46 protein-coding genes (1 of these 46 running past the window's edge) are annotated in these 57,671 nt (G+C 72.9%); 17 read left to right on the top strand and 29 right to left on the bottom strand.

Going from position 1 to position 57,671, the window contains the following annotated elements; translation table 11 throughout:
• The 3 genes from B4E97_RS02420 to B4E97_RS02410 all read right to left on the bottom strand — a co-directional run.
• On the bottom strand, positions 1-466 hold the start of the coding sequence (locus B4E97_RS02420; RefSeq protein ID WP_286958564.1) for a DUF4192 domain-containing protein. 839 nt of this gene lie to the left of the window's left edge; only the first 466 of its 1,305 coding nucleotides appear in the window; it begins with the start codon at positions 464-466; its stop codon lies off the left edge, out of view.
• 107 nt (positions 467-573) lie between these two features.
• On the bottom strand, positions 574-981 hold the full coding sequence (locus B4E97_RS02415) for a YkvA family protein (RefSeq protein ID WP_286958562.1): 408 nt from the start codon (positions 979-981) through the stop codon (positions 574-576).
• 114 nt (positions 982-1,095) lie between these two features.
• Positions 1,096-1,803, bottom strand: a complete 708-nt coding sequence (locus B4E97_RS02410; RefSeq protein ID WP_029211458.1) for an EcsC family protein — start codon at positions 1,801-1,803, stop codon at positions 1,096-1,098.
• 72 nt (positions 1,804-1,875) lie between these two features.
• Here B4E97_RS02410 and B4E97_RS02405 point away from each other — a divergent pair, with 72 nt between their 5' ends.
• Both B4E97_RS02405 and B4E97_RS02400 read left to right on the top strand, forming a co-directional pair.
• Complete coding sequence (locus B4E97_RS02405; RefSeq protein WP_286958559.1) at positions 1,876-2,328, top strand: SufE family protein; 453 nt, start codon at positions 1,876-1,878, stop codon at positions 2,326-2,328.
• A gap of 2 nt (positions 2,329-2,330) precedes the next feature.
• Positions 2,331-4,055, top strand: coding sequence for a DNA polymerase (locus B4E97_RS02400; RefSeq protein ID WP_286958557.1), 1,725 nt, complete (start codon positions 2,331-2,333; stop codon positions 4,053-4,055).
• Between the two features lie 15 nt (positions 4,056-4,070).
• Here B4E97_RS02400 and B4E97_RS02395 read toward each other — a convergent pair whose 3' ends face one another.
• Together B4E97_RS02395 and B4E97_RS02390 are read right to left on the bottom strand one after the other, a co-directional pair.
• Entirely contained in the window at positions 4,071-4,985 is a 915-nt protein-coding gene (locus B4E97_RS02395) for a PAC2 family protein (RefSeq protein ID WP_286958556.1), read from the bottom strand.
• A gap of 133 nt (positions 4,986-5,118) precedes the next feature.
• Positions 5,119-6,393: a S1C family serine protease gene (locus B4E97_RS02390; protein ID WP_286958554.1), complete on the bottom strand. Its 1,275-nt coding sequence runs from the start codon at positions 6,391-6,393 to the stop codon at positions 5,119-5,121.
• Positions 6,394-6,577: 184 nt separating this feature from the next.
• Here B4E97_RS02390 and B4E97_RS02385 point away from each other — a divergent pair, with 184 nt between their 5' ends.
• Together B4E97_RS02385 and B4E97_RS02380 are read left to right on the top strand one after the other, a co-directional pair.
• Positions 6,578-7,681, top strand: a complete 1,104-nt coding sequence (locus B4E97_RS02385; protein ID WP_286958552.1) for a hypothetical protein — start codon at positions 6,578-6,580, stop codon at positions 7,679-7,681.
• Complete coding sequence (locus B4E97_RS02380; protein ID WP_286958550.1) at positions 7,678-10,422, top strand: multicopper oxidase domain-containing protein; 2,745 nt, start codon at positions 7,678-7,680, stop codon at positions 10,420-10,422. The genes B4E97_RS02385 and B4E97_RS02380 overlap by 4 nt, the downstream gene beginning before the upstream one ends.
• 36 nt (positions 10,423-10,458) lie before the next feature.
• Here the strand turns inward: B4E97_RS02380 and B4E97_RS02375 are convergent, their stop codons facing one another.
• Entirely contained in the window at positions 10,459-12,852 is a 2,394-nt protein-coding gene (locus B4E97_RS02375; protein ID WP_286958549.1) for a glycoside hydrolase family 3 N-terminal domain-containing protein, read from the bottom strand.
• A 530-nt stretch (positions 12,853-13,382) separates the two neighbouring features.
• On the opposite strand from B4E97_RS02375, the gene B4E97_RS02370 reads away from it, so the two are divergent.
• Both B4E97_RS02370 and B4E97_RS02365 read left to right on the top strand, forming a co-directional pair.
• The gene (locus B4E97_RS02370) at positions 13,383-14,453 is read left to right on the top strand and encodes a DUF222 domain-containing protein (RefSeq protein ID WP_286958548.1); all 1,071 of its coding nucleotides are present in this window, start codon (positions 13,383-13,385) and stop codon (positions 14,451-14,453) included.
• 16 nt (positions 14,454-14,469) lie between these two features.
• On the top strand, positions 14,470-14,682 hold the full coding sequence (locus B4E97_RS02365) for a hypothetical protein (RefSeq protein ID WP_286958636.1): 213 nt from the start codon (positions 14,470-14,472) through the stop codon (positions 14,680-14,682).
• An 80-nt stretch (positions 14,683-14,762) separates the two neighbouring features.
• Here B4E97_RS02365 and hrpA read toward each other — a convergent pair whose 3' ends face one another.
• From hrpA to B4E97_RS02345, 4 genes are all read right to left on the bottom strand, one after another.
• The gene (gene hrpA, locus B4E97_RS02360; protein WP_286958547.1) at positions 14,763-18,728 is read right to left on the bottom strand and encodes an ATP-dependent RNA helicase HrpA; all 3,966 of its coding nucleotides are present in this window, start codon (positions 18,726-18,728) and stop codon (positions 14,763-14,765) included.
• Between the two features lie 68 nt (positions 18,729-18,796).
• A complete protein-coding gene (locus tag B4E97_RS02355; protein ID WP_029212269.1) occupies positions 18,797-19,144 on the bottom strand; it encodes a DUF2249 domain-containing protein in 348 nt (115 codons plus the stop codon).
• 49 nt (positions 19,145-19,193) lie between these two features.
• Positions 19,194-21,197, bottom strand: coding sequence for a DUF6541 family protein (locus B4E97_RS02350; protein WP_286958545.1), 2,004 nt, complete (start codon positions 21,195-21,197; stop codon positions 19,194-19,196).
• Between the two features lie 5 nt (positions 21,198-21,202).
• Positions 21,203-21,880 (bottom strand): hemerythrin domain-containing protein, encoded by a 678-nt coding sequence (locus tag B4E97_RS02345; protein ID WP_029212271.1) that lies wholly within the window; start codon positions 21,878-21,880, stop codon positions 21,203-21,205.
• A gap of 109 nt (positions 21,881-21,989) precedes the next feature.
• Here B4E97_RS02345 and B4E97_RS02340 point away from each other — a divergent pair, with 109 nt between their 5' ends.
• From B4E97_RS02340 to B4E97_RS02325, 4 genes are all read left to right on the top strand, one after another.
• Positions 21,990-22,706, top strand: coding sequence for a helix-turn-helix transcriptional regulator (locus B4E97_RS02340; RefSeq protein WP_286958544.1), 717 nt, complete (start codon positions 21,990-21,992; stop codon positions 22,704-22,706).
• Positions 22,707-22,764: 58 nt separating this feature from the next.
• On the top strand, positions 22,765-23,631 hold the full coding sequence (locus B4E97_RS02335) for an alpha/beta fold hydrolase (protein ID WP_239264665.1): 867 nt from the start codon (positions 22,765-22,767) through the stop codon (positions 23,629-23,631).
• A gap of 53 nt (positions 23,632-23,684) precedes the next feature.
• A complete protein-coding gene (locus tag B4E97_RS02330; RefSeq protein WP_286958543.1) occupies positions 23,685-25,562 on the top strand; it encodes an AMP-dependent synthetase/ligase in 1,878 nt (625 codons plus the stop codon).
• 79 nt (positions 25,563-25,641) lie between these two features.
• The gene (locus B4E97_RS02325; RefSeq protein ID WP_286958542.1) at positions 25,642-27,444 is read left to right on the top strand and encodes an AMP-dependent synthetase/ligase; all 1,803 of its coding nucleotides are present in this window, start codon (positions 25,642-25,644) and stop codon (positions 27,442-27,444) included.
• On the opposite strand, the gene B4E97_RS02320 is transcribed toward B4E97_RS02325, so the two are convergent.
• The 11 genes from B4E97_RS02320 to B4E97_RS02270 form a co-directional block, all read right to left on the bottom strand.
• On the bottom strand, positions 27,430-28,143 hold the full coding sequence (locus tag B4E97_RS02320; protein WP_286958541.1) for a peptidyl-tRNA hydrolase: 714 nt from the start codon (positions 28,141-28,143) through the stop codon (positions 27,430-27,432). The genes B4E97_RS02325 and B4E97_RS02320 overlap by 15 nt on opposite strands.
• A 31-nt stretch (positions 28,144-28,174) precedes the next feature.
• Positions 28,175-28,996: a hypothetical protein gene (locus tag B4E97_RS02315; RefSeq protein WP_286958539.1), complete on the bottom strand. Its 822-nt coding sequence runs from the start codon at positions 28,994-28,996 to the stop codon at positions 28,175-28,177.
• Positions 28,997-29,185: 189 nt separating this feature from the next.
• Positions 29,186-29,665 carry a hypothetical protein gene (locus B4E97_RS02310; RefSeq protein WP_286958538.1) on the bottom strand — a complete coding sequence of 160 codons (480 nt, stop codon included), beginning with the start codon at positions 29,663-29,665 and terminating at the stop codon, positions 29,186-29,188.
• 102 nt (positions 29,666-29,767) lie between these two features.
• Positions 29,768-31,258 (bottom strand): glutamine synthetase family protein, encoded by a 1,491-nt coding sequence (locus B4E97_RS02305; protein WP_286958537.1) that lies wholly within the window; start codon positions 31,256-31,258, stop codon positions 29,768-29,770.
• Positions 31,259-31,427: 169 nt separating this feature from the next.
• Entirely contained in the window at positions 31,428-32,270 is an 843-nt protein-coding gene (locus tag B4E97_RS02300; protein ID WP_239264680.1) for an ATP-binding cassette domain-containing protein, read from the bottom strand.
• On the bottom strand, positions 32,267-33,253 hold the full coding sequence (locus tag B4E97_RS02295; protein WP_286958536.1) for an ABC transporter ATP-binding protein: 987 nt from the start codon (positions 33,251-33,253) through the stop codon (positions 32,267-32,269). The genes B4E97_RS02300 and B4E97_RS02295 overlap by 4 nt, the downstream gene beginning before the upstream one ends.
• Positions 33,250-34,107, bottom strand: coding sequence for an ABC transporter permease (locus tag B4E97_RS02290; protein WP_019287148.1), 858 nt, complete (start codon positions 34,105-34,107; stop codon positions 33,250-33,252). Before B4E97_RS02290 ends, B4E97_RS02295 begins: the two co-directional genes overlap by 4 nt.
• The gene (locus B4E97_RS02285) at positions 34,104-35,054 is read right to left on the bottom strand and encodes an ABC transporter permease (RefSeq protein ID WP_286958533.1); all 951 of its coding nucleotides are present in this window, start codon (positions 35,052-35,054) and stop codon (positions 34,104-34,106) included. The genes B4E97_RS02290 and B4E97_RS02285 overlap by 4 nt, the downstream gene beginning before the upstream one ends.
• Positions 35,055-35,077: 23 nt before the next feature.
• Positions 35,078-36,610 carry an ABC transporter substrate-binding protein gene (locus B4E97_RS02280; RefSeq protein ID WP_029212284.1) on the bottom strand — a complete coding sequence of 511 codons (1,533 nt, stop codon included), beginning with the start codon at positions 36,608-36,610 and terminating at the stop codon, positions 35,078-35,080.
• Between the two features lie 95 nt (positions 36,611-36,705).
• Complete coding sequence (gene serA / locus B4E97_RS02275) at positions 36,706-37,902, bottom strand: phosphoglycerate dehydrogenase (protein WP_019287145.1); 1,197 nt, start codon at positions 37,900-37,902, stop codon at positions 36,706-36,708.
• 79 nt (positions 37,903-37,981) lie between these two features.
• Positions 37,982-39,121, bottom strand: coding sequence for an ROK family transcriptional regulator (locus B4E97_RS02270; RefSeq protein ID WP_286958532.1), 1,140 nt, complete (start codon positions 39,119-39,121; stop codon positions 37,982-37,984).
• 120 nt (positions 39,122-39,241) lie between these two features.
• On the opposite strand from B4E97_RS02270, the gene B4E97_RS02265 reads away from it, so the two are divergent.
• Positions 39,242-40,525: a DUF1479 domain-containing protein gene (locus B4E97_RS02265; RefSeq protein WP_286958531.1), complete on the top strand. Its 1,284-nt coding sequence runs from the start codon at positions 39,242-39,244 to the stop codon at positions 40,523-40,525.
• A 45-nt stretch (positions 40,526-40,570) separates the two neighbouring features.
• Here B4E97_RS02265 and B4E97_RS02260 read toward each other — a convergent pair whose 3' ends face one another.
• The 3 genes from B4E97_RS02260 to B4E97_RS02250 form a co-directional block, all read right to left on the bottom strand.
• The gene (locus B4E97_RS02260; RefSeq protein WP_286958530.1) at positions 40,571-41,707 is read right to left on the bottom strand and encodes a GNAT family N-acetyltransferase; all 1,137 of its coding nucleotides are present in this window, start codon (positions 41,705-41,707) and stop codon (positions 40,571-40,573) included.
• Between the two features lie 117 nt (positions 41,708-41,824).
• The gene (locus B4E97_RS02255; RefSeq protein ID WP_286958529.1) at positions 41,825-43,498 is read right to left on the bottom strand and encodes a S8 family peptidase; all 1,674 of its coding nucleotides are present in this window, start codon (positions 43,496-43,498) and stop codon (positions 41,825-41,827) included.
• Between the two features lie 38 nt (positions 43,499-43,536).
• Positions 43,537-44,562, bottom strand: a complete 1,026-nt coding sequence (locus B4E97_RS02250) for an oxygenase MpaB family protein (protein ID WP_286958528.1) — start codon at positions 44,560-44,562, stop codon at positions 43,537-43,539.
• 176 nt (positions 44,563-44,738) lie between these two features.
• Here B4E97_RS02250 and B4E97_RS02245 point away from each other — a divergent pair, with 176 nt between their 5' ends.
• The 3 genes from B4E97_RS02245 to B4E97_RS02235 are packed head-to-tail and all read left to right on the top strand — an operon-like array spanning position 44,739 to position 47,954.
• Positions 44,739-46,124 (top strand): ABC transporter substrate-binding protein, encoded by a 1,386-nt coding sequence (locus tag B4E97_RS02245; protein WP_286958526.1) that lies wholly within the window; start codon positions 44,739-44,741, stop codon positions 46,122-46,124.
• The gene (locus B4E97_RS02240) at positions 46,124-47,086 is read left to right on the top strand and encodes a carbohydrate ABC transporter permease (RefSeq protein ID WP_239266100.1); all 963 of its coding nucleotides are present in this window, start codon (positions 46,124-46,126) and stop codon (positions 47,084-47,086) included. Before B4E97_RS02245 ends, B4E97_RS02240 begins: the two co-directional genes overlap by 1 nt.
• 1 nt (position 47,087) lies before the next feature.
• The gene (locus tag B4E97_RS02235; RefSeq protein ID WP_019287137.1) at positions 47,088-47,954 is read left to right on the top strand and encodes a carbohydrate ABC transporter permease; all 867 of its coding nucleotides are present in this window, start codon (positions 47,088-47,090) and stop codon (positions 47,952-47,954) included.
• A 49-nt stretch (positions 47,955-48,003) separates the two neighbouring features.
• Here B4E97_RS02235 and B4E97_RS02230 read toward each other — a convergent pair whose 3' ends face one another.
• Complete coding sequence (locus tag B4E97_RS02230; protein ID WP_286958525.1) at positions 48,004-48,168, bottom strand: hypothetical protein; 165 nt, start codon at positions 48,166-48,168, stop codon at positions 48,004-48,006.
• 196 nt (positions 48,169-48,364) lie between these two features.
• Here B4E97_RS02230 and B4E97_RS02225 point away from each other — a divergent pair, with 196 nt between their 5' ends.
• Together B4E97_RS02225 and B4E97_RS02220 are read left to right on the top strand one after the other, a co-directional pair.
• Positions 48,365-48,919 carry a quercetin 2,3-dioxygenase gene (locus B4E97_RS02225; RefSeq protein ID WP_286958524.1) on the top strand — a complete coding sequence of 185 codons (555 nt, stop codon included), beginning with the start codon at positions 48,365-48,367 and terminating at the stop codon, positions 48,917-48,919.
• A gap of 5 nt (positions 48,920-48,924) precedes the next feature.
• Complete coding sequence (locus B4E97_RS02220) at positions 48,925-49,929, top strand: alpha/beta hydrolase (protein ID WP_286958523.1); 1,005 nt, start codon at positions 48,925-48,927, stop codon at positions 49,927-49,929.
• On the opposite strand, the gene metA is transcribed toward B4E97_RS02220, so the two are convergent.
• Both metA and B4E97_RS02210 read right to left on the bottom strand, forming a co-directional pair.
• Positions 49,922-50,872, bottom strand: a complete 951-nt coding sequence (gene metA / locus B4E97_RS02215) for a homoserine O-acetyltransferase MetA (RefSeq protein ID WP_286958521.1) — start codon at positions 50,870-50,872, stop codon at positions 49,922-49,924. The genes B4E97_RS02220 and metA overlap by 8 nt on opposite strands.
• A 274-nt stretch (positions 50,873-51,146) precedes the next feature.
• Entirely contained in the window at positions 51,147-52,838 is a 1,692-nt protein-coding gene (locus B4E97_RS02210) for a GMC family oxidoreductase (RefSeq protein ID WP_286958520.1), read from the bottom strand.
• A gap of 160 nt (positions 52,839-52,998) precedes the next feature.
• On the opposite strand from B4E97_RS02210, the gene B4E97_RS02205 reads away from it, so the two are divergent.
• Positions 52,999-54,258: a glycoside hydrolase family 32 protein gene (locus B4E97_RS02205; RefSeq protein ID WP_286958519.1), complete on the top strand. Its 1,260-nt coding sequence runs from the start codon at positions 52,999-53,001 to the stop codon at positions 54,256-54,258.
• An 84-nt stretch (positions 54,259-54,342) separates the two neighbouring features.
• Here B4E97_RS02205 and B4E97_RS02200 read toward each other — a convergent pair whose 3' ends face one another.
• Positions 54,343-55,611 carry an alcohol dehydrogenase catalytic domain-containing protein gene (locus B4E97_RS02200; protein WP_286958517.1) on the bottom strand — a complete coding sequence of 423 codons (1,269 nt, stop codon included), beginning with the start codon at positions 55,609-55,611 and terminating at the stop codon, positions 54,343-54,345.
• Between the two features lie 192 nt (positions 55,612-55,803).
• Positions 55,804-57,471: an HNH endonuclease signature motif containing protein gene (locus B4E97_RS02195; RefSeq protein ID WP_286958516.1), complete on the bottom strand. Its 1,668-nt coding sequence runs from the start codon at positions 57,469-57,471 to the stop codon at positions 55,804-55,806.
• Between the last annotated feature and the right edge of the window lie 200 nt (positions 57,472-57,671).

Below are 57,671 nucleotides of genomic sequence, written 5' to 3'. Positions count from 1 at the left end.
GCGAGGGACGGCACGCCGAGTCCGGGGCCAGCAGCGACCACCATCCCGTCGCGCCGACGACGACCGCGTCGACCACCTCCACGTCGGCCCGCCCGGCCAGCACCAGGATCTCGTCGAGCAGCTCGCAGCCCCACGCCGAGGCCGGGTCGTCGCGATCACCGCTGCCGGGCACGTAGCCGACGACCACGAGATGGCGGCTGTGCCGCGCCATACGGCCGTGGACGGCGTCCCAGAGGATCGCGGCCGGGGTGCCCACGGGCGGGAGGTCGATCCGCGCGCACGGTCCGACGCAGAGCCGCCCGGTCGAGGACGGGACGAGGCCGAGCACCACGAGGCTCTCGGTGGGGTGGAAGCCGAGGAGATAGGGCAGCGTCGCCACCAGCTGGCTGCTGTCGCGCACGGACGCGACGGGGGCGTCGGCGGGGCTGCTGGGGAACGGGGCGGAGGTCTGGGGGAAGGACGTCATGGTCCGACCCTGGACGCCGCGAGGCGCCCCGACCAGGAGTGGTCGGGGCGCCTGTGGACAGAGCGCGGATTGACGCGTCCAAGGACGAGGCCTGTGGACAGTCGTCGTCAGCGCACGACGCGCCCGTCGACGGTCACCGGGGCGGGATCGCCCGGACGCGGACCGCGACGCCCGCCACGCTCCCAGTGCAGGAAGTCCTCGGTGGAGCTGACGAGCTGGGCGGCGGCCCAGGCCAGGACGAAGGCGTCATCACCGAGGCCGAGGACGGAGAACAGTCCCTCGGGGACGAGGTCCAGCGGGCTCACGACGTAGACCACGGCCGCGGCGAGCGCCAGCAGCTGCCCGCGCGAGGTGCCGGTGTAGGAACCCGACGTGACCGCTCGCACCAGGCGCGGGAGGGACTGGATCCGGGTGGCCATGCTCGGCGATCCCGGGCGGCTCGCCGTGCGGACGGCCTGGCCGAGAGACCACACGGACGCCCAGCGGGACGTGGGACGGGATGCTCGGAAGCTCATGCGACCTCCTGGGTCGGACCTGTTCTGGGCGGGGCGTGAGGGGCGTGCTACCCCTGCCAACGAACGGGCCCGCGCGGGGATTCCCCCACGCGGGCCGCCGTCGGTGCTGGTGGGTCAGGCCGCGGTGGCCGGGAACTGCTGCTTGGCGTTGGAGGCGATCTTGCCGAGGAGGTAGTAGTCCATGCCGCCACCCACGACGCCGCCCACGAGCGGCAGGCCCTTGCCGACCACCTTGGCGAAGCCCTTCTGCCCCAGCGTCGAGATGAGGCGGAAGCCGACGCCCTTGTTGATCATCATCACGGCCGAGGCCGGGAGGTGCTGGGTCGCGAGGCTCGAGAGCCGGCCGGAGGTGAGCACGCCGGCGCGACGCAGCAGGTCGTCGTCGGCGTCGGCCCCGACGAGCGTCAGCAGGATGGCCGAGCGGACCTCGGGCTTGGCGATGTCGTAGCCCCGCACGCGTGCGATCGACGCGACCATGCGGGTGGCGGTGAGGTAGAACTCGACGACGTTGGCGGGCAGGGCGACGGGCATCGTGATGAAGCCGCCGAGACCGGTGACGAAACCGCCCGTGGCCGCGATCCGCTTGTGGTCCTTGACGATCTCCCCGACGGCCTGCTCCGGGCTGCGTCCGCGCAGGGCCTTGTCCGCGACCTTGGCCGCGCCGTCCACCGGCCCGGCGCCGTCCACGCCCACGTCGAGGAGCTTCTGCACGAACTCCTCGACCGGTCCGTTGAGCCGCGAGTCGCCGGTGGCGGGGTCGGTGGTGTGCTGACCGATGGCCTTGTTGATGACGGAGCCGGTGATCCTGTCGAAGATGCCCACGGGCAGTCCTTCCTGTCTGTGGCGATGGCGGGCCGCGCTCCCGGGAGGAGCGCGGTGACGCACACTGGGTCGGTGAGCGACATACCCGACACCACCCCGTCCGACACCTCCGGACTGCCCGACGCCGTGGCGGAGCTCGTCGAGGACCTCGCGGCGCTGACGCCGAGCGAGCGCATGGACCTGCTCCAGGAGCTCGCCGACGACCTCCCGGCCCCGCCCGATCGGCTCCAGGGCGACCCGGGGTTCGAGCGGGTCGAGGAGTGCCAGTCTCCCGTCCACGTCCTGGCCCGGGTCGAGGAGGGGGTCGTCCGGCTGTATGTCGACGCGCCGCCCTCAGCCGCGGCCACCCGCGCCCTCGCGGCGATCCTGCACGAGGCCGTCGACGGCGCCCCGCTCGAGCGGGTGCTCGGGCTGCCCGCCGACCTGCCCCTGCGCCTGGGCCTCGGCGGCACGGTGTCCCCGCTCCGGCTGGGCGGCATGGCCGGCATGCTCGGCCGGGTGCAGCGCCAGCTGGCCTCGGCCTGATCGTGCCGGTCGAGGCGCTGGGCCTCCTCGGCCTCGCCGTCGCGGGTGGCCACGGCGTGGTCGTCGACCGCTCCGGCGCGATCGTCGTGCCGGCCTGCCCCGTGGACCGGCTCGTGCCGCAGCTGCGACGCCTCGAGGAGGACCGCCGGCCCCGGTGGGTCTGGTGGCAGGCCGGTCACGACGCGCGGCCGCTCGTCGCCGCGGGGCTGCACCTGGCGCGCTGCTGGGACGTCGCGGAGGTGCACCGCGTGCTGGCGGGCGGCTTCGCGGCCGACCCCGGCACCGTCTGGGCCCACCTCCGCGGGCTGGCCCCCCACGGCCTGCCGCAGGTCGCCGAGCCGGACCTGTTCGCGCTCGTCTCCCCCGCCGCCCAGCTCGACCCGGAGTCACTGACGACGGCCGAGGGCTACCTGCGCGCGGACGCGGTGCAGGGCACCTGGACGTCGACCCCCGACCGCCTCGCGGCGTGGGCACGAGCCGCGCTGACCGCTGCCGAGCAGCAGCACGACCTGGTCGAGCAGGCGCCCCGGGTGCCGGACGCGGGGGGCAGCCCGCGCGACGCCCGGCGCCTGCTCGGCACCGCCCTGTCGGAGTCGGCGGCGGCGCTGCTCTGCGTCGAGCTCGAGGTCCACGGCCTGCCCATGGACCGCGAGGCGGCGACCTCGCTCATCACGGCGGCCGCCGGACCACGTCCTCGCGACGAGCCGCAGGCGAGCGCCATACGAGCCGAGCGGGACCGCGCCGTCCTGGTGCACGTGCCCGGCCGTGAGCGCACCGACCTGCGAAATCCCGTGCAGGTCAAGGAGATGCTCGCCTCGGTGGGGGTCCACGTCGACAACACCCGGAAGTGGACGCTGGACGCCCACCGGGCCTCGCACCCCGTCGTCGAGGCCCTCCTGACCTGGCGCAAGGCCGAGCGGATCGCCACGACCTACGGCTGGCACTGGCTCGCCACCCACGTCGGCGAGGACGACCGGCTCCGGGGCGGGTGGACGGCCTGCGACGGCGGAGCCGGCCGGATGACCGCCGCCAACGGCCTGCACAACCTGCCCGCCGAGCTGAGACCCGCCGTCGCGGCGCACCCGGGGCACGTGCTGGTGCGCGCCGACCTCGGCCAGATCGAGCCGCGGGTGCTGGCGGCGGTGGCGCGGGATCCGTCCTTCGCCGACGCCAGCCAGGCGGCCGACCTCTACTCCCCCGTCGGCGCCGAGCTGGGCGTCGAGCGACCGATCGCCAAGATCGCCGTCCTGGCCGCGATGTACGGCCAGACGTCGGGCTCGGCGGGCGAGGCGCTCAAGCGGCTGGACCGCGCCTACCCGACGGCCATGGCCTACCTGCACCGGGCCTACGACGCGGGCGTGCGGGGCGACCCCGTGGTGACCTGGGGCGGGCGCAGGGTGCCCATGTGGCAGGGAACGCTGTCGGAGGCGCAGCTCGCGGGCCGCGGCAGGTTCGCCCGCAACGCGGTGATCCAGGGTGCGGCGGCCGAGCTGTTCAAGGCGTGGGCCGCGACGGTGCGCGCCGGTGGACGGGCCCTCGGCGCCGAGATCGTGCTGTGCCTGCACGACGAGCTGCTCGTGCACGTCGCTGCCGAGCACGCGGACGAGACGGTGGCGCTCGTCCACCGCAGCCTCGACGAGGCGGCGCGGCGGTGGACGGGCACCGACCGGGTCCGCTTCGTGGCGGACGTCAGCGTCGTGCGTCGGTGGTCCGAGGCGAAGGCCTGAGGGTCAGGTCGAGCCTCAGGCCTCGCCGTCGCTGTGCGTGCGGAGGAACTGCTCGAACTCCGCACCGATCTCGTCGGCCGTCGGGAGCTCGCCGATGCTCGGGGCCAGGAGGGTGGGCTTGTCGAGGCCGCGGGTCCACTGGTCGTACTGCCCCTCGAGGGCGCGCACCACCTGGACGACCTCCTCGTTGTCGCCGATCTCGGAGTCGATGGCCTCGCGGTTGGCGCCGGCCACCGCGGCCAGCTCGGCCGTCGGCAGGGCCAGCCCGGTCGCGCCCGACACGGCGCGCAGGCCCGTCAGCGCCGCGTCCGCGAAGTCGGTCTGCGCCAGGTAGTGCGGCACGTGCACGCTGAACCCGACGGTGTCGTAGCCGGACTCGCCCAGCCGCAGCTCCAGCAACGAGGCGAACGACGCCGGCACCTGCACCTCGCCGAAGACGGGGTTGTTGTCGGGGATGAGCGCCCCGTCGGAGGCGTGGGCGGTCAGGCCGATGGGGCGGGTGTGCGGCACCCCCATGGGGATCCCGTGGACGCTCACGGTCAGGGAGACGCTGAAGGTCCGCACCAGCCCGCGCACCGCCTCGGTCATGCGCTCCCACTGGTAGTCCGGCTCGGGACCCGTCAGCAGCAGGAAGGGCGTGCCGTCGACGTCGAAGACGCGGTAGAGCACGATCGCCGGGTCGTCGTAGGTCGTGTAGCGGTCCCGGTCGAAGGTCATCAGCGGCCGGCGCCCGCGGTAGTCGAGCATCTGGTCGACGTCGAAGGACGCCACGACGGAGTGGTCGAGCGCGCCCAGCAGGTGGTCGGAGATGAGCTTGCCGGTGTGACCGGCGTCGATGAACGCGCCCATCGCGACGACCAGCGACGACGCACGCATGTGCGTGGGGTCGCAGTCGGTCTCGAAGCGGTAGAGACCCGTGGGGTCCTGCACGGTGTGCCTCCTGCTGGTCTGGCTGATCTGGCTGATCAGCCGGTCTGGCTCGTTGCTCCGCTCCCCGTCGTCGCGTCGGGAGCGGCCTTCTCCCCCAGGGCAACGCCCGTCACGCCGAGCACATTCCGAGGCGTCAGGCGACCGTGCTGGTGCCGAGGGTGACGCTCGTCGAGCGGGTCGTGCCCGAGGGGTCGGTCCACGTCACGGTGACGCGGGTGCCCGGGTACTCGTCGGACAGGTCCTCGCTCAGGTCGGTGCCTCTGGTGACGGTGTCCCCGTCGACGGCGGTGATGGTCGACCCCGCGGTGATGCCGGCCGCGGCGGCGGCCCCTCCGGCGACCACGTCGGCCACGGCGGCGCCGGACGGCATACCGGTCGCTCCCCGCGAGCCGCCGTAGACCCCGGCCGACACGTCGGTCACCTGGACGCCCAGGGCCGCCCGCGCCCCCACGTGCACGTCCTCGGACCGGACGCCCGCCGTGATCTGGTCGGCGATGGCGAGCGCCTGGGAGATCGGCACGGCATACCCGTCGATGTCCCCGCTGGAGGTCGCCGCCGTGTCGATGCCGATCACGCGGCCGGACGTGTCCATCAGCGGACCGCCCGAGTAGCCGGGCACGACGTCCGCCGTCGTCCGGATGAGCCCGGTGAGCTGCTCCCCGGAGCCCACGGAGGTCTCGTCCTGCGCGGTGATGGACTGGTCCAGAGCCGTGACGGAGCCGGTGACCCGGTAGATGGAACCCTGGCCGCCGCCCTGCCCGACCGCGACCACGCTCTGGCCGACCTGCGCCGGCGACCGGTCGACCGTGACCGTGGACAGCCCGCTCGCGCCCGAGAGCCGCAGCACCGCGACGTCGTGCGCCGCGTCGTGACCCACGACCGACGCGGAGTACTTCCGGCCGGTCGTGGTGTCGGTGACGGTGATCGAGGTGGACCCCTCGACGACGTGATAGTTGGTGAGCACCTCACCGTCGGCGGTGAGGATCATCCCCGTGCCGGCGCCTCTGCCGTCAGGCAGCACGGTGTCCACCATGACGACCCCCTTCATCGAGGCGACCTCGGTCCCCGAGATCGTCGAGCCGTCCGCGGCCTGGCTCAGGTCGGACGAGCCGGTCCCCTGGCCGGAGGACTGGCCGTAGCCGTCGCTCCCGTACGCGTAGCCGCCGTAGCCGTGCCCGTAGCCGTGCCCGTAGCCGTACCCGTGGTGCCTGGCCCAGGTCGGCTGGCCGGTCTGGTCGGTCTGGTCGGTCTGGCCCTCGGTCGACGAGGCTATGGTCGAGCTGTCGACGACGGTGGTGCCGTCGGAGGTCCGGGCGGCGGCGAGGCCGGTCGCGACCATCCCCGGGGAGGCGGCGAGGGCGACGGCGGCCACGGCGGTCGCAGCGATCTTGGCGGTGGCGGTGGTCATGGTTGGCTCCTGGTGGACGACGGGCCGGCGAGCGTGGCGTCGGGGGGCGTGTGCGTGGACCCCACGTTGGTCCCGGCGGCTCGCAGAGCGGTGTGCCCTGCCTATGTCTCCCCTGTGAGCCCAGTCGCCGCTACCGCCGACCCCCGGTCCGGGCGGGCCCGATCGATTTACTACACTTCGACCTGTGATAAATCCGCAGGAGGCAGCCGCGCTACGCGTCCCCCGGCTGCCGCTCCTGCTCCCCGCCGGGCTGGCGCTGCTCGCGGGCCTCGACGCGGCCCTGATCCTCCTGCGGGTCCCGGCTCCCGTCGGCTCCGAGCGGCTGCCGTCCGTGCACGGTCACCTCATGGTCCTGGGGTTCGTCGGTACGGTCATCGCCCTCGAGCGGGCGGTGGCCCTGCGACGCACCTGGGGACTCGCCGCTCCGGTCCTGCTCGGCCTCGGGGCGCTCGCCCTGCTCACCCCCGTCCCTCGGGACGTCGGGACGGCGCTGCTGCTCGCCGGCACCCTCGCGCTGAGCGCGGTCTACGTCCCCCTCCACGCGCGGTCCCACGACCCGTCGGTGGCCGTCCAGGCGCTCGGGGCGGTCCTCGCCGCCGGGGCCGCGATGCTGCTCCTCGCGGGAGCCCCCGTCTCCCTGTCCCTCACCTGGCTCGTCGGCTTCGTCGTCCTGACCATTGCCGGCGAGCGCCTCGAGCTGGCCCGCCTCGCCATGCTGCAGCCCCGCGTGCCGGCCCAGCTCGTGACCATCTCCCTGCTGTATGCCGTCAGCGCCGCCACCGCGCTCCTCGCCCCCGGACCCGGCCACCGCCTCGTCGGGGTGACCGTCCTGGCGCTGGGCGTCTGGCTCGTCCGCCACGACGTCGCCCGACGCACGGTCCGCGGCTCCGGCCTCCCCCGCTACGTCGCGGTGTGCCTGCTGGCGGGCTACGCCTGGCTCGCGGTGACCGGCGCGCTGTGGGTCGTCCACGGCGCGATCACCGAGGGCCCGGCCTACGACGCGGTCGTCCACGCGGCCTTCCTCGGCTTCACGATGTCGATGATCATGGCCCACGCCCCGGTCATCCTCCCCGCCGTGCTGCGGCGTCCGCTGCCCTACAACCCCCTGCTCTACGTCGGCGCCGGGCTGCTGCACCTCACCCTGCTCGTCCGCGTCATCGGCGGCGACCTGCTCGGTCACCAGGCGCTGCGCGTCGGCGGGGGCGTGGGCAACGTCGCCGCCGTCCTGCTCTTTCTCGCCGGCGCGGTCGCGCTGGTCGTCACCGCTCCACGGAGGACCTCGTCATGAGCCTGCTCACGCCCGGCGGCCGCCGCCCGGAGACCCCGCAGACCCCGGGCACCCCGGACACCCCGACGAACGGCCCCGGCCCCCAGGGCTTCTCGGACCGCGCCCGCTGGCACGTCCGGTCCTTCCTGCCGGTCCTGGCCTGGCTCGTGGCGGCGGCCGTCGTCTCCGTGGTGCACCGGTTCGTGCCCGGCTCGCGGTGGATGCTCGTCCACTTCCTGCTGCTCGGTGCCGTCAGCAACGCCATCGTCACGTGGACCTGGCACTTCACGGGTGCGCTCGTGCGGCGCCCCGCGTCCGCCACCGAGACCCAGCACCAGGTGGTGCGCCAGATCCTGCTCAACGTGGGCGTCGTCGGGGTGAGCGCGGGCGTCGTCGGCGGCCAGCTGCGGACGACCGTCGCCGGTGCCGTCGTCGTGGGTGGCGTCCTCGCCTGGCACGGCGTCGCGCTCGGCATCCGAGCCCGTCGCTCCCTGTCCAACCGCTTCCGCCGCACGATCACCTACTACACCGCCGCGTGCCTGCTCCTCCCGGTCGGGGCGGCCCTCGGGGCGTTCATGGCCGCGGGGCGCTCGGACGAGTGGCAGTCCCGGCTGGTCCTCGCGCATTTGGCCCTCAACCTGCTGGGGTTCGTCGGTCTGACCATCCTCGGCACCCTGGTCACCCTCTGGCCCACCATGCTCCGCACCCGCCTCGAGGAGGGCTCGGAGCGCACCTTCGCGGCCGTGCTGCCGATCCTGCTGGGCGCGATCGTCGTGACGGTCGCCGGGTCGGTCCTCGGGCTCACCTGGGTGGTCGCGGCCGGACTCGTCCTGTATGCCGCCGGCACCGTCACCCTGCTGATCCCCCTGGTGCGGACGGCCGTCCGCAAGCCGCCGTGGCAGTTCTCGACCTGGTCGGTGGGCGCGGGGATGGTGTGGCTGCTCGTCGCGCTCGGCCAGCTGGTGTGGCTCGTCGTCCGCACGCCGCGGGTGGCGCGCGTGCACGACGACCTCGGGCTGGTGGTGTCCTCGTTCGCCGTCGGGTTCGTGGCACAGGTGCTGTTCGGCGCCCTGTCCTATCTCCTGCCGGTGATGCTCGGCGGGGGCCCGGCCGCGGTGCGGCACACCACCTCCATCACCCAGCGCTTCGGCGCCTGGCGGGTGACGGTGACCTCGCTCGGCCTGCTGGTCTGCCTGCTCCCCGTCCCGAGCCTGGTGCGGGTCACCGCCTCGGTGCTCGTGCTCGTGGCGCTCTGCCTCACGCCCCCGCTGCTCGTCCGGGCCGCCGTCGTGGCCCACCGCCTGCGCACCCACCCCGAGCTCACCCGCGCCCTGCCGCTGCCCGAGCGCCGCGCCGACGGGGCGCCGACGCCGAGCCACGAGCGCGAGCGCGGCCGCCCCCTCGGTGGCCTCGTCGCCGGGCTCGCGGCGGTGCTGCTGGCCGTGGCCGGCGGTGTGGCCATGGACCCCGCCGCGGTGTTCCGCAGCGACGCCGCGGGCGGCGTGACCCCCACCGGGCGGACCGTCGACGCCACCGTCACGGCCCAGGGGATGCGCTTCACCCCGGACACCGTGACGGTGAACCCCGGCGACCGGCTCGTCATCACCGTCACCAACACCGACGCCGACGTGCACGACCTCACCCTCGAGACCGGCGAGCAGTCCGGGCGCCTCGCGCGCGGGCAGAGCGCCAGGATGGACGTGGGCGTCGTCGGCCGGTCCGTCGAGGGCTGGTGCTCGATCGTCGGGCACCGGCAGATGGGCATGGTCTTTCACGTCCGCACGACCGGCGGCGACGACGTGGCCGCCGCGCCCGGCGTGGCGGGAGCGCTCGCCGGGGGTGGCCACGGCGGTCACGCGGCCGGTGGCGCGGCCAGCCCCAAGGTCGACCTCCACGGCACCTTCCCCGCCGACTTCACGGCCCGGGACGCGACCCTCCCGCCCGCGCCCGCAGCCACGCTCCACCGGATCACCTTGCGCGCCCAGGACGTCGACCTGCCGGTCGGGCCTGGCGTCACCCGGCGCATGTGGACGTTCAACGGTCAGACGCCCGGCCCCGCCATACGAGGCAAGGTCGGCGACCGGTTCGAGATCACCCTGGTCAACGAGGGCACGATCGGCCACTCCATCGACTTCCACGCCGGGGCCCTGGCCCCGGACGGGCCGATGCGCACGATCCAGCCCGGGGAGCGCCTCGTCTACCGGTTCACGGCGACACGCTCCGGCATCTGGATGTACCACTGCTCCACGATGCCCATGTCGGTGCACATCGCCGCCGGCATGGCGGGCGCGGTGATCATCGACCCGCCCGGCCTGCCCAGGGTCGACAAGGAGTACCTCGTCGTCCAGTCCGAGCTCTACCTCGGGGCGGGCAGCGAGCCCGCGGACGCCGCCAAGATCGCCGCCCACCAGCCCGACGCCGTCGTCTTCAACGGCACCAGCGGGCAGTATGACGCCCGCCCCCTCACGGCGAAGGTCGGTGAGCGGGTGCGGTTCTGGGTGCTCGACGTGGGTCCGGACGAGCCGACGACCTTCCACGTCGTCGGCGCGCAGTTCGACCGGGCGTTCAAGGAGGGCGCGTGGTTGCTGCGCGCCGCACCGGGCGAGCCGGACGCGCCCGGCGGGTCCCAGGCCCTCGACCTCGGCGCCGCGCAGGGCGGGTTCGTCGAGATGACCTTCCCCGAGGCCGGGCACTACCCCTTCGTCAACCACATGATGAGCCGCGCCGAGAGCGGCGCGCACGGGATCGTCGAGGTCCGCTGACGATCCCGTGCGCGTGGGCTCCTGCTCGGCGCCTGCTCAGCGACGGCGGTCGATCACGCCCTTCCACCCGAGGCCGAAGCCGAAGGAGTAGGTGTTGCCCATCGAGTCGCGGTAGGGGGTCATGTCCTCGCCGACGTCCTCCAGCTGGGCCTCGACCGCGTCCATGTCCTTGGGGCTGGTCATGGGCAGGCGGCCCCGCGGCTCGTGCTGGCCGAGCGCCGTCTCGATCAGCGCCTGGTCGCTGACGGAGTAGCCCACGAGGATGGCGTCGACCCGGCGCTCGAACTCCGCGGGGATGAAGCTCGTCTTGGCCTTGACGCTCGCGATGATCGGGATGTGGCGGCCCGTCCGCCGCTCGACCGTGCGGACGGCGTCCGCGGCCCGCAGCACGGCGGTGAGGTCGCGCTCGTTGCCGATCTTGGACGTGGCGCCGTAGTACGAGCGGTTCTCCTGCGTGCCGTCCTCGCGCAGGTCACCGGCGATGGAGGTGCGGCGCACGTGCGGGCCCGCCGCGGTGTAGGGACGCCACTGCAGGGACAGCGGGTAGAAGCTGCCGTCCTTGTTCATGCCGGCGCCGGTGAAGTTGTCGCCGTTGTCCGGGCCGCGCAGGCCGGCGAGGACCAGGTCCACGGACGACAGGTCGGGCAGCCGGTAGTCCACGACCTTGCCGGATGCGTCCAGCACCGGGGTGTCGGTCAGGACCTTCTTGAAGTAGCGCTTGGCGGTGTCGACGTCCATGGTCGGCCCGACCACGTCGGTCGTGGCCTGCGAGAACACGCTCGGGAAGCCGTGGGCGATGGTGCTGGGGATGTAGACCGTCTTGTTCTTGAAGGACGCCAGCGACGACTTCTTGACCGTGCGGCGGGCGTTCTTGAGCATGACGACGGAGTCGAGCTGGGCCGCGATGCCGCGCATCTGCTTGTCCTTGCTCGCGACCGTGGCCTGCGACCTCGACAGGTCGAGGTAGGGGTTCTCGAACAGGCCGGGGGCGAAGAGCATCCGCAGGATCCGCTCCCCCGACTGCCGGAACCGCACGTCCGCGCTGACCGGGACCTTGCCGGCCTCGAAGTCCTTCTGCCACATGGCGTGCGCAGCGAGGACGGGGACCGTGTCGTTGTTGCCGCCGAACATGTCCAGCCCCGCGCGCAGCACGGCGTAGTGCCGCTCGTTGACCGAGGCCTTCTCCATGCCCCAGGCCATGCCGAACGGCGAGTTCGGGTCGGTGTAGCCGCGGGTGACGCCCCAGTCGGTGCAGATGACGCCGTCGTAGCCGGCGTTGCGGGCCAGGTCGATCTTGACCTTGTCGTAGGCCGAGCCCACCCGGTTGCCCGTCAGGGGCGAGCCGTCCTTGGCGATGGCGATCGAGTAGCTGCTCATCACGGCCGTCGCGTCGCTCGCCGCCTGGAAGGGCTTGAGGTGCTCGGCCCAGTTGTTGCCGGGGTAGACGGCATACTTGCCGGCGTTGAGGTGCGACTCACGACCCGCCTCGCCGGCCCCGTCCCCCGGCCAGTGCTTGATCATCGTGTTGATCGAGTCCTCGCCCCAGCCTGTCGGGTGGGCGTAGAGGTCGTAGGTGTTCTGCGAGCCCTCGACGTAGGCCTTGGCCATGGTCGACGCGAGCGCGGCGTTCTCGCCGAAGGTGCCGTCGACGCGCAGCCAGCGGGGCTCGGTCGCGAGGTCGATCTGCGGCCCGAGGGCGGTCGTGATGCCCATGGCGCGGTACTCCTCGGAAGAGGTGCTCGCGAAGTCCAGCATCGTCTTGCGGGAGAAGGTCGCCGCCAGGCCCAGGTTGGACGGCCAGCGGGAGATGTCGCTGCCCGCCGCGTTGTATGCCGAGTCGTTGGCCGCCGTGGAGCGGGGATCCGAGGAGAAGTTGACCGGAACGTAGGGCAGGCCGCTCCTGGCCCGGGTCTCGGCGTAGGCCTGCACCTGGTTGACCCAGGTGACGGTCGCCTTGACGTCGTTGGAGCTGGCGTTGAGGACGTTGCGCAGGTGGTCCACGCCGAGGTACTTGCGCTGGGGGTCGGTCAGCCCGGCGGCGGCGTTGCGCTCGTGGGAGCTGAAGAGCATGAGCCCGGCGACCTGCGGGATGGTGAGCTCCTGGGCGAGGGCCTTGGCTCGCTCGTTCGTGGAGCGGCGCCAGTCCTCCCACACGTCCAGCCTGCCGTTGGCGTTCATGTCCTTGAACGCCAGGACGGCCTCGTCCGTCGTGACCCGCAGCAGCTTCACGCTGCCGCCCGGGACATAGCTGAGGACGGCGCCGCCGGCGGGGTTGGTCACCTGGGTGAACGTCGTCCGGCCGTCGGTGACGGTGCGCTCGGTGGGGGTGGGCAGGGCCGGGTCCGCGTGAGCGGTGCCGGCCGTGGCGGCGGCGCCGCCGAGCGCCAGGGCACCCGCGAGCGTCGTGGCCAGGAGGGGGGTGGTGCGCATCGGTGCTCCTTCGTGCCGCGGCCCGGTGCTGGTCGCTCCGTCGCGACCCGGATCCCGGCCTGGATGCTGTGAGTAGCAGAGATCCTGGCATCGGCCATCTCCCCCGGCAACGGGGCGGAAACGGTTAGGCCGTTCAGGGCGCCATACGGCCATGCAAAGGATTGTTTGCAAAACAATCTTTGTGGTCTTGGCTGGCGTCATGATCGATCCCCGCCAACGTCGTCACCCCGGACGTGACCCAGCTACCGCTAGAACGATTCACCTGGCATTCTTAGAAATACCTGTCGGCCATCGTTCAGAACCTTGCTGCCAAATCGGCGCCGAGACCCGAATCCCTTGGCCGTGCGTCTTTGAAGGACGCGGTCAGAGCAGGTCGCCGGAGGTTCCAGCGCTGCACCGACCGAAGACCAACAGCTCCAGGAAATGCGTCACGGCGCCACCATCCGTCATTCTCCTGGACCCCCGGTGAGGTTTTCTGCATCCAGGTGATTTTCCTTTCTTGGTGTGCGTCTGATCGATAGAATAGAGCCATGAACTTCACCGATGTCGTCACCGCGAGAGGGGTCCTCACCGAGGCCCTCGACGCGCTGCGCACGCTCGGTGAGGGTCTGGCCTTCGTCCAGGAGGCGGACCTCGGAGACCTGGCCCGCGAGGCCTCGCAGGTGACGGCTCTCGCGCGAGGGCTGCTCACCGCCACGACGATGGAGGCCGAGGCTCGCGGGCTCCTGGTCACGTCGGGGTCGGGCAACATCGCGCAGTGGCTCCTCGACCACGAGGCGGCCACCCCCGAGGTCGAGCGCAACACGATCGCGCGCGCCGTGCGCGAGACGCGGCGGCGCGAGCTGGCTCCGCTCCGCGACGCGATGGCGTCGGGCGAGGTCAGCCCGGGCGACGCGATCACGGCCGCGAGGACCTTCGACGACCTGCGCCTCGCCACCGACCCGGCCATGCACCCCGACATCGTCGACGCCGTCATCGAGCTCGCCCAGGTGGGGTTCAACCGCAGCAGCCTTCGGCGGTTCCGCACCGAGATGCTCGCGCGCTTCGGCACGGCCCGCGACGAGGACCACGAGCTCGACAAGGCAACCCGCCGGGGCGTCACCGGCTGGCACGAGCTGCCCGACGGCACCTGGCGCTTCGAGGCGACCTACGACACGCCAGACAAGGTCGTGCTCGACGCCCTCTTCAACGCGCTCGGCGCTCCCCTGCCCCAGTCCGACGGCATGCCGGACCTGCGCACCCCCGGGCAGCGCCGTGCCGACGCCCTCGTCCAGGCCGCGCAGCTGGTCGCCCGGATGGGCACGACGGGCCCCACGGGCACGGACGCCCGCGTCAACCTCATCCTGCCGATCGAGTCGCTCACCCACGCCACCGGCGAGGGCGCCACCGCCGGATCCGACGAGCGCGGCACCCCCCTGATGCCCGCCACCGCGCGTCTGCTCTCGTGCTGCGCGACGGTCACGTCGCCACCCAGCTGCCATCGGGGACGGACCAGCCCCGGCAGCTCGGTGCAGCCGTGTCGGGTCGTGGCGGGCCTGGCGGGAGCGGCGAGGGACGAGCCGCGGATGGTAGGCCCGACGCGGCTGCACCGAGCGGCCTGATGAACCTCCCCACCACATCGTCCATTGGGCCGACGGCGGGGAGACCAACCTCGACAACCTGGCCTCGCTGTGCGGCCCGCACCACCGGTTCATCCACCAGCACCACATCACCGGTCACGTCGACAGCACCGCCCCGAGGGGAGGGCGCAGGGTGAGGTGGCACGTCATGCGCGTCGGGTTCGGATGGAGACCGGCGCCACCGCCCGAGCCCGACGAGGCCGTCGCCTGAGCCCAGCCTCGTTCCCGCGGTCCGACATCAGCCCGCCAGCACCCGGCTCTCGCCTGCCCGAGGGTCGGGCAGAGGCGCGCTCAGCGGGCCTCGGCCGCGTCCATCGCCTTGTAGATCCGCTGCTCGCTCACCGGGTGCGCCGTCCCCAGCGACTGGGCGAAGAGCGACACCCGCAGCTCCTCGATCATCCACCGGATCTCGACGACGTCCGGGGCGTCGACGCGCGCAGGCTTGAGGCTCTTGAGGAAGTCGGCGTGCTCCCGCTCCACGGTCGCCACCACGGCCTGCCGCTCGTCGTCCCGGCGCAGGTCGTCCGGCCCCTTCTGCGCCCGTATGACGATCGCGCGGACGTAGCGCTGCAGGTGCCGCAGGCGCGCCCGACCCGTCTCGGCGACGAACCCAGGATGGATCAGCGCCTCGAGCTGGCGGGTCATGTCGTCCTTCATGGCGCGCGCGGCCGGCGAGAGGCGGTCCAGCGCCAGCCGGGCCTCACGGGCCGCGACGAGGATGGGCTCCACCTGCTCGATGATCTCGATGACGCGGGCGGACACGAGCTGGCGGACCCGGCGCAGCACCTCGGCATACTGCTCCTGGTCCCGCACGATCCCCGCGGCACCGGTCGTCAGGGAGGGTGTCTCGGCGACGATCGAGTCGATGGTCGCCGCGAGGCAGTCGTCGAGCAGGGCGGGGACGGATCCGTGCGGGTTGTGGCCGAGGGCGATCTTCTGCTGGTTGGTGAGGACGGCGAGGACCCGCTTCCACGGCGGCGTGATGTCGAGCAGCAGGAGCCGCCGCAGGCCGAGTCGTGACGCGACCTCCGCCTCGTGCTCGGTGGCGAGCACCTGCACCGACACCGAGGTGCCGCGGTCGACGAGGGCGGGATAGCCGTGCAGCGTCCGACCGCCCTTGACGCGCTGCTCGAAGGTCGCCGGCAGCGCCCCGAAGTCCCACGTGGTCAGGCCGGTTCGCTCGATCGACGACGCGGCGGACGCCATGGTCTGGCGGACCGTGGGGGCGAGCTGGCGCCGCAGCGCCTCCAGCTCCTTGGACTCGCCGAGCGCCTTGCCCCGGGCGTCCTCGACGCGGAAGGTCATGCGCAGGTGGTCCGGGACCTTGCTCCAGTCCCACTCGCCGGGCCGTATGCCGAACCCCGTGCGGCTGCGCAGGGCGGCGGCGAGCTCGTCGACCAGGTCCTGCCCCGACGCCGGATCCGCCTGGGCCAGAGCGGTTCTCGCGTGGTCCGGCGCGGGCACGAAGTGCTTGCGGGTGGCCTTGGGCAAGGACTTGATCAGGGCGGTCGCCAGCTCCTCGCGCATCCCGGGCACGAGCCAGTCGAAGCCCTCGTCGCGCACCTGGTTGAGGACCTCGACGGGGATGTGGCAGGTGACACCGTCGGCGTCCGCGCCCGGCTCGAACTGGTAGGTCAGCCGCAGCTCCAGCTCGCCCTGACGCCAGGTCTGCGGGTAGTCGGCGCTGACGGACGTGTCGGCGCCCTCGGCGACGACCACGTCCTCGGTGAAGGTCAGCAGGTCCGGCGTCTCGTGCCGCTCCGACTTCCACCACGCGTCGAAGTGCCGCCCGGACACGACGGACTCGGGGATGCGGGCGTCGTAGAACGCGAACAGCTCGTCGTCGTCGACCAGGATGTCGCGGCGCCGGGCGCGCTCCTCCAGCTCGGCGACCTCCTTGAGCAGGCGCCGGTTGTCGTGGAAGAAGTGGTGGCGGGTGTCCCAGTCCCCCTCCACGAGCGCGTGCCGGATGAACAGCTCGCGCGCCAGCACCGGGTCGACGCGACCGAGGCTGGCCTTGCGCCCCGCGACGAGCGGTATGCCGTAGAGCGTGACGCGCTCCAGGGCGACCGCTCCGGATCGCTTTCGCTCCCAGTGGGGTTCGGCATACGTCCGCTTGACCAGGTGCGAGCCGAGACGCTCCGCCCAGGCCGGGTCGATGCGCGCGTTGGTGCGCGCCCACAGCCGGGTGGTCTCGACGAGCTCGGCCGACATGACCCAGTCCGGCTGCTGCCGCTGGAGCACCGATCCGGGCTGGATGGCGAAACGGGCACCGCGGGCACCGGCGTACTCGCGTCGCTCGGGATCGCGAAGTCCGATGTGGGACAGCAGCCCTGACAGCATCGCCTGGTGGATCGCGTCGGGCGTCCCGGGGCTCTTGTTGGGCTCGAGGTGGAGTGCCTTGCACGCCTGCTTGAGCTGCAGGTGCAGGTCCTGCCACTCGCGGATGCGCAGGTAGTGCAGGTACTCCTGCTTGCACATCCGACGAAAGGCGCTGCCGCTCAACGCCTTCTGCTGCTCGCGGAGGTAGTTCCACAGGTTGAGCCAGGTGATGAAGTCGCTGTGCTCGTCCTTGAACCTCGCGTGCTGCTGGTCGGCCTGGGCCTGCTTGTCGACGGGCCGCTCGCGCGGGTCCTGGATCGACAGGGCTGCCGTGATGACGAGCACCTCTGCGAGGCAGCCGTTCTCGTTGGCCTCGAGGATCATGCGGGCCAGGCGCGGGTCGACGGGCAGGGCCGCGATGGACCGGCCGTATGCCGTCAGCCCCCTGCCTCGCCCGGCGTCGCGTCCCGCGGAGGCGGCGTCGATCGCGCCGATCTCGAGGAGCAGGTTGAGCCCGTCCGTCACCTGCCGCGAGTCCGGCGGGTCGACGAACGGGAACCGCGCAACGTCGCCGAGCCCCAGGGAGATCATCTGCAGGATGACCGACGCGAGGTTGGTGCGCAGGATCTCCGGGTCGGTGAACTCCGCTCTGGCGTCGAAGTCCTCCTCGGAGTAGAGCCGGATGCAGATGCCGTCGGAGACGCGTCCGCAGCGGCCGGCGCGCTGCGCCGCCGAGGCCTGCGAGATGGGCTCGATCGGCAGGCGCTGGACCTTGGTGCGCTGGCTGTAGCGCGAGATGCGGGCGACGCCGGTGTCGACGACGTAGCGGATCCCCGGGACCGTCAGCGAGGTCTCGGCCACGTTGGTCGCGAGCACGACGCGACGTCCGGTGTGCCGCGAGAAGACGCGGTGCTGCTCGGCGCTCGACAGCCGGGCGTAGAGCGGGAGAATCTCCGTCCCCGGAAGGCCCAGCCCCTCGAGCGCGTCGGCGGCGTCACGGATCTCGCGCTCCCCGGAGCAGAAGACGAGGACGTCCTGGTCCGAGCCGTCGCCGGACCCGGCCTCGGTCCACAGCTCCTCGACGGCGTCCACGATCCCGGTGACCTGGTCGACCGTCTCGAGCAGATCCCCTGCGGGAGAGAGTCGCTCGAGGGGGCGGTAGCGGACCTCGACCGGGTAGGTGCGACCGGACACCTCGATGATCGGCGCGGGTTCGCCTGCGGCGGAGGCGAAGTGCTCCGCGAACCGCTCGGGGTCGATGGTCGCCGAGGTGATGATCACCTTGAGGTCCGGGCGCCGCGGCAGCAGCTGCTTGAGGTAGCCGAGGATGAAGTCGATGTTGAGCGACCGCTCGTGCGCCTCGTCGATGATGATCGTGTCGTAGCGGCGCAGGTCCCGGTCGCGCTGCAGCTCCGCGAGGAGGATGCCGTCGGTCATGACCTTGACGAGCGTGTCGCGGGTCGAGTGGTCGCCGAAGCGCACCTGGTAGCCCACGGGCCGCTCCTCGTCGGCCGTCCGCTCCCCCGTGATCGGGTGCCCCAGCTCCTCGGCGATGCGCTCGGCCACGGACCGGGCGGCGATGCGCCGCGGCTGGGTGTGGCCGATCAGGCCGTGGATGCCGCGGCCCAGCTCCAGGCAGATCTTGGGGATCTGGGTGGTCTTGCCGGACCCCGTCTCGCCCGCGATGACGACCACCTGGTGGTCGCGGATCGCGGCGGCGATGTCGTCCTTGCGGGCGACGACGGGCAGCTGCTCGGGATAGGTGATCTCGGGGACGAGCGCTCGACGCCGGGCCTCGCGCTCCTGACCCCGCGCCCGGGCGGCCTCGCGCTCCTCGGGCGTGCGGGCGTCGGCGTCCCGTCGGCCCCGCGGTCGGCGCCCCGGCGGACGCCCGCGGCGTCGCTGGTCGCTGGGGCGGGAGGACTCGTCAGGCACGCTCTCCAGGATAGGTGGGCGGTGCAAACCGGTTGCCCGCCGCCGCATCCCCCACCCAGCGAGGGGGATCAGGCGGCGACGCGGACGAACCGCAGCCGCCACACCTGCGGCCCGCGCTGCACGTAGTCCACGGAGAAGCGCTCGGGCCAACGCTGCTCGACCTGGGCCAGCAGCGGCAGCGGGTCGTGCGGGGCCACGAGGATCAGGCCGTTGCCGGGGGCCAGCGACTCGAGCCCGCCGAAGATCACGCCGTGCCGGATGGCGTGCGGCACCACGGTCGCGTCGAGCTCCGGGAGCCCCTCGACCGGGACCACGGGCAGCGAGCGCGCCGGCGCCGCGGTGGCCGTCGCAGCACCAGAGGCGCCGGTGGTGGGCTCGTCGTGGCCGCAGCCGCAGCCGCACGATGACTCGGACATAGGGGTCTCCTCAGCACGATGGGATGATTAAACCCACCATATACCGTGATTAAAAGGAGGCTGCACCGCACCCCGTGATCCGATAGACCGTCACCGTCCCGTCCTGACCGATCGGCTCGAGCCCGCCGATCCCCGCGAGGCCGCGGAGCCCGGCGTAGGTGGGAAAGCGGGGGTCGTTGTCCCACACCCGGTCCGTGTCCTCGACGACATAGCCCACGTGCAGGTCACGCACCGCCTGGCACACCTGCGGGGTGAGCTCCCGCAGGTGCCGCCGCAGCAGGTCGTAGTCGCCGCCGAGCACGCCGCCGAAGTGGGTGAAGACGCTCGGGTGCGCGCTGAGCACGCCCGCCCACTGCCCACCGCCGAAGGGGTCGCCGGCCACCGCCAGGCCGTCCGGCCGCACCCCCAGAACTTGCTCGTAGAGCGCCGCCTCACGCTCGGACACCACGGTCCGCCACCACTGCTGGTCACCGTAGTTGTGGCTCACCAGGCGCTCGGACGAGGCTGCCCCCGAGGGGATCCCGGCCGTGATCGCCAGACCGACGACGACGGCGAGGGCAGCGCGGCCGACGAGCGGGCGGGCGGGCACGAGCCGCTCCCCCAGGCCGACGAGGCACGAGGCGCCGAGCCCGGCCAGCACCAGCGCGGGCACGGCGAGGGGCGCGACCACGCGGTACGGCTCGCGGTCCCACAGCGCCGTGACCAGGGTCCCCCAGCCAGAGGACGCCGAGGCCGCGAAGACGTACATCGTGGCGGTGAGCAGGTAGCCCACCACGAGCCAGGCCCGCCGCGTGCGCACGGCCTGGACCGCGCCGACCGCGACCAGCAGAGCCAGCACCAGCCAGCCGGGCGTCAGGTGGGTGCCGAGGGTGAGCACCTCGCGCACGGCGTCGCCGGGGTCCGTGACCGTGCGGGCCCGGCTGACCAGCAGCGACCGCACGTTGGGCGTGCGGGCCACGACCACCACGCCCACGACGCCGACGAGCACCACCAGGGTGAGCCACCACGTGGCTGCACGGCGCGCCTGCGGGTGGCGTCGCGTGAGCTCTCGCGTCTGACGCCATACGGCCGGCACGAGCATCGGGGCACCGAGGACGAGGAGGCTCAGCGCCGCCGAGGGGTGGACGAGCGCCAGTCCCAGACCGGCCCCCGCGGCGACGAGGAACCAGCCTGCCCTGCGCGTGAGCCGTGCACTGCTGCCGCAGGCCGCCACCATCAGGGCCAGCAGCCCGGGCGAGAGGGCCACGCCTGCGGCGTTGGACCACAGCACCCCGAAGTGCAGCAGCAGCGTCGGAAAGACCAGCGTCACCGGGAGCGCGAGGGCCACGGCCCACCGGGCCACGGGGTCGGGCCCTGCCACCTCGCGGACCAGGAGCATCATGCCGACCGGCCACACCACGGCCGCGAGGACGAGGACGACGACGTTGAGCGCCACCACCGGGTGCGCGCCGCCCAGCTGCGCCACCAGGGCGGCGTGGGCGTGCAGCCCCGGCGGGTAGAACGTGGTGGTCGACAGCGGAGACGAGGTGGCCCCGACGGAGTACCACCCCGCGTCGCCGGTCGAGAGCACCCTGGCCAGGGCGTTGACGTGGTAGCCGGCGTCGTGGGACTGCTGCAGCGAGCTCGGTGAGGGGATGCCGCGCACGAGGACCCACCAGGACCCGACGATCGCCACCACGGCCGGGGCGAGGGATGTCATGGCCCACCGGAACGATCGCCGGCCGGGCGGCGAGACAGGTGCCGACGGGGTCGCGCCGTCGGCCGCGGGGACCGGGCCCCAGCGGGCGAGGGCACGCACCACCAGGAGCGTCAGCCCGCCGGCCACGACCGTGGTCAGCAGGAGCGGTATGACGCCCCAGCGCACCCCCGTCCACGTGGTCCAGGCCACGGCCGCCCCCACGACGCCGGCGGACACCACCGGCGCCGCACCCACGACCATCCGTGGGGTGGCGCGAGCCGCGACGAGCAGCAGGGCACCGGGCAGGAGGTGGAGGAGCAGGGAGACCGCCACGAGGGGCGTCGCACCCCACCAGGTCGTCCCGGTCGGGAGCACGACCCTCAGTCGACCCGGGTGACGGTCACGGCGGCCTTGTCGGCGGCCCGCTCCTCGTCGGTGCGCGCGTCGTCCGCGGAGCCGCAGCCCCCGCCGCCGCCGCAGCCGCCGCACCCACCGCCGCTTCCGCACCCACCCGTGGGCTCGGAGTGCGACGCCTCGACGTCGGCGGCGACGTTGGCGGCGTACTGCTGGGCGAGGGCGTCGGCGGCGCGGCGGGTCTCGGCATACGCCTCGGCGGAGCCGTCCTGGGCCTCGAGGAGGCCGGCGAGGAGCTGGTCCTCCTTGGCGAGGTGGGCACGGAGCAGGACGCGCAGCGCCTGCGCGTCGCCGGCGAGCTGGGCGGCGTCCTGGGCGGCGTTGACGGCGTCGACCAGACCGGCGATGACGCGGTGGTCGGCGACGAGCCCCTGCACCAGCAGGGATGCCTCGGGCACCCGCGCGGCGCGGGGATAGAGGACCTGCTCCTTGGCCACGGCGGAGGGCACGAGCTCGAACTGGCACCAGGTCGCGAGGTCGGCGTGCGCCTGCCCGAACGCGGTTGCGTCGGCAGCGCCGATCGCCCCGATCAGGGCGTCCACCGTCTGGTCGACGGTCTGCGCGAGGGCGAGGTTGTCGGCCCGCAGCCCCTCGCCGGTGGTCGTGGTCGGTGCCGTCTCGGCGACGTCGGCGACGCTCGTCATCGCGTCAGCTCCTCACCGGGCCCTGAGGCCCGTCGTGCCCGGGCGGCGCTGGGGCTCGCCCCGGGGTCCTGGTGGTTCGGTCGGGGTCTCTAGACTAGTCGTCGTGGCCATGACATCTCCGCAGCGGCCAGGCCCTGGCCCGCTGCGCGGCCCTGAGGGCACCGAGCCCCAGGTGCTGACGTCAGCACGGCAGGCGGTCCTGCGGGTGCTGCGCGAGCACGCCGCGCCCATGACGGTCGACGAGGCCGCCCACGCGTGCGGGCTGCACAACAACACCGTCCGGGCCCACCTCGACGCGCTGGTCGAGGCCGGGTTCGCCCGCCGGTTCCGCGCCCCGATCACCGGCCGCGGTCGCCCGGCCTGGCGCTACGAGGCGACGCTGGCCGGCTCGGAGGCCGGTGCGGAGTATGCCGCCCTCGCGGTCGCCCTCGCCGACCAGGTGGCCGAGCTGCCGGGCGCCACCGACATCGCCCACGCCGCCGGCGTCGCCTGGGGCGAGTCCCTCGCCGACGACCGGTCCGTGCCCTCGCAGGCCACGCCTCGCGAGCAGCTGAGGGTGGACTTCGACCGGATGGGGTTCGCCCCGGACGACGCCCCGCCCGGGCGCGGGCCGGGCGAGGGTGAGGAGCTCGTCCTGCGGCAGTGCCCGATGCTCGATGCCGCCCGACGCGTGCCGCACGTCGTGTGCACCGTCCACCAGGGCCTCGCGGCCGCCCTCGTCGAGGCCGCCGGCGGTGATCCCGCCTCGGTGCGGGTCGAGCCGTTCTCGGTCCCGGGCGGGTGCCTGGTGCGGCTCGAGGACCCCGGGCCGGGGGCAGGTCGCTGACGCCGCCCACCGTGGGCAGGTGCACCGGCCGCCCGAACCGGCGGTATCGTTCGACCACGTGAACGACGCCTATCGCTCCCCCGCCGCACGGGACACCGTGCACGAGTGGTGCACCGCAGCGCTCGCCGGCTGGGGCGTGGGGCACGAGTCCCGCACCCTGGAGGTGCCGGTCCACGACACCACGGTCTCGACGCACGTCGTCGCCGTCGGCGAGGGTCCCCCGCGGCTGGTCTGGCTCCCCGGGACGGCCATGAGCGCGGCGTCCAGCCTGGACGAGATCGGTACGCTTGCCGAGCACGGCACCGTGTGGGCGCTGGACCTGCCGGGCCAGCCCGGCCTGTCCGACCCGACGCGGCCCCGACGCGACACCACGGCGTGGTACTCCACCTGGCTGGAGGCAGCCCTGCACGCCATCACCCTCGAGTGGTCATCGGCCCGCGAGCTGACGCTGGTGGGCAGCGGCCTCGGGGCAGCCGTCTGCCTGAGCGCGGACTCCCCCGTCGTCACCGGACGATTCCTCGTCGGACCGGGCGGGCTCGTGCCCCCGCGCACCTCCGCGAGCCAGGTGCGCGACCGCACCCGCTGGTCGCTGCGCTCGACGCCCGTGACCGCCCGCGCCGTGCTCGGGCACCTCGTGGAGCCCGGCGGCGCCATCCCGGACACCCTCGTCGAGTGGCTGGCCCTGGTGGGGCGGACCTGCAAGACGATCAACCACCCCCGGCCCCTCCCCCAGCACTACCTCGACCGGATCGACGGCGCGCCCCTCACGGTGGTGGTCGGCGAGGACGACACCCTCGTCCCGCCGCCCGCGCTGTCGGCCACCGTCGCCCGTCGCACGAGCGCGACCGTGGTCGTCGTGGACGGCTGCGGCCACCTGCTCCCCCCGGAGCGGTGGGAGCAGGTCCTGCGAGTCCTGCCCGCGTGACCTCGTCGGCCCCTACGCTAGGAGCTGATGCGTCGAGGACCAGGGAGCGAGCCGTGACCGAGCACCTCGCTGCCCTGGTCCTCGCCCGCGCCGACGCTCACCCCGACGCCGTCGCCCTGCGGGGGCGGACCGACGACGGCTGGGCGCAGGTGACCTACGCCGACCTCGCGGCCCAGGTGCGCCACGTCTCCCACGGCCTCATCGCCAGCGGCCTGCACCCGGGCGACGCCGTGGCGATCATCGCCGACAACCGGCCGCAGTGGCTGGTGACCGAGCTGGCGGTCGTCGCCTGCGCCGGCGTCGTCGTCCGGCTCGGACCCGCCACCCCGGTGGAGGAGCTCGCGGCGGTCCTGCGCGAGACCGAGACGCGCGTGGCGTTCGTGGGCGGCGACGTGCTGGTGCGCAGCATGCGGCGGCTGGCCGGGCGGCTGCCCTCCCTGCGCGTCGTCGTCTGCTTCGACGAGAACCCCGACGTGGTCCCGTACCTCGACGATTTCGTCGGCCTGTCCTTCGGCAACGCGGTGGACGACCTGGGGGCCGAGGTGGGAACCCACGGCACTTTCTCCTGGGACCGCGTGATGGCGGCGCCCTTCGACATCGCCACGGCCGCCGAGGCCGCCCGCCGCAGGGACGCCTGGTCGCCCGACGACATCGCGTTCATCGACTACACCGTGGGGGGCGCCGGCGAGCTGCGCGGCGTGGTCCACACCCACCGCTCGGCCCTGACGACGGTCAAGGCGATCGCCGAGGCGTTCCGGGTCACCGAGCCCCTGCACGAGGTCACCACCCTCCCCCTGCACCACTCGATCCAGCACGGCAGCAGCCTGATCGCCCTGTTGTCCGGCGGCTCGGTGTCCTGCGTGGGCGAGCCCGACGACATCCGGGATGCCGTCCGCGAGCTCCGCCCCACCCTGCTCATGACCTCCTTCCCGGTGCTGCGCCGCCTCGTCGGCGACGCCCTCGAGCGCGCCACCGACGAGCTGCCTCTCGGCTCGGTCCTGGTGCCCTGGTGCCGTCGCGTGTCGGTCGCGGACGCGGCCCGGCGCTCGGAGCAGCGGGGCCCCGGCGGCCCGGCGGACGAGCTGCGCTCCCGCGCGGCACGGCTCCTCGTGGGCACCCGGGTCGCGCGGGAGCTGGGCGGGCCCAAGGCCGTGCTCCTGGTCGCCGGCGTGGGGGCACCGCCGGAGATCATGAGCCTGCTCGAGACGGCGGGGCTCCCGGCATACCGCTGCTGGGGACCGCTGGAGTCCGGGGTCCTGGCGACCGTCAACGCCCCCCACGCCGCCAAGGACGGATCGGTGGGCCGACCCCTGTCCTGCCTGTCCCTGCGCATCGACGAGGACGGTCAGGTGCTGCTGAGCGGGCCCGGCCTGATGCGGGGCTACTTCGGGCTGCCGTCCGAGACCACCCGGGTGCTGCACGACGGGTGGCTCCACACCGGCCAGATCGGCCGGGTCGACGACGACGGCTACCTGCACCTCACCAGCCGCCTCGACGACCGCATCGTCACCGAGTCGCTGCGCTACGTGTCGCCCCAGGTCGTGGAGGAGCGGCTGCGGTCGATGCCGATCATCTCCGACGTCGTCGTCGTCGGGGACGGGCGCCCCTGCCTCACGGCGATCGTGGAGGCGGACGTCGAGCTGGCCCGGCAGGCACGGCTCGCCGCGGGTGATCCCTCGCCAGCGGACGCCGAGGCGCTGGCCGCCGACCCGCTGGTCGTCCGCGCCGTCGGCGACGCCATCCGGCTGGCCAACGCCTCCCTGTCGCCGGACCAGTGCATCCAGGGATTCCGGCTCGCCGCGTCCCCGCTCGGCCTGCTCGGCAGCCCCGCCGCCGCGGGGTTCGTGCGGCGCCAGCGGGTGGAGCGGGAGTGCGCCGCGGCCATCGACGAGATGTACTCCGCCCTCGCCATCGAGCCCTCGCGGCGCTGACGATCGCGTGCCCCGGCCTCGGGCGGGCGGCCGTGGGCTACGGTGAACCTGACCCACCCTCGACGGAGCTGGAGCCCCGATGCCCGTGCCTCGAAGCGACACCGCGGGAGCCGCTGCACCCGTGGTCCCGTCCCCGCGATTCTCCGAGGACCACCTGGCCCGGCTCTATGCCCGGGTCGTGCGCGAGCACGGTGACCGCCCCGCGATGCGCGTGCTGGGCGAGCGGGGCTTCACCTGGTCGTATGCCGAGGTGGGCCGCCGCGTCGAGGCGGTCGCCCGGGCCCTGGTGTCCCACGGCGTGCAGCCCGGCGACCGGGTCGCGATCCTGGCTCCCAACGGCCCGGAGTGGTCGGTGGTCGACCTCGGTGCCCTGGCCGCGGGGGCGGTCCCGGTGCCAATCTACCCGACCTCCACCGCCGACCAGGTCGGCTACGTCCTCGAGCACAGCGGCGCGACCGCCGCGTTCGTGGGCGACGCGGACCTGCTGGGCCGGGTCACGTCGACCCCGGCCGGGGCCGACCTGCGGCTGCTCGTGGCCTTCGACGACGCCACCGGGGCGGAGCCGTGGACGCGGGTGCTCAGGCACGGGGACGATGACGGCACCGACGACCACGCGCTGGCCGCCGAGGTGGCCCGGCGCACCGAGGCCGGCCGCGGCGAGGACCTCGCCACCATCATCTACACCTCCGGCACCACCGGCCGTCCCAAGGGCGTGGCCCTCTCGCACGCGACGATGCTGCACCAGCTGCACGCGGTGGACGCGTTCTTCGACTTCGGCCCGGACGACTCGAGCCTGGCCTTCCTGCCCCTGTCGCACGCGCTCGAACGAGCCTGGACCTACTTCGTGCTGTCCCACGGCGCCCTCAACACCTACGTCCGCGACCCCAAGACCGTCGCCGACCAGCTGCGGGAGGCGCGCCCGTCCGCGCTCGTGGCGGTGCCCAAGCTCTACGAGACCGTCTACTCCGTCGCCCACGCCATGGCCGACAAGAGCCCGGTGCGGCGGCGCATCTTCGACTGGGCCTTCCGCGTGGGGCGCCGCGTGGGCGAGCTGCGCCTCGCGGGCCGACCGGTCCCGGCCCACCTGCGGGCCCGGCTCCGGGTCGCGGACCGGCTCGTGCTGCACAACGTGCGCGACGCCATCGGCGGAGAGAAGTCCGTCCTCGCCGTCTGCGGCGCCCCGCTGCGGCCCGAGGTCGAGGAGTTCTTCTGGGCCGCAGGGGTTCTCGTGTGCGAGGGCTATGGCATGACCGAGACCGGTCCCCTCATGACCTTCAACTGCCCGGCCGCCGTCCGCTTCGGCACGGTCGGCCGGGTCATCCTCGACGGGGAGCTCCGGCGCGGGGACGAGGGTGAGCTCTTCTACCGCGGGCCCAACCTGATGGCGGGCTACTGGCGTGACGAGGAGGCCACGCGCGAGGTCCTCGTCGACGGCTGGCTGCGGACCGGTGACGTCGGCGAGATCGACGACGACGGCTTCGTCCGCATCCCCGACCGGCTCAAGGACCTCATCGTCACGCAGCAGGGCAAGAACATCGCCCCCGCCCCCATCGAGGCCCGCATCGCCGAGCATCCCGGGGTCGAGCACGCCGTCGTCATCGGGGACCGCCGCGTCTGCCTCGTCGCCCTCGTCCAGCCCACGGCCGACGCGGGCGACGACGTCCTCGAGGACGTGCGGCGCCATCTCGAGACCGTCAACGCGGACCTGCCCCACCAGGAGCAGGTCCGTGGCGTCGAGCTGCTGGACGAGCCCCTGACCATGGACGCCGGGCTCCTGACCCCGACCCTCAAGGTGCGCCGCCGGGCCGTCGAGGAGAGGTTCGCCGACCAGCTCGACCGGATGTATGACGAGATCCGGCGAGCCCGCTCAGCAGGTCGCTGACCACCACGCCCGCACCGTCTCGGTGGGTCCGTCGAGCTCGGTGAAGCCGGCGTCGACCACGCTCACCGGCGCACCCGCGCACGCGCGCCAGCCGGCCTCGTCGGGGCGGGCCACCCGGACGCGATAGCCGTCCTCGGCCCAGGCCTGCAGCGCCGGGTCGTCAGCCGCGACCATCGCTTCGTAGGCGAGCTGTGCTCCGTGCCCGCACTGGGCGGCCGTCTTGCCGCTCGTCATCTCGACGTGCGGCGACAGGGCGACCGTCACCACGGCCCCCGCCCGCCCCTCGCGCTGCTCTGGCGTCGTGGCCGGGTAGGTCGTCCCGCTGACCTGGAGGGCATCCAGCTCAGGTGGCAGCGGACGGGTCGGCATCGGCACGTAGGCGCGGACCGCCGCCGGTCCGTCCGTCACCGTCACGCCCGGCACCACCTGCGCGCGCTCCCACCGCACCCCACGCGCACGGCGCACGAGCTTGCGGATGCGCCCGTCCCGCCAGCGCCGGACGGCCTCGGACCAGTCGCCGTCACGGGCCCTGTGGTCGGCCAGCAGGGTGACGACGGCACGCGCGGCCGTGGCGGCGAGGAGGTCCTCGTCGGGCAGGTCGGCCTTGTCGTAGCGCAGGGCCACCTGCATCGCCCACGGAACGTCGGGGTCGTCGATGGGCTGGGAGCCATCGATCGGCTCGCTGTCGTGCTGGGACATCGGGTCCTCTCCGCAGGATGGAACCCTCAGGCTAGTGCGCTCGAGGACCCCGGCCGGGCCGCGCGGGGCCGGGCCCCACCCTCCGGCCGGGCTTGACCGGGCTCGCCTTCGGCGTTGACCTGGCCGCCTGCGGCGAGGACCTGCGCACCGGCGCCGTGGTGGCCCCGTCGCGACGCCCCTGGGCGGCGCGACCAGCTCCGCGCGGAGGGGTGCTGTGACCCCTATGGCCCTTCTGCGCGTCCACCCGGGCGGGGTTCTTGGCAGCCGATGAGCGCCCGTGGCCGCCGAACGACGTCGACGCGGCGGGCATCGTGCGCCGGCTCGCCGGACGCGGTGGGCCCTCAGCCGTCTGGGCGGCCGGCGCGCTCGCTGCGGCAGGACCGACGGGCCGGGTCGTCGCCGTGGGGGCGACGCCGGCACCAGGCGCTCGCCGCAGCGCCTCCGCACCCGACGCGACGGACCCCACCGCTGTGCTCGGAGAGGGGGTGGCCGGTGCGCCACCGCCCACGGGCGGACGGGATCGTGGGGTCGCCGCGGTTGTGCCGGAGGCCGGCGTCGTGCCGCGGACGTGGAGGTGCGTGGCGGGATCGGGACGGCTGGCCGGCACGAGGCCCTGCAGGTCGACGCCGGGGCGGGAGGCGATGCCCGCGAGCGCCGCGGTCAGGACGACGGCGGTCAGGAGCACCACGCCTCCGACGATGACGGACCGGGCCGTGCTGCCCTGCTCGGGATCGATCTCGGCCTCGGAGTACACCGCGCCGAGGCGCAGCGGCACCTCCGTGTCGGAGACGATGCCGCCGGACCGAGACTCGTGGTCTGCGGGGCCCTCGGCCCACCACGGCTGCTCGATCATGACTTCCTCTCGCAGGAGGTGCGACGCGGGGCTGGCGTCCAGTGACATCACTGCACCCATCCTCCACCGAGCGTGCGCACTCGTGGCCGAGTGGATGATCGTTCACCCGGATGACCCCCGCCAAGGTGGGACATTACCGGACAGTACGGACGGCCGCCAGAGGTTGTTGAAAAGAGAACGAAAGAGTTGTCAGGCGGCGCGGCGCCGCGGCCGCAGCACGGCTCGCACGGCAGCGCCCACGACGCGGTCGTCGTCCTCGAGACCGCCCGGCAGGTGGTCGGGCACGGCGTCGTCCACCTCGGCGAGATAGGCCATGGCGGTCGCGAGCACGACCCGCTCCTCCTCGCCGAGGTGCTGCCACCCGGCCATCAGCGCCATCAGGTCGTTGGCGAGCTCGCGCATGCGGTCGGCACTGTCCGGCATGGCGCAGACGTGCTGCTCCAGGCGGCGCGAGAGGTCGATCATCGCGGCGTCGTCCACCGCGGCGACCAGTTGCTCCAGGTCCCCCCACAGGTCGGCCAGCTCGTCGCGGAAGCTCTCGAGGGCCGACATCGCACGCGTGGCTCCCGACTCCACCCTCCCTCCGGCCCGGCCGTCCCCCGTCGTGGTGCTCTCGGTGGTGTGGCGGGTCGTCGTGCCCGCGCCGTGGGTGCCATCAGTGGTCCTCACGCCATCGACCCTAGGCCGGGTGCCTGGAGGTCTGCTGGAGATTCACCAAGAAGGGGAGGGGCCGTCCAGGACGCACGACCCCTCCCCTCCGGGCGCGATCGATCATCCGCAGTGGAGGTGCTCCTGGACCAGCGCGGCGAGGCCGTCGGCGTCGCCGTAGAGACGCTCGGAGAGGTCGTCGTCCTGGTAGGACCGCAGCATCGTCGCCTGGGCGTCGATCAGGCCGCGTGGGAACACCCCGCCCGCCTCGTAGTGCTTCCGGTCCGCCAGCAATGCCTCCGCCGAGCGGGCGCAGGACGAGGGCAGCTGGGCGAGTCCCTCGACGCGAGAGGCGTCCTCGCTCACGTAGGACCGCTGCGCGAGCTCGAGCGAGTCCTCCCCCACGAGCCCGGTCCGCGCCGCGACCGCCAGCCCCGCCAGCAGGAGGTGGACGTGCGCCGACCCGTCCGGCGACCGAACCTCGACCGTCTGGCCGGCCGTGCCGTCCACCTGCTGCGCGGGCTCGAGGGGGTTCGCGTCACGCAGCATCCGGTCACCGACGCCAGACCATCCGAGCGGCACCCGGACCAGCACCGACCGGTTGCGGTCGCCCCAGCAGATCGACGTCGGCGCCTCCTGGTGCGGGACCAGCCGGAGGTATGACGTGGGCACCGTGTTGCCGAACGCCGTCAACGACGCCGCCAGCCGCAGGTAGCCCGCGATGACGCGGCGAGCGTCGTCGGTCAGGCCCTCCGCGTCGGCGAAGACGGCCCGGCCGCCACGGGTCAGGCGGGTGTGGACGTGCATGCCGGAACCGGCCTGCCCCACGATGATCTTGGGCGCGAAGCTGACCTGCAGGCCGTGGCGGTAGGCCACCTCGCGCAGCACCCACTTGGCGAGGACGAGCTGGTCGGCAGCCTCCTCGATCGGCACGGGCAGGAACTCGATCTCGTGCTGCACCATCTCCTGCCCGTCGTGGACGATGTTGCCCACCTCGGCGTGGCCGTACTTGATCTGAGCCCCCATGCGCGCGAGGTGCGCCATCGTCTCGCGCCGGACGTGACCCCACTTCGAGTAGGGGTGGGCCTCGTGGTAGCCGCGCTGCTCGACGATCGGGTAGATCGAGTCGACCTCGCTGAACAGGTAGTACTCCAGCTCGCCGAGCGCCTCGAGCCGGCACCCGGTGGTGGCCTCGAGGTGCGCCTGGGCCTTGCGCAGGACCTGCTCGGGAGCCGACGCGAGCGGCTCGCCGTCGGCGTCGTAGAAGGAACACATCAGGTCTAGCGTCGGCTCCTCGGCGAAGGGGTTAACGAACGCCGTGCGGTACCGCGGGACGACATACAGGTCGCTGGCGCCGGCGCTCACGAACGGGAACAGGCTGGACCCGTCCACCCGCTCCCCGAGGGTGAGGATCCGGTCGAGGTGCTCGAGCGAGCCGATCGCGAAGTTGAGCTTCTTGAGGCGCCCGTCGCCCGCGACGTAGCGCAGGTCGAGCATCGTGATGCCCTGCTCCTGCACGAAGCGGACGATGTCGGCCTTGGTGAAGCTCGCGGCGGGCTTGCCGAGGGCGCGGACCAGGGTGTGCGGCGTCAGGGAACGGTCGATGTCGTGCATGTCGGCTCCTGGGGGCGGTCGCCGGGGTGTGGCGACCCGAGGTGGTGTGGCACGTCGTCGTGCGACACCACCATCGTGCCCACCGCACACCGGCGCCCGTCGTCCGGGGTGGACCTACCCGAGGTAGTCACGTCGGCCGGGGTTGGCACGCCAGGTCGATGTCACTACCTCAGGCAGGTCTGCCGGCGGCGAGGTCCGCGGCGGTCACGCCGGCGAGGGCGCGGCGCACCGACGGCACGGCCGCGACGAGGCGCTGGGTGTAGGCGTGCTGCGGGTCGTCGTAGACCTGCGCCGTCGGCCCGCTCTCGACGACCTGCCCCTCGTGCATCACCGCGACCCGGTCGCACACGTGCCGCACCACGGACAGGTCGTGCGACACGAACACCAGGGTCAGCGACAGCTCGCGGACCAGGTCGTCGATGACCCCCAGCACCTGCGCGCGCACCGAGACGTCGAGGGCAGAGACCGGTTCGTCGGCCAGCAGGATCCCCGGCGACGGCGCCAGCGCCCGCGCGATCGCGATGCGTTGCCGCTGCCCTCCCGAGAACTGGTGGGGATAGCGCCGCGCGGCGTCGGGCGAGAGCCCCACCGACGACAGCAGCTCGCCGACCCGCGCGTCGACGTCGACCGTCCGCGCGAGCCCCAGCGCGTGCAGCGGCTCGGCGACGATGGTCCCGACCCGGTGGCGCGGGTCGAGCGAGCTCATCGGGTCCTGGAAGACCACCTGCAGGCGGTGCCGCAGCCACGCCAGCTCACGGTCGGACGCCCGCGTGACGTCCCGCCCGTCGACGGCCACGGTGCCGCTCGTGGCCCGGTCGAGCCCGGCGACGATGCGGAGCAGCGTGGACTTGCCCGATCCGGACTCCCCCACGACGCCCAGCTTCTCGCCCGGCGCGACCTCCAGGCTCACGCCGCGCAGCGCCCGGACGACGGGGGCGGGCTCGAGCAGCCGGCGACGCGGCCGGGGGTAGTCCCGCGTGACGTCGTGCACCGCGATGGCCGGGGTCGTCATACGAACATCTCCGTCTGCGCGGGGTGGTGGCAGGCGAAGCCCCGCTCCCCCAGCGGGCCGGGCTCGGTCGTCCACGGCGGCGTGACCCGGCACGCGTCCGTGGCCTTCCAGCAGCGGGTGCGGAACACGCAGCCCTCGGGGAGCTCACCCGCGGGCGGGACGGACCCGGCGATGGTCCGCAGCCGCCGGGTGGCGGGATCGACCGCGAGGTCGGACGCCGCGAGCAGGCCCTGGGTGTAGCGGTGACGCGGATGCCGGAACACCTGCTCGACGGGGCCGGCCTCGACGATGCGACCGCCGTACATCACGGCGACGGACTCGCACACGGTCGCGACGACGGCCAGGTCGTGGGTGATGAACAGCAGCGCCGCGTCACGGGACTCGACGCCGCGCACGACGAGGTCGAGCACCTCCGCCTGCACCGTCACGTCGAGCGCGGTCGTGGGCTCGTCGCAGATGAGCAGGGCGGGGTCGTTGGCCAGGGCGATGGCGAGGACCACCCGCTGGCGCTGGCCGCCGGACAGCTGGTGGGGATAGGCCCGGGCGAGGTCCGCGGGATCAGGCAGCCGGACGGCCTCGAGCAGCTCGGCGGCCCGGGCCCGGGCCGCCGCCCGCGACGGCTGGGTCCCGTGGATGGTCATGGCCTCGGCCACCTGGTCGCCGACGCGCATCGTGGGGTTGAGGGCGGTGAGCGGCTCCTGGAAGACCATGGCGACGTCCCGGCCCCGGACCGCCGACAGCTCCTCCTCGGACGCGCCCACGACGTCATGCCGCACGCCCGCGAGCCGGATCGACCCGCTCGCCCGCAGGGTGCGGGGCAGCAGGCCCATGATGGCCAGCGAGGTGATCGACTTGCCAGAGCCCGACTCGCCGATCAGCCCCACCCGCTCCCCCGGTGCGATCGTCAGCGACACGTCCTCGAGCAGGCGGGTGTCCCCCGCGTCGATGGCGAGCCCGCTGATCTCGAGCACGTTGCCGCTCATCGGCGGTCCTCCAGCGTGGGGTCGAGCAGGTCGCGCAGGCCGTCGCCCAGCAGGTTGAAGCCGAGGACCGCGAGGGCGATGGCGAGCCCGGGGATCCAGGCGAGGCGGGGCGTCTGCCACAAGGTGGCCTGGCTGTCGTAGAGCATGCGCCCCCAGCTCGGCACGTCGGGCGGCGTCCCGACCCCGAGGTAGGACAGGCCGGCCTCGGCGAGGATCGCCATGCCGAAGGCCACGGACGACTGCACGATGACGAGGTTGGCGACGCCGGGCAGCACGTGGTGCACCGCGATCCCGAGGGGGGTGCGGCCGGCGGACCGGGCGGCCATGACGTACTCGCGCTGCATGATCGACAGCACACCCGAGCGCGTCACCCGCGCGAAGGTGGGGATCGACGCGATGCCGATCGCGACCATCGCCACCGTGGTCGAGCCGCCGCGCACGGCCGCCAGCATGATCGCCAGCAGGAGCGCGGGGAACGCCAGCAGCAGGTCGTTGGCCCGCATCACCAGCCGGCCCACCAGGCCGCCGCGCATGCCCGCGAGCACGCCGAGCGGCACCCCCACGACGGCGGCCAGCCCGACCGCGACGATGCCCACCAGCAAGGTGGTGCGTGCGCCCACCATCAGCCGCGACAGCTCGTCCTGGCCCAGCCGGTCGGTGCCGAGCGGATAGCCGGCCATCGGGCCGCGCAGCGCCACGGACCCGTCGGTGAGGCCGGGCGGGTGCGGGGTCCAGACGAAGCTGACCAGCGCCGTCACGACGACCAGCCCGACCAGGACGGTGCCGACGACCAGCGACGCGTCGACCCGACGACGACCACGGGCGGCGGAGGATGCGGGGGTCCGGCTGCTCATCGCGCCCCCGTCCGCAGGCGGGGGTCGAGCACCAGGTAGAGCACGTCGACCAGCAGGTTGATCAGCAGGACCGCCACGACCAGCACCATGACGACGTCCTGGACCACGACGAGGTCGCGGTTGCCGACGCTGTCCAGCAGCAGCGACCCGAGCCCAGGTATGACGAACACCCGCTCCACGACGACCGCCCCGATGAGCGTCGTCGCCAGCTGCAGGCCAAGGACGGTCATCACGGGGACCGACGCGTTGCGCAGGCCGTGCCGCACGAGCGCGGGCCCGGGACGCAGCCCCTTGGCGCGGGCCGTGCGCAGGTAGTCCTCGTGCAGCACGTCGAGGATGGCGGACCGCACGTAGCGCGCCAGCACCGCGGCCTGCACGATGCCCAGAGAGAGGGCGGGCAGGATCAGCTGCTTGACGAACATCGCGGGGTCCTGCGCGGGCGGCGTCCACCCGTTGGCGGGCAGCCAGCGCAGCTGCACGGAGAAATGGCTGATGAGCAGCACGCCCACGAGGAACGCCGGCACGGCCACCCCCACCTGGGACAGCGCCGCCAGCACGACCCCGGCGGGTCGTCGGTGGTGCAGCGCGGTCAACGTGCCGAGCGGTATGGCCACCAGCACGGCCACCACCATCGCGGCGAGGACGAGCAGCAGGGACACCTGGAGGCGGTCGGCGACCTGCGGGGCGATGTCGGCGCGGGACACGTAGGACTGGCCCAGGTCGCCGGTCACGAGGCCCCGCAACCACTCGGCATACTGCACGACCAGCGGCCGGTCGAGCCCGAACTCGTGCCGAAGCGCGGTCACGGCCTCCTCGGTCGCGTTGGTGCCGAGGGCCACCCGTGCGGGGTCACCCGGCAGCAGCACCATGAAGCCGAAGACGAGGACGCTGCTGACCAGCAGCGACACCAGGAAGGTCCCGACGCGGCGCAGCAGTCCGAGGAGCATGGGCTGGGGGTCGGGGTCGGAGGTCAGGACCGCGACAGGTGCGCGAGGTCGAGGGTCTCGCCGACCGCGTTGGTCGGCAGGCCGGTGATGTCCTTGTCGGCGACGACGAGGTTGGGCATGAGGAAGAGCACGTCCGACGCGGCGTCCTCGGCGGTGAGGCGCGCGACCTTCTTCATGTGCTCGACCTGCTGGGCCTCGGTGCCGGCGTCGGCCGCGGCGAGCTCGGCCTGGACCGCCTTGTTGTCGTACTTCGTGTAGTAGTCCGGGTTGCCGAACATGCGCCCGATGTCGCGCGGCTCGACGTGGGCGACGATCGTCAGGTCGTAGTCCGCGCCCTTGAACACGTCGCTGAGCCAGGTCGGGAAGTCCACCTGGTCGATCGAGACCTTGAGCCCGGCCTGCTCGAGGTCGGACTTGACCACCTGGCCGCAGGTCGTGGCGTAGGGCGCGGCGGGCAGCCGCAGCCGCAGCGTCTTGCCGGCCGCGCCGGTGTCCTTGAGGGCCTGGGTCGCCTTGGCGCGGTCGAACGGCGCGACGCCCGTGAGGTCTTCGTACCACGGGTCGGTCGGCGGGACCATGGCCCCGAGGAGCGTGCCGTGACCGGCCCAGCAGGTCTGCAGGAGGGACTTGTGGTCGATGGCCTGGCGGATGGCCTGACGGACGGCCTTGTCCTTGAGCAGGGGGCGTGAGCTGTTCATCGTGAGCATGACCTCGCCGTTGGTCGTGCCCTCGATCACCTTGTACTTGTCGTTGGACGTGAACTGCTGCAGGGACTCCGGCGACTGGACCGTGCCGATGACGTCGATGGTCCCCGACAGCAGCGCGTTGCTCAGCGCCGCCGCGTCCTTGATGTAGCGCAGGGTCACCCGCTCGAAGTAGGGCTTGGCGCCGTGGTAGGAGTCGTTGCGGCGCAGCACGATCGAGTCGCCGCGCCGCCACTCGCCCAGGGTGTAGGGGCCGGTGCCGACAGGCTTGGTCGCGAGGTCCGCGACCCCGGTGCGGCTGAAGACCGCGCCGATGCGGGTGGTCATCGCGTAGAGCCAGGAGTTGCTGGGGCGGGCGAGCGTGACCTGCACCTTGGTCGGCGACACGGCCTTGGCCTCGCTCACGACGTCCATGGACTTCTTGACCGAGACGGCCCAGTCGGACTTGACCCGGTTGATCGAGAACACCACGTCGTCGGCGGTGAGCGGGGCGCCGTTGCTGAACTTCGCCCCCTCCACGAGGTCGAAGGTGTACGTCTTGCGGTCGGGGCTGATGGTCCAGCTCTTGGCGAGCGCCGGCTGGACAGCGCCCTTCTCGTCGACCTTGACCAGGCCCTCGTAGACGTTGCCGAGCAGCGCCTGCGCGATGGCCGCCCCGTCCGACTTCGTGAAGTCCATGCTCGTGGGCTCGAGCACCAGACCGATGGCGACGTCCTTGCTGCCCGCGCCGGCCTGGCCGGAGGCGCTGCCGCTCGAGCCCGTCGTGGAGGAGCCGGCGTTGCACGCCGACAGGGCGAGGACGCTCGCGGTGGCGACGGCGACGATCGCGCGTCGGCGGAACAGCTGGGTCATGCACGTCTCCTGCTCACGGTGGTGCTGCCGGCCCGCCTGCGTCGGTGCCGCGGGTGCGCCAAGTCTGACACGGCGCGCCGCGACGTCTGACGAGGTCAGTCGACGACGCGCAGCCGGATGGTCTCCGGCAGGTCGTGCAGCTCGGCGAGGGCGCCCTCGTTGAGGGGCGAGTCCACGTCGGTGACGACATAGCCCACGTGGCCCTGCGTGCCGAGGAGCTGGCCGCCGATGTTGACGCCGTGCGAGGCCAGGATCTGGTTGACCTTGGCCAGGACGCCGGGGGTGTTGGTGTGGAAGTGCGTGAGGCGGTGGTCCCCGGGGACGTGCTGCAGGGTGAGCGCCGGCAGGTTGACCGACAGGGTGGTCGTGCCGTAGGCCACGAAGTCCCGCAGCTTGCCCGCCACGAACCGGCCGATGTCCTCCTGCGCCTCCTCGGTGGACCCGCCGACGTGGGGCGTGAGCACCGTGTTGGGCAGGCCCTGCAGGGGCGAGCTGAACGGATCGCCGGACTTCTTGGGCTCGACGGGGAAGACGTCGACGGAGGCGCCGGCGATGTGCCCCGACTGCAGGCTGTCCCGCAGCGCCTCGTAGTCGACGAGGAAGCCGCGCGAGAGGTTGAGGAAGAGCGACCGGGGGCGCATGCGCTCGAACTGCTCGCGGCCGAAGAACCCCGCGTTGCCGTCGCGCCCGTCGACGTGCAGGGTCACGGCCTCCGCGATGTCGAGCAGCTCCTCCAGGCTGCTGCAGCGGCGGGCGTTGCCCAGCGCGAGGCGGTCCTGGATGTCGTAGAAGTAGACCTCCATGCCGAGCATCTCGGCGACCACGGACAGCTGCGAGCCGATGTTGCCGTAGCCGACGATGCCGAGGCGACGCCCGCGGATCTCGTGCGAGCCCTTGGCGTCCTTGCGCCACACGCCCTCGTGCAGCGCCTTGTCCTTCTCGGTCAGCCGGCGCGCCATGACGATGATCTCGGCGAGGGCCAGCTCGACCACCGACCGGGTGTTGGAGTACGGCGCGTTGAAGGCCGGGATGCCGCGCTCGGCGGCCGGGGCCAGCGCGATCTGGTTCGTGCCGATGCAGAAGGCGCCGATGGCCAGCAGGTCGTCCGCGGCCTCGACGACCGCGGGGGTCACCTCGGTCTTGGACCGTATGCCGAGCAGCTGCACCCCGCGCAGCGCCTCGACGAGCTCGGCCTCGTCCAGGGCTCCGGGACGGTGGTCGACCTCGATGCCCGCCTCGGTCAGGATGGTCGTGGCGAGGGGGTGGACGTTCTCGAGCAGCAGGGCCTTCATGGCGCCATCGTGTCAGTGCTCACGGCTGGGGTGCGGGAGGCGTCCGGCATACGACTGTCCACGACGCCCGCACGACGCCTCAGGACACGCGCGAGAGCAGACCCGCGCGCGCCAGCTCCACGGCCCGCTGCCGGGCGCCGTCGAGCGGCGCCTCCGGCCCGGTGGCGCTCACCACGAGCTCGACGGGGACGACCGCCTCCCGTCGCAGGTGCGCGTCGAGCGCGTCGGCAAGGGCGGGTTCCCGACCCCACGGACCGCTCAGGACGACGCGGCCAGGGTCGAGGAGCGCGATCGCGGAGCAGAGCACACCGCCGACAGCCTCGACGACGCGAGCTCCTTTGCCCCGCAGGGGCGCTCGCCGCAGGAGCGACCCCATTGCCGCCACGTCGACCACCGTGCCCCCGTCCACGGTGAGGCCCTCGTCGACCAGCACGTCGAGCAGCCTGGCAGCGGGCCGGGCAGACCCCCTCCCTCCCACCCGCGTCGTCACGTAGGCCGCCTCCCCGGCCAGCCCCCGCGCCCCCCGGACGAGGCGGCCGTCCGCCACGAGGGCCCCGCCGATCCCTGACCCGAGGTGGAGCTGCAGGAAGGTGTCCACGAGGTCACCGCGGCGCCGACCGTGAGCCAGCTCGGCGACGGCGGCCCAGTGCACGTCGTTGTCGATCTCGGCGGCCTCGCCGACGACATCACGCACGCACGCCTCGCCCAGCACGAACGGCGACCCCTGCAGGTGGACGAGCCGCCCGGTGCGGTGCTCCACCGGGTCGGCCACCGAGACGGCGATGGACGCCTCGGCAGGCGAGCCGCCGTCGACCAGGTCGCCCAGCACGGCGGCCAGCTCGGCCAGGAGCTCGTCGGCGGTGACGGTCAGCCCCACCGGCCGCTCGACCCGCCTCACGAGATCGCCTCGCACGTCGAGGGACTCGCCGACCACGAGGTGCGGTCCGGCGTGCAGGGCCACGGCCAGCCCGGCCCCCGCGGAGAGCTCGTAGTAGGTGCCCGCCCTCCCCCGCGAGCCCTCCTGCCGCCCGGCCTCGCAGAGCACGCCGAGCTCGCCCAGCCGGCGGACCGACTCCGAGACGGTGGGCTTGGACACGCCTGTGGCCTGCGCGATCTCGGCGCGGGTCCGGCGCCCGAGGTCGATGACGGACTCGAGCACGAGCCGGTCGGTGGCCCCGCGCACGAGGCCCAGGCCCGTCGGGGCGTCGGTCGTCGACATACGGCCCTCGTCTCTCGCGCGGACCGTTGCCCGACGCGGTTAGTTAGGAACCCTTGCAAAATAGCAGATGCCGTGCCACTCTTTTGGTAAGGAGCCCAAACGAAGTCGATGGAGATGCTCATGACGGTCACCGACCTGCCCGCCCTCCCCCACTGGGAGACCACCCCCGAGGACCTGCCCGCGGCCATCCGCGAGGTCAAGGCCGCGCTCCGCGCCCGGATCGCCGCCAGCGGCCGCACGGTCGAGGAGGTCTTCGCCGTCGTCGAGGCCAAGGTCCGCGAGGAGGTCGAGGCGATCCGCGCCGACCGGGAGGCGGGTCGACCGGTCTGGCCCGAGATCGCCTACGCGGACATCGAGGCCGGCACGGTCCCGGACGACCAGCTCGCGCTCCTGCGGCGCCGCGGCTGCGCGATCGTCCGCGGCCACTTCCCCCGCGAGCAGGCCGAGGCATGGGACCGCGAGGTCGTGGACTACGTCGACCGCAACCGGTTCTTCGAGGACTACCGCGGCCCCGGCGACGACTTCTTCGGGACGGTGGGGTCCAAGCCCGAGATCTACCCCGTCTACTGGTCGCACCCCCAGATGGAGGCCCGGCAGCACCCGCGGATGGCCCGCGTGCAGGCCTTCCTCAACGGGCTGTGGCGGCACGAGTCCGAGGGCCGCAGCTGGTTCGACCCGGGTCGCGACTCGCTCTATCCCGACCGCATCCGGCGCCGCCCGCCGGGCGCCTCAAGCCAGGGCCTGGGCGCGCACCTCGACCCCGGCACCCTGGACCTGTGGATGAGCGAGGGCTACCAGCGCCACTTCCGCCACCTGTTCGACGGCTGGCCCGAGGCCTACGACCCCTGGGACGCGGCCTACCGCACCGAGGCGGCGCAGTACCCGGGATCGACCATGTGCTCGGCCTTCCGGACCTTCCAGGGCTGGACGGCGCTGTCCGAGATGCGCCACGACCAGGGCGTGCTCTACACCGTCCCGATCCCGCACGCGATGGCCTATCTCATGCTGCGCCCGCTGCTGCCGGACGTGCCCGACGACTCGATGTGCGACGTCACGGTCAACCAGGTCTTCCCCGCCAACGAGCGGTGGCACCCGCTCCTCCTGGAGGCCACCGCCGGCATCCCCGACGTGGCGCCCGGGGACTCCGTGTGGTGGCACTGCGACATGATCCACGGGGTCGAGCCGGTCGAGGACCAGCAGGGTTGGGGCAATGTGATGTACATCCCGGCCGCGCCGTGGTGCGCCAAGAACGAGGCCTACGCCGACCACGTCCGCAAGGCCTTCCGCGCCGGCGAGTCGCCCTACGACTTCCCGGAGGAGCACTACGAGTCGAGCTGGCCGGACCGCTTCCGCGAGGACGAGCTCTCCGAGGTCGGACGACGCGGGATGGGCCTCACCGACTGAACAGATCGGCTGACCGACCGGCACACCGCTGAGCCGCCCGCTGGCTCAGCGGTGCTCGCCCGCGTCGACGTCGCGGTGCCAGGAGCAGGTGCGATAGGCGGTCTCCCAGCCCAGGGAGCGATAGAGCGCGTCCGCGCCGGTGGGCGAGTCGTCGTCGACCTCGAGCCCCACCCGGTTGCGCCCCTGCAGCGCCGCATCGCCGATCACCGTGCGCAGCAACGCCTTTGCCACGCCGCGGCCGCGAGCCCGGCGGTGCACGCCGATGTAGTCGACGTAGCTGCCCTGCACGCCGTCCCGGTCCGGGGCGACCACCGTGCCGACGAGGGCGCCGCCGGCGAGCCAGGCTCCCCCGCCCTCCGCGTCGTCGCGCACCTCGGCCAGCCACCAGGAGTCCCACCGGTGACCCGGGTCCTCCTGCAGGCGCTGCACGAACTCGGGGAAGCTCTCGCGATAGCTGTTGAAGTGGTCGGCGAAGGACTCCTCCAGCATCTCGTGGATGATCTGGATGTCCTCGGCGACGGGAAGCCCGTTGGTGTGCAGACGGACTCGCCTCACCCTGACCCCGTCCCGAGGGACGGGGAGGGTGGCCGGGTGGTCGGCCTCGGGGTCGACCGGCCGGGTCATCTGCAGCCAGGTGCGCGTATGCCGGAAGCCGGCGCGTCGCAGCCACCCCGCCTGGCGCTCGTCACCGGCATACGAGCCCATGTCGATCTGGGTGGAGCCCAGGCGTCGCAGGTGGGCGATCGCGCGGGCCGCCTCCTCGACGCGGTCGAGCAGGGCGCGGGCCACCGCACCCTCGATGTCCTTGGCGTCCTGGGGCTCGACGCCCTCGTTGCCCTCGGCGCCCGCGCCGAATTGCTCGTCCAGGCCCGGCTCGACCGTGACGTGCGCGAGGACGCGACCGGCGGCTCGGTCGTGGGCCGCTGCCCAGCCTCGGACCACGCCTGCTGGGTCGACGGCCACCGCCTGCCGCCGCGTCCAGGAGGCGACGCCGGTGATCTCGTGCAGCACGGTGCGGACGTCCGCCGTCGCGCCGGGGACCGCCCGGTCCGTGACGGCGGCGCGCAGCCAGGCGAGCCGTTGGACGTCGCGCTCGTCGGGGACCCGCAGCGTCCAGCCGGGAGGCAGTCCCTCGACGGGCAGGGTGGCGGGGCGGAGGGACGGCGGTGTCGTCTCGGGCATGCCTCCCATCATCCCAGCCACGCCACCTGGCCGCCCATCACGGCGTGGGCGCCCGCCCCCCGGGATCCGGGAGACGGGCGCCCACGTCCGTGCAGCTCAGTCGTGCAGCTCAGCGGGTCAGTGCTTCTTGGTGACCGCCTTCAGGGCGTCCACGATGCCGTCGCCGTAGAAGTTGTTGAACTCGGTGGTGCCCGTGCAGGTCGCCGTGTAGGCGGCGGAGACGCCGGGGTAGACCATGGTGGCCGGGTTCGGGCAGGCGTGGTCGGTGGCGGTGCGCATCAGGATCTTCTCGGTCTGGTTGGGGGTCAGCGCCTTGCCGCCCTGGCGCGGGTCACGGTGTCCCCAACGGTCGACGATGAGCGCGGCGACGCCGGTGGCGTGCGGCGCGGCCATCGAGGTGCCCTGCAGGTAGGTGTAGTAGCCGTCGCCCTGCTTGATGACGAAGTCGTTGGTGGGCTCGCCCGTCACCGGGTCGATGTCGCCCTCGGCGATGCCGACGGCCTTGGGCATGGCGGCGAGGATGACGTTGCCGGGCTTGCGGTACTGAGGTGTGCCGTAGTAGTCGCGGATGTCGCCGCCGGGAGCCGCGACGTCCACGGACGTGAGGCCATAGCTGGAGTAGTAGGCCTTGCGCGTGGTCGGCCCCACGGACGTGACGGTGAGGACGTGGTCACCCTCGGTCGGCAGGTCGAGGCAGGAGTTGTCGATCTGGCGCGTCTTGGCCGCGCCCTCCGGGTAGTCCGGGGAGGAGTCGTCCACCGTGGGGTTGTCCAGGTCGGTGGCGGAGTTGCCGGCGGCGGCGATCAGCGTGACGCCCTTGCCGCGGGCGTAGCGCAGGGCTCGGTTGGTGGCCTCGATCGTCAGACGCTGCTGGGCCTGCTCCTCGGCGGAGTCGGCCGGGTTGTTGGCGCAGTTGAACGCCCACGGGTCGATGTAGTAGCTCATGTTGACCACGTCGATGCCGTTGTTGCCGGCGTAGGTCAGCGCCTTGACCGTCGGCTCGAGGAAGAAGTAGCCCGAGTCCTGCCCGGCCCGCAGGTTGACGATGCTGGCCTCGGGAGCGACGCCGGCGATGCCCTGGCCGTTGACCGGGGAGGCGATCGTGCTGGCGACGTGGGTGCCGTGGCCGCCCTCGTCGACGGTGGCCGGGTCGTCGCAGGAGCCGTCAGGGTCGGTCGAGCAGGCGCCGTCGATGTCGGGCATGTCGCGGGTGAAGTTGCGCGACAGGGCGAAGTCGAAGTTGGGGCGGATGTCCGGGTGGGACGCGTCGACGCCGGTGTCGATCACGCCGACGCGGACGCCGCGACCGGTGGCGATGCGGTGCGCCTCCGCGGTGTGGATCATCCGCATGTCCCACTGCAGGGGAGCGAGCGGCTCGCCGTTGGTGTTGACGTTGGGTGCCGGGGCCTTCTTGCCGCGACCCTGGGCACGCTCGGCGCGCAGCCGCTCGATGTCCGACGTGGAGGCCTTGGCCGGCGTGCGCCTGAAGCCGACGACGCGGTCGGCGGCCGCGGTGTCCACCGCTGCGGAGTCGCGCACGTCGGCGGTGAAACGGGTCTTGGTGGTGGTGACGGAGTAGAGGCCGATGGCCGAGTCGACGGAGGTCACGGTGCCTCCGGCGCGGGTGATGGCGGCGCGGACGGCACCGTCCTGAGCGCCGTTCTCGGCGAGCACCAGGACCGAGCGAGCGGGTCCGTCCTGGTCGGCGGAGGCGGGGGTGGCTGCGGCGAGTCCGGCCAGGACCGTCGAGGCACCGAGAGCGGCGGCCAGGACACGACGTTGTGTGGTCACGATGGGCTCCTGCGGGGATGGGGGTGGGGACCGCCCGATTAGGGGGGATTGTCCGATCCTGCCCCTGCACCCTGGCTGGGGGTAGCGCCAGACGGGTGTACTTGTCCCGTGGGGGATTTCGCCTCTGGCCGCTGACCCGCGGCGAGGGCAGCACGCGACCGTGACTCGTTGGCGACGGCCGGGTCCGACATCAGCCACCGGGTGGTGGCGGTGGCGGCGCGCCCCAGCGGACGGCCCACGGCCCGGTCGAGCCCCGCCGTCATCTGGTCCGGGAGGACGGAGAGCCCGAGCATCCGTCGCGACCACGGCGGCAGCGTCGAGATCGCCCCCGCGGCGAGGGTCCAGTAGCCCAGCCCGGCCACGCGGTCGATCGGCGGCGTCAGCAGCAGGAAGCGCGCCGCCTCGGTCGCGGCCGGGGTCGTCACCAGCTCCGCACGGTAGGACTCGATGGTCTGCATCAGCTCGTCATACGTCTGGGGCAGGGCCGCCAGGTCGACGCCGAGCCGCGAGGAGACCTGCGCCGTCTGGGCGACGTACTCGTCGAGCTGCTCCCGCGTGAGCGGCCGGGCGCCGAACGCCTGGTGCGTGGCGAGGAAGCTCTCGGCCTCCGCGGCGTGCACCCACCGCAGCAGGTGGGGGTCGTTCGCGGCATACGGCCGGCCGTCGGGGGCCGTCCCGACGACGCGTCCGTGCAGGTGGCGGATCGCCCCGATGGTGGCCTCGGCGTGCCGGACCGTGCCATAGGTCGTGATGGCGATGTAGTGACTGGTCCGCTGCAGCCGACCCCACGGGTCGCCCTTGTAGCCGCTGTGCTCGGCCACCCCGGCCATGGCCGAGGGGTGGAGGGACTGCAGCAGCAGGGCGCGCAGCCCGCCGCTGAACATGCTGGTGTCGGCGTGGACCTGCCAGATCGCGTCGTCGGGTCCGAACCACCGCTCCCCCACCTCCCCCCAGATCTGGTCGGCCCGACGGTCCGCGTCCGTGCCGGCGATCCGCTCGCGCAGCCCCAGCGCCGCGCGGGTCCGCAGCCGTGCCCCATGGTCATGCTCCCACCCCTGTCGCATGCCCCCAGCGTCGCAGGCCGACGGCGCCCTGACGAGCCCCACCGCCCCGGCTCGAATGAATCGATCGGGTGACGAACCCGTCGAAGGTTCCTCACCGGTGCTTCAATGACGCAGGTCCCGATCCGACCCCCACCAGCGAGGGAGTGGCGATGACGCCGCACAGGCTCGTCAGGAGGATGACCGCCGCGATCACCGCGAGCGTCACCTGTCTCGCTCTCGCCGCGTGCGGCGACGGGGGCGACCCCAACGCCCCCCTGGGGGTCAAGGACGGTCGCCTCACCGTGTGGACGCTGGACTCCCAGCCGGACCGTATGGGGGCCCAGCGCAAGATCATGGAGGCCTTCACCACCAAGACCGGCATCCAGACCGAGCTGGTGGGCATCGACGAGGCGCAGTTCCCCCAGCTGATCGCGAGCGCCGCGCAGTCCGGCACCCTGCCCGACGTCGTGGCCTCGCTCGGGCTCGGGTCGGTGCGCCAGATCGACCAGTTCGGGCTCGTGGACCGGGACGCGACGACCAAGGTCGTGGACCGGCTGGGCCGCGACACCTTCAGCCCGGCGATGCTGGACCTGGAGACGCAGGACGGCAAGGTCCTCGCGGTCCCCTCGGACTCGTGGTCGCAGATCCTCGTCTACCGCAAGGACCTCTTCAAGGCCAAGGGGCTCAAGCCCCCCACGACGTATGCCGACCTGACGGCCGCCGCCAAGGCCCTGACCGCCGAGGGCAAGAAGGGCATCACCCTGGCCACCGACCCGGCCGACCCGTTCACCTCACAGAGCTTCGAGACGCTGGCGCTCGGCAACTCCTGCCAGCTGGTCGACGACGCCGGCGCGGTGACCCTGGGCGACCAGCGCTGCCAGCGCACGTGGGACCTCTACGCCGACCTGGTCCGCAACTACTCCCCGCAGACCAAGCAGGACGTCGACACGACCCGGGCGTCCTACTTCGCCGGCGAGTCCGCCATGGTCCTGTGGTCGGCCTACCTGCTGGACGAGATGGCGGGCCTGCGCGAGGACGCCCTGCCCACGTGCCCCGAGTGCAAGGACGACCCGACCTTCCTCGCGCGCAACAGCGGCGTCGTGACGGCGGTCCGCGGCCCGGACGGCACCGGCAAGGGCTCGTTCGGCGAGGTGGCGGGCTGGGCGCTCATGCGCGGCTCGGACGTCGACCAGGGCGGCCGGCTGATCGAGCACGTCATGACCGACGGCTACCAGGCCTGGCTGGGCGTGGCGCCCGAGGGCAAGTTCCCGACCCGACCCGGCCCCACCAAGGGCTCCACGGCGTACGTCGACGCCTGGGCGAAGCTCCCCGCCGGGGTCGACACCAAGAAGCCGCTGGCCGAGGTCTATCCCCCCGACGTGCTGGCCTCCATCCGCAGCTCGGCGAGCACCATCGACCGGTGGGGCATCGCCCAGGGCCGGGGCATCCTCCTGGGAGCGGTCACCTCCGAGCTGCCGATCCCCAAGGCCGTGGCCGGCATCGCGTCCGGCAGCCTCGACGCCCGTCAGGCCGCCGAGCAGGCCGCCACCGCGGTGGACGACATCAGGAAGGACCTCAACTGATGAGCACCTCCGCCACCACGCCGACGCCTACGCCCGCACCCGGTCCCTCCGGACGGGCGGGCCGGCGCTGGTCGGCCGCCCGTCGCGACAACCGCGACGGCTGGCTCCTCGTGTCCCCCACCGTGATCGTGGTCGTGGCGATCGTCGTCATCCCGGTGCTGTGGAACGTCGTCCTCGCCTTCCAGAAGCTGTCCTTCCTGCAGATCCGGCGCGCCGGCATCGACGGGCCCTACACGCTGGAGAACTTCCGACGCGTCCTCACCAGCGCGGGCTTCCTGGAGTCGATGTGGACGACGGTCGTCTACTCCGTCGGATCGACCGCCGGGTCGATCGTCCTGGGGCTGATCGCCGCGCTGGCGCTGCGCAACCGGTTCCCCGGGCGCGGCGTCGTCCGCGCTCTCATGCTCCTGCCGTACGTCGCCCCCGTCGTCGCCGTCGCGTTCGTGTGGCAGATGATGCTGGACACGCAGTACGGCATCGTCAACGTCTACGGGCAGAAGCTGCTCGGGTGGGACGGGCCGCTCGACTTCCTCGGCCGGGAGCCGTTCGCGCTGGTGACGGTGATCGCGTTCGAGATCTGGCGCTACTTCCCGTTCGCGTTCATGTTCATCATGGCGCGGCTCACGGCGGTGCCCCGCGAGATCGACGAGGCGGCGCTCGTGGACGGGGCCACCCCCACGCAGCACTTCTGGCACGTGCTGCTGCCGCAGCTCATGTCGGTCATCGCCCTGCTGTCCGTGCTGCGGGTCATCATGACCTTCAACAAGTTCGACGACGTCTACCTGCTCACGGGCGGCACCGCGGGCACGGACATCGCCGCGGTCCGGGTCTACGACTACCTCACCGGGCGCTTCGACGCCGGCGGGGCGGCCGCCCAGGCCGTCGTGCTGTCCCTGGTGATGGCGGTCTTCCTGATCGTCTACCTGCGCTTCATGGCCCGGCACGAGGGACAGGAGGACTGACATGAACCGCTACGCCGTCGAGACCTCGGTCCTGCGCGTCCTGCGCTGGCTGACCATCGCGTTCCTGCTGGTCATCACCGTGTTCCCCTTCTACTACATGGTGATGCTGAGCTTCACGCCCATCGACTCCCTGCTGCAGAACCCCGGCCGGCTCCTGCCGGAGTGGTCGACGGTCACGACCGAGACCTACACCAACGTCCTCGCGCCCGTCGAGGAGGAGGGCCAGGGCTTCGCGCAGCTCATGCGCAACTCGGCGGTCGTGTCCCTCGTGACCGTGGCCCTCACCCTGGTCGTGGCGATCCCCGGCGCGTATGCCGTCAGCCGCCTCGCCTTCAAGGGTCGCCGCCAGGTGGGCGCGCTGTTCCTGTCGGTCTACCTGTTCCCGTCGATCGTCCTGGCGATCCCGCTGGTCATCGCGTTCGCCAAGCTCGGCCTCTACCAGTCGCTCCCGGGCCTGATGCTCGTCTACGTCGCCCAGACCGTCCCGGTGTCGATCTACATGCTGCGCAACTACTTCGAGACCATCCCGGCGACCATCGAGGAGGCGGCGACCCTCGACGGGGCCAACCGCTTCCAGACCATCACCAAGGTCGTGCTCCCCCTCGCCATGCCGTCGATCATGTCGACCGGGCTCTACATCTTCATGATCGCGTGGAACGAGTTCCTCTTCGCCCTGCTGTTCCTCGCCGCCAAGCGGGACCTGTGGACCGTCTCGCTCGGCCTGTCCCAGCTCTCCAACGGCGTCGAGGTGCCCAAGACGGTGCTCATGGCCGGGTCGGTCCTGCTGACGATCCCCGTGATCGTGCTCTACGGCATCGCGGAGCGCTGGCTCACCGAGGGCCTGACGAGCGGCGCCGACAAGGGCTGACGCCGCCCGTCAGGGTGGCCCAACGGCCGGGTGGAGCGGGTGGAGCGGGTCAGTCGTCTTCCTCCGGCTCGAAGGTCGAACCCTCCTTGTCGGCGCCGGCACCCGCGCCCGCGTCGTTGAGCTCGTCGAGGCTCGTGGTCCCGTCGCTGCCGCCGGTGGCCTGCTCGGCGTCGTCGCCGGTGAGGCGCTGGTCCTCGGGTCGCTGCTCGGACATGGCGTGCTCCGTTCTCTCGCACTACTTCTCGGTGGGCCGCTCGACGGCCGCCTGATGGCGACCCCGGGTGGCCCCGGGCTCTCGTCATACCCCCGCAGCCCCTCCCGTCAGACCACCCGGCACGACGACGCGGGTCGCACTAGGGTGAGCGCACCCCCGCGCCGCGACGCCGGCGCCGTGACGAGCGGAGCCCCTCATGACCTTCGAGTACCTCGCCGATCCCTCCGGCCGCCCCGCCTGGGAGGGGGTCCTGCCGGGTCGCCCCCACCCATTCTTCCTCGAGGCCGGGCAGGGCGAGCACGCCAAGCTCTTCGTCGACACCTTCTCCGTGCTGCTCAGCGGGGACGAGACGGAGGGGCAGTTCGGGGTCTTCACCTCAACCTGCCCGCCCGGTGAGATCATCCCGACCCACGCGCACGACCAGACCCACGAGACCTTCTACGTCCTCGAGGGCGCGATCCGGCTCTACGTGCAGATGCCTGACGGCGACCAGGTCTCGCGCCGGCTCGGCACCGGCGACTTCGCGTTCGTGCCGGCCGGGGCGGAGCACGCCTACCGGATCGAGGAGCCCACCCGCCTCATGGGGGTGTCCAGCGGCGGCTTCGAGCGCTTCTTCCAGACCATGGGCACCAAGGTCGACGACCCGACGGCCGACACCCCGCCGTTCGTGCCCGACGGGCCGCGGATGGGCGCGGCGGCGCAGCAGTTCCACATGGACTTCCTGCCCGGGTTCGACTGGTCCCGGGCCTGAGCCGTATGCCGACCGCGCCCTCCCCGATGCCCTCCGGACAGGCAGCGGAAGCAGGCCCGCTGCCCGAGGCCACCCTCACCGCAGCCGGCGTGCGCGTGCTGCGGGGCGTTCCCTATGCGTCGCTCGACGGCGTCCGCCCCCTCGAGCTGGACCTGTATCTCCCTGCGCCGCAGCCCGGCCCACCGCCTGATGCGCGTGCTGGTGCACGTGCTGGTGCGCGTGCTGGTGCGATCGCCGACGTGCGGGGCTGCCCGGCCGTCGTGTTCCTGCACGGCGGCGGCTGGCGCCTCGGCAGCCGCCGATCGGCGGGGCCGGCGTTCTCAGGAGTCGTCAGCCCCTTCGAGCGCGTGGCGGCGGCAGGGGTCGCGGTGGCGAGCGCGGACTACCGGCTCAGCGGCGAGGCGTCCTGGCCCGCGCAGCTGCACGACGCCAAGGCCGCGGTGCGCTGGCTGCGGCACCGCTCCGGCGAGCTCGGGATCGACCCCGACCGCATCGGGGCGTGGGGCGAGTCGGCGGGCGGCCACCTCGCGGCCTTGCTCGGCGTGACCGGGACGCTCGCCGCCGACGCGCCGCTCGAGGGCGCCGTCGGGGTCACCGGGGTCTCGTCGGCCGTGGCGACCGTCGTCGCGTGGTACGCCCCCACCGACCTGGTCGGCCTGCCCGGTGACCTCGGCGCCGACCCGGCCGCCACCGACAGCCGCGAGGCCCTGCTCCTGGGTGGCGCCATCAGCGAGCGGCCGGACGCGGCGGCCGAGGCGGGGGCGGTGACCCACGTGCACGCCGGCGCTCCGGCATACCTGCTGGTCCACGGCGAGGCCGACCGGCTGGTCCCCCGCGCCCAGAGCATCCGGCTCGCCGCGGCGCTCGAGGCCGCCGGGGTCGAGGTCGAGCTGGTCCTGGAGCCCGGCGCGGACCACCTGTGGCGCGGCAGCGACGAGGCCGCCGAGGACGCGCTGCGCCGCACCGTGGAGCACCTGACGACGCGCCTGGGGCCGAGCCCGCTCAGATGACGTAGCTGTCGGCGCTGCGCGCTGCCCCGCGCATCGCGGCGAGGTCGTACGGAGTGCGCTGGTAGACGTAGTAGTTGAGCCAGTTGGCGTAGAGCAGGAAGGCGTGGCTGCGCCAGGTGACCCGCGGCGGCTGCGTCGGGTCGTCGTCCGGGAAGTAGCCCACGGGGACGTCGATCGGCAGCCCCTTGGACGCGTCGCGGTGATACTCCAGGGACAGGGTGTCGGCCTCGTACTCCGGGTGACCGGTCACGAACAGCTGCCGCCCGTCGCGCGACTGCGCCAGATAGAGCCCCGCGGTCTCGGAGGTGGCCAGCACCTGCAGCTTGGGGTGCGCCTGCACCTCCTCCAGGGGCGTGCCCGTATGCCGGGAGTGCGGCGCGGTGAACGTCTCGTCGTAGCCGCTGACGATGCGGGCGCGCGGGTCCAGGACGCGGTGCTCGAACACGCCGAACATCTTGTCCGGCAGCTCCATCTTGCCGATCCCGTAGTGCCGGTAGAGCCCCGCCTGGGCGCCCCAGCAGACGTGCATCGTGGAGTAGACGTGATCCGCGCTCCAGTCCAGGATCTCGCACAGCTCGTCCCAGTAGTCCACGGCCTCGAAGGGCAGCTTCTCGACCGGCGCCCCCGTGATGACGAGGCCGTCGTAGCGCTCGTCACGGATCTCGTCGAACGTGCGGTAGAAGGTGTCGAGGTGCTCGGTCGAGGTGTTGCGGGACTCGTGGGAGCACATCCGCACGAAGGTGATCTCGACCTGCAGCGGCGAGTTGGCCAGCAGCCGCAGGATCTGGGTCTCCGTGACGATCTTGGTCGGCATGAGGTTGACGATCGCGATGCGCAGCGGGCGGATGTCCTGGTGGCCGGCGCGCTCGGTCGACATGACGAAGACGTTCTCGGACTCGAGCGTGCGGCGCGCCGGCAGGGCGCGGGGAACGGTGACCGGCAACGGGATCGACCTCCTCGATCGGGTGGACCTCGATCGAGGCCCGCGTGACCGCGTCGGCGGAGGCCGCGCGGCCGGGTCTGCCCTCGAGTGGCACCGGCGCGGAACCGGGTGCCGAGCGACCTCCTCGAGGTGATCGGTCGCTGCTCTTGACCCACGGCAAGGGTGCCACACGCGCGCCCGCACCGCCGACCCGCTCCCACCGGGCGAGATGGGGAGCGGGTCTCTGCTGTGGCGGTCGGCTGGCGGCTGGCGGCTGGCGGCTGGCGGCTCGCTCCTAGCGGCTCGGCTCGCTCGCGACCGGGGCCGGAACGTCCAGTCGCCGGTAGGCCTCGCCCTGCGCCGGCCGCGGGTCCTCCTCGCCGCGGCGCGGCCACAGCGAGGTCGCCCGCTCGGCCTGGGCGGTGATCGTCAGCGAGGGGTTGACGCCGAGGTTGGCGCTGACCGCGGCGCCGTCGAGCACCGAGATGCCCGGGTAGCCCCACACGCGCTGGTAGGGGTCGACCACACCCGTCTCAGGGTCGTCCGAGATCACGGCGCCGCCGAGGTAGTGCGCCGTCATCGGCATGTCGACGACCTCGCCGACGCTGCCCCGCGCGTCGGCCGGGATCCCCGTCACCGTCTCCAGGTGACGGGCGATGGATCGCAGCGCCGCGTGGCCGGCCGGGATCCAGGTGGGGTTGGGCTCGCCGTGCCCCTGCTCGCTCGTCATCGAGTGCCCGCCGAGCGGCCCGCGCCGATAGCTGGTCGTCAGCGAGTTGTCGCGGCTCTGCATCACCAGGCCGATGACCGTGCGCTCGCTCCAGCGCCGCAGCCACAGGGACCGGGCGGCGCCGAGCGGGTCGCGAGCCACCTCGCCGAGGTAGCGCACGAAGCGCGGCACCCGTCCGCCGCCGGGGACGAGCAGCGCGGTCAGCCCACCCATGAGGTTGGACCCGACGCCGTAGCGGCAGTTCTCGACGTGCGTGTCCTGGTCCGGGTGGAAGGACGAGGTGATGGCGACGCCCTTGGTCAGGTCCATGCCCGCCGGCACGCGACGGGTGCCGGCCCCGCCGATCATCTCGGAGTTGGTGCGCGTGAGCCGACCGAGGGCCGGTGACAGCCGCGGCAGGTCGCCGGTGTGCCGCAGCCGGTGGAGCAGGCGGCTCGTCCCGAAGGCGCCGGCCGCCATCACGACATACGTCGCCGTCGTCTCGCGACGGTCGCGGCCCACCCAGGCGCCGGTGCGCTCGTGCTCGACCCGGTAGCCGCGCTCGGGGCGGGACGGGTCGATGGGCCGGACCCGCGTCACGGTCCGCCGGTCCCGGATGACGGCCCCGCGCCGCTCGGCGAGCGCGAGGTAGTTCTTGACCAGGGTGTTCTTGGCGCCGACCCGGCAGCCGACCATGCAGCTGCCGCACTCGGTGCAGCCCGTCCGCGCCGGCCCCTCGCCCCCGAAGTAGGGGTCGGCCACGGTCTCCCCCGGCTTGCCGAAGTAGATGCCCACCGGCGTCTTGCGATAGCTCTCCTCGACCCCCATCTCGCGGGCGACGTCGAGCATCAGCCTCTCCACCGGCCCGTCGCAGGGGTTGGTGACGACCCCGAGCATCCGCGTCGCCTCGTCGTAGTGCGGCGACAGCTCGCTCTCCCAGTCGGTGATGTGCGCCCACTGGCGGTCGCTGTAGAAGGGGCCGTGCGGGCGGTAGAGCGTGCACGCGTAGTTGAGCGAGCCACCACCGACGCCCGCGCCGGCGAGCACGAGCACGTCGGGCAGCCGGTGGATCCGCTGCACCCCGAAGCATCCCAGCCGCGGTGCCCACAGGAAGTTGCGCACGTCCCAGCTGGTCTTGGCGAAGTCCTCGTCCTCGAACCGCCGCCCCGCCTCGAGCACCTCGACGCGATAGCCCTTGGCGGCCAGGCGCAGCGCTGCCACCGATCCCCCGAACCCCGAGCCCACCACCAGCACGTCGACGTCTGTCACCAGGTCCATGAGGCACCTCTCCCCCGGGACGACCCCGGCCGTATGGCGCCCCGCCCCGTCGCGTGGCCGCCCGCTGCCGCACAGTGTCGCACCCGCGGAGCCACCGCAGCGTCGTCACCCCCGCGGACCGCGGAGGCGCAGGGGCCCGGTCCTCGGGCAGGCTGTCCCCATGACGGTCCCCCAACCCGCCCTGCCCCGGCACCACGTGCGACCCCGCCGCGGCTGGCTCAACGACCCCAACGGGATGACCCGCCACGGCGGGCGCTGGCACGTGTTCTACCAGCACAGCTCCGCCGCCGCGGTGCACGACCGGATCGAGTGGGGCCACGCGAGCAGCACCGACCTGGCCCGCTGGGACGAGCACGCCGTGGCCTTCGGCCCCACCACCGGCGGGCCCGACGAGTTCGGCTGCTGGTCAGGCGTCTTCGTGCCCGGCCTGGACCGCCCCGCCGTGGCGTACTCAGGCGTCGTGGACGACACCTTCGCGAGCACCGTGTGCCTGCGGTGGGCGCTCGACGACGACCTGGGCCGCTGGTCCGAGCCGATCGTCGTCGGTGAGACCCCCGAGGTCGACGGCATCGCGGTCATGCGCGACCCGTTCGTGTTCACCCACGGCGGCCACCGGTGGGCGCTCCTGGGGGCCGGTCTCGACGACGGCACGCCCGCCGTCCTGCTGTACTCCTGCGACGACATCCTCGCGTGGACCTACGTCGGGCTCTGGCTCACCCACGCGGATCCCGTTGCGGCACAGCACGCCCCGGCCGACATCTGGGAGTGCCCGCAGCTCGTGCGGACCGCAGGTGGCACGGCCCTCGTGCTCAGCCTGCAGCACGAGACGATCCTCGACCGCGCGGTCTGGCTGGTGGGCGATCTCGACACGGATGCGGAGGGCCGTCCGGCGTTCACCGCCCGCAGCGGCGGGGACCTGGACGCAGGGGACGTCCTCTACGCACCGCAGGTCCTGCACGACGAGCCCGAGCCGCTGCTGATGGGCTGGGTCCGACAGGACGGGATCCCCGCTGACCCGGACGACCCGGATGCCGACCTCGTGGCGGGGTGCCTCACCTTCCCTCGTCGGCTCACGGTGGAGGGGGACGTGCTCCGCAGCCGCCTCGACCCCGCGGTGGAGTCGTTGGTGGTGCCCGAGCCAGGACGCGTGGCCCCTGCAGGCCGACCGGCCACGATCGAGGACGCGGGCGTGGTGCGCGTGCCTGGAGGCGTCGGGGAGTGGCGGCTGACCGGCCTGGCGGGCGCCGTCGGGGGGCCCGTCGGTGACGGGGTCGACGTGTGGATCGACGGCGAGGTGGTCGAGGCCCATCCCCACGACGGGAGCGCACCGAGCACGTGGCGTGACGTGGGGACGCGCGTCTGGACCGTCGAGGCCGACGTCGCTGCACAGCTGGACGCGTTGGCCCCGACGTCGCGCTGAGGCCCGGCCCGTCGAGACGGCGGGCGGACGGCATACGGCAGCGGCCCCCTCCCAGGATCGGGAGGGGGCCGCTCGGTCAGCAGGTCACTCGACCGTCGACGCCGTCTTGTGCTCGAGGAGGAACTTCTCGGCCTCCTCGTTCCAGATGTTGTTGTTGCGGCCGCAGATCTCGGCGAGGCCGGCAAAGAACTCGTCATCCTTGCCCAGCTCGGCGAAGTCGTCGATCGCGGTCAGCGGCATGCGCACCCAGGGGTAGATGAGCTTCTTGCCACCAGGGATGTTGGGGTAGTTGAGGACCGTCTCGGGCACGGAGTCGAGGCCGCCGATGTGGGTGACCATGAACGACGGGTTGAGGTCGCCGCGGGCGGACATCTCGAGGGACTCGATCATGTCGCCGGTGGAGCCGCCGGAGGTGCCGACGATGTGCGTGGCCTCGTAGTGCACGTTGTAGAAGTTGAAGTCCGCGACGAACTTCTTGTCGGTCGGGCCGGCGAAGAAGTTGAGGCAGCCGTCGAACCCGAGGATCTGGTCGCCCAGCTCGACGAGCGCCTTGACCGGGGCGTAGACGAACACGTCGTCGTAGCCCTTGCCCTCGGGGGTGATGTCGCGCAGCGTCTGCACGGGGTCGCCACCGGTGGTGTTGACGTAGCGCAGGTCGACGCCCTTGGCCTTGGCGTCCTCGACGGTGATCAGGCTGGCGACGCGGTCGAGGCGGGCCTGGTCGATGTCGACGACGACGAGCAGCGACGGGGTGTAGGGGCCGTTGATGGCGTACTCGATCGCGCCGATGCCCATGGGGCCGGCACAACCGAGGAGGGCCATCTTGCCGCCCTTGACCGGGCCCATGAAGTGCTCGTAGACGAACGGCTTGGTGTGGTACTGCGCGTGAAACCCGCCGATGATGCACGACATCGGCTCGGCCAGACCGGCGTTCGCGAAGTAGGTGCCGTCGTAGTTGAGGACGCAGCCCTTGTCGATCGCGATCTTGGGGATGATCGTGTAGTGCGTGTCTCCGCCGAAGTAGGGGTAGGAGTAGCCGCTGGAGTAGCCGTTCTCCAGGCCCATGGCGGGCTGGATCGCGATGAGCTGGCCCACCTGGTAGTCGTTCTCGTAGTCGGCGCCGACCTCGACGATCTCGCCGGCGAACTCGTGCCCGGCCATGACCGGGACCTCGGAGATGTTCGGCGGGACGCGCTTGTGGTCCTCGCCGAGGATGGTGGCCTTGTACGTCGACATGCAGATGCTGTCCGACATGACCTTCATGAGGATCTCGTCGCGCCCGATGGGGGGCAGCTCGACGTCGGTGACCTTGATCTTGCCCTTGCCGTGGATGACGGCCGCTTCAGTGCGCATGACTTCACCGTATGACGTCGCCCGGCTTTTGTCTAGAGGTTGACTAAAGTTCGCAGGTGCGGGCATCCACCGTCGCCTGGCCGACCGCCGGCGACGCGCGTCTGCCCGGGCAGCCTGGCGGGCTGTCCGGGTGGACGTGTCTGTGGATGGGTCGGCTGGCGGTCGGTCGGTTGGGGGTCGCTTCGTGGTGGGTCAGGCGGTGAGGGCGTGGTGGCCGGGTGGGCGCGGGGCTGGGTCGCCGGGTGGGCGTGACGGTTGCCCGCCTGGTGGTGGCTGCCCGTGTCCGTCGTCGGGAGGTTCGCGTCCTGCGCTGGGAGCGCCCGCACCTGAGCCACCCTTCGCGCCCGCCCCAGTCCCCGTGCTCCCGCCGGCACCCGCGCCAGCACTGACGCGGTCGTCAGCGTCGGGCCCGGCGCCGCTGTCTGCGTTCAGGCTTGAGCCCGAGCCGTCGCGGTGGCCAGCGTCGGGGCTTGATGCGGCGTCTGCGTCGCTCTCGGGGCCGGTGCTGTGGTCGATGTCGGGTGGTGGGGTGGGGTGCCAGCCGGTCCAGGTGTGGGTGATGTCCCACTGGACGCGGGACCCGTCGGCGGTGACCCGCCCGGTGATGTGGTGGGCGTGGATGAACCGGTGGTGGTGCCCGCACACCAGGGCCAGGTTGGCCAGGTCGGTCGGGCCGCCGTCGGCCCAGTGCACGATGTGGTGGGCCTGGCACCACGACGCGGGCGCGTCGCAGCCGGGGAAGCTGCACCCCCCGTCACGCACCTCCAGGGCGCGACGCTGCCGGGCGGTGGCCAGGCGGGTGGTGCGCCCCACGTCCAACGGTCGACCGGCCGGGTCCAGCCAGACCGGGGTCACGTCAGCGCCGCAGGTCAGCTCCCTGGCGGCGCGGGGCCCCAGGATCGTGCCCAGGTCATCGACGCACGCGGCCGGGACCGGACACCCGCACGGCCCCCCGCCACCGGTGCCGCGCCACAGCCCGAACGCGTCCTTGGCGCGGTGCTCGCACGGCTCCAGCAACGCGTCCGGGGTCAGCACCAACGAGGCCCGCGCGGTCGCGCCCATCGGCCCCCGCACCCCTGAGGACGCCGCGATCCCCACGATGGTCAGCAACGCGTCCAGACGTCGTTGCGCCGCGGTCCGCTCGTCCCGCACCACCGTCCCATCCGGCAACGTGGAGGTCTGCGGCGCGGAGAACGCCGTCAGGGCGGCCTGCAACCGGACCTTGTCCACGTCCCCCACCACCGCGCGGAAGGCCCACAACCCGTCCCCGGTCGCCGAGAACGTGCTCACCCCCCGGCGGGACTGCTCGTGCCGGGCCGCGTGCTCCTGGTCGGCGACCGTGGCGTAGCGGGCCAGCATCATCAACCGGAACCCGTCCAGCTCCGCGCGCGCGTCCACCCGGGCGGCCAGGTCCGCGACGCCCGCCGCGACCTGCTCGTGCCTGACCGGGTCCGTGGCCCCGACCAGCTCGGCGTGCACCCGCGCCGCGTGCACCGCGTCGGTCGGGGTGACCCGCCCGGACAGCAACCCCTCCCGCAGCGCCACCAGCCCCGGCTTGTCGCAGGCCATCAGCGCGCGACGCATCAGGAACGACTCGGTGCGGGTCACGCCCGCCCCGTGGTCGGTCAACCACGCCGCGGTCGACGCCGACCCCGACTCGCGGACGGTCCCGCGGCTGGTGGCCTGGTCCGCGCACGACAGCACCAGGCCCCGCGCCGCGGTCAGCAGCGCCCCGGCGTGGGCGGCGACCTCGGCCAGGTCGTCGGTCTGCACGTGCCCCATCCCGTCCACCAGGGTGCGCACCACCTCGACCAGGCCCGGCAGGGCCTGGGACGCGGCGGTCACCTCGAGGTAGGACATGCCCTGATTCTATCGAACGCGTGTTGGGAACAACAGATCCAGTCACCTGGCTGCGCGGACTTTCACCCCCCGCACCCAAGCGACCCCGCACCGCACCCCCGCCCGTCGAACCCCGTTGACCCACAGTCACATTCACGCCCCGCCCTCTCCCGCTGCCGAACCCGTCTCGCGTCGCCGCACCCGTCTCGCGTCGCCGCACC

The organism is Arsenicicoccus sp. UBA7492 (assembly GCF_002479615.1).
In the GTDB taxonomy this organism is placed as follows: domain Bacteria; phylum Actinomycetota; class Actinomycetes; order Actinomycetales; family Dermatophilaceae; genus Arsenicicoccus; species Arsenicicoccus bolidensis.
Note: the sequence above shows the minus strand (reverse complement) of the source record. Positions and strands in the feature narration are given on the sequence as shown.

What these genes read in the sequence shown, in the direction of transcription:
- B4E97_RS02415 (WP_286958562.1), bottom strand. Translation starts at nt 981, where the DNA reads ATGAGCTTCCGAGCATCCCGTCCCACGTCCCGCTGGGCGTCCGTGTGG.
- B4E97_RS02390 (WP_286958554.1), bottom strand. Translation starts at nt 6,393, where the DNA reads ATGACCACCGCCACCGCCAAGATCGCTGCGACCGCCGTGGCCGCCGTC.
- B4E97_RS02380 (WP_286958550.1), top strand. Translation starts at nt 7,678, where the DNA reads ATGAGCCTGCTCACGCCCGGCGGCCGCCGCCCGGAGACCCCGCAGACC.
- B4E97_RS02375 (WP_286958549.1), bottom strand. Translation starts at nt 12,852, where the DNA reads ATGCGCACCACCCCCCTCCTGGCCACGACGCTCGCGGGTGCCCTGGCG.
- B4E97_RS02370 (WP_286958548.1), top strand. Translation starts at nt 13,383, where the DNA reads ATGAACTTCACCGATGTCGTCACCGCGAGAGGGGTCCTCACCGAGGCC.
- B4E97_RS02355 (WP_029212269.1), bottom strand. Translation starts at nt 19,144, where the DNA reads ATGTCCGAGTCATCGTGCGGCTGCGGCTGCGGCCACGACGAGCCCACC.
- B4E97_RS02345 (WP_029212271.1), bottom strand. Translation starts at nt 21,880, where the DNA reads ATGACGAGCGTCGCCGACGTCGCCGAGACGGCACCGACCACGACCACC.
- B4E97_RS02340 (WP_286958544.1), top strand. Translation starts at nt 21,990, where the DNA reads ATGACATCTCCGCAGCGGCCAGGCCCTGGCCCGCTGCGCGGCCCTGAG.
- B4E97_RS02325 (WP_286958542.1), top strand. Translation starts at nt 25,642, where the DNA reads ATGCCCGTGCCTCGAAGCGACACCGCGGGAGCCGCTGCACCCGTGGTC.
- B4E97_RS02320 (WP_286958541.1), bottom strand. Translation starts at nt 28,143, where the DNA reads ATGTCCCAGCACGACAGCGAGCCGATCGATGGCTCCCAGCCCATCGAC.
- B4E97_RS02315 (WP_286958539.1), bottom strand. Translation starts at nt 28,996, where the DNA reads ATGATCGAGCAGCCGTGGTGGGCCGAGGGCCCCGCAGACCACGAGTCT.
- B4E97_RS02305 (WP_286958537.1), bottom strand. Translation starts at nt 31,258, where the DNA reads ATGCACGACATCGACCGTTCCCTGACGCCGCACACCCTGGTCCGCGCC.
- B4E97_RS02300 (WP_239264680.1), bottom strand. Translation starts at nt 32,270, where the DNA reads ATGACGACCCCGGCCATCGCGGTGCACGACGTCACGCGGGACTACCCC.
- B4E97_RS02295 (WP_286958536.1), bottom strand. Translation starts at nt 33,253, where the DNA reads ATGAGCGGCAACGTGCTCGAGATCAGCGGGCTCGCCATCGACGCGGGG.
- B4E97_RS02290 (WP_019287148.1), bottom strand. Translation starts at nt 34,107, where the DNA reads ATGAGCAGCCGGACCCCCGCATCCTCCGCCGCCCGTGGTCGTCGTCGG.
- B4E97_RS02285 (WP_286958533.1), bottom strand. Translation starts at nt 35,054, where the DNA reads ATGCTCCTCGGACTGCTGCGCCGCGTCGGGACCTTCCTGGTGTCGCTG.
- B4E97_RS02280 (WP_029212284.1), bottom strand. Translation starts at nt 36,610, where the DNA reads ATGACCCAGCTGTTCCGCCGACGCGCGATCGTCGCCGTCGCCACCGCG.
- serA (WP_019287145.1), bottom strand. Translation starts at nt 37,902, where the DNA reads ATGAAGGCCCTGCTGCTCGAGAACGTCCACCCCCTCGCCACGACCATC.
- B4E97_RS02270 (WP_286958532.1), bottom strand. Translation starts at nt 39,121, where the DNA reads ATGTCGACGACCGACGCCCCGACGGGCCTGGGCCTCGTGCGCGGGGCC.
- B4E97_RS02265 (WP_286958531.1), top strand. Translation starts at nt 39,242, where the DNA reads ATGACGGTCACCGACCTGCCCGCCCTCCCCCACTGGGAGACCACCCCC.
- B4E97_RS02260 (WP_286958530.1), bottom strand. Translation starts at nt 41,707, where the DNA reads ATGCCCGAGACGACACCGCCGTCCCTCCGCCCCGCCACCCTGCCCGTC.
- B4E97_RS02250 (WP_286958528.1), bottom strand. Translation starts at nt 44,562, where the DNA reads ATGCGACAGGGGTGGGAGCATGACCATGGGGCACGGCTGCGGACCCGC.
- B4E97_RS02245 (WP_286958526.1), top strand. Translation starts at nt 44,739, where the DNA reads ATGACCGCCGCGATCACCGCGAGCGTCACCTGTCTCGCTCTCGCCGCG.
- B4E97_RS02240 (WP_239266100.1), top strand. Translation starts at nt 46,124, where the DNA reads ATGAGCACCTCCGCCACCACGCCGACGCCTACGCCCGCACCCGGTCCC.
- B4E97_RS02235 (WP_019287137.1), top strand. Translation starts at nt 47,088, where the DNA reads ATGAACCGCTACGCCGTCGAGACCTCGGTCCTGCGCGTCCTGCGCTGG.
- B4E97_RS02230 (WP_286958525.1), bottom strand. Translation starts at nt 48,168, where the DNA reads ATGTCCGAGCAGCGACCCGAGGACCAGCGCCTCACCGGCGACGACGCC.
- B4E97_RS02225 (WP_286958524.1), top strand. Translation starts at nt 48,365, where the DNA reads ATGACCTTCGAGTACCTCGCCGATCCCTCCGGCCGCCCCGCCTGGGAG.
- B4E97_RS02220 (WP_286958523.1), top strand. Translation starts at nt 48,925, where the DNA reads ATGCCGACCGCGCCCTCCCCGATGCCCTCCGGACAGGCAGCGGAAGCA.
- B4E97_RS02210 (WP_286958520.1), bottom strand. Translation starts at nt 52,838, where the DNA reads ATGGACCTGGTGACAGACGTCGACGTGCTGGTGGTGGGCTCGGGGTTC.
- B4E97_RS02205 (WP_286958519.1), top strand. Translation starts at nt 52,999, where the DNA reads ATGACGGTCCCCCAACCCGCCCTGCCCCGGCACCACGTGCGACCCCGC.
- B4E97_RS02200 (WP_286958517.1), bottom strand. Translation starts at nt 55,611, where the DNA reads ATGCGCACTGAAGCGGCCGTCATCCACGGCAAGGGCAAGATCAAGGTC.
- B4E97_RS02195 (WP_286958516.1), bottom strand. Translation starts at nt 57,471, where the DNA reads ATGTCCTACCTCGAGGTGACCGCCGCGTCCCAGGCCCTGCCGGGCCTG.